At 61.5% G+C, this 55,696-nt stretch carries 54 protein-coding genes and 1 riboswitch (2 of these 55 only partly in view); of the genes, 30 read left to right on the plus strand and 24 right to left on the minus strand.

Going from position 1 to position 55,696, the window contains the following annotated elements; genetic code table 11:
- Positions 1 to 84, minus strand: partial view of a YifB family Mg chelatase-like AAA ATPase gene (locus AC6I7Z_RS00525; RefSeq protein WP_497812781.1) — the 5' end (the start) only. Its footprint begins 1,437 nt before the window's first position; 84 of the gene's 1,521 nt are visible here — the first part of the coding sequence; it begins with the start codon at positions 82 to 84; its stop codon lies beyond the left edge, outside the window.
- A 329-nt stretch (positions 85 to 413) separates the two neighbouring features.
- Here AC6I7Z_RS00525 and ilvL point away from each other — a divergent pair, with 329 nt between their 5' ends.
- From ilvL to ilvA, 6 genes are all read left to right on the plus strand, one after another.
- Complete coding sequence (gene ilvL, locus AC6I7Z_RS00530; RefSeq protein ID WP_084882286.1) at positions 414 to 512, plus strand: ilv operon leader peptide; 99 nt, start codon at positions 414 to 416, stop codon at positions 510 to 512.
- Positions 513 to 661: 149 nt separating this feature from the next.
- On the plus strand, positions 662 to 2,308 hold the full coding sequence (ilvG, locus tag AC6I7Z_RS00535) for an acetolactate synthase 2 catalytic subunit (RefSeq protein WP_497812782.1): 1,647 nt from the start codon (positions 662 to 664) through the stop codon (positions 2,306 to 2,308).
- Positions 2,305 to 2,568 (plus strand): acetolactate synthase 2 small subunit, encoded by a 264-nt coding sequence (gene ilvM / locus AC6I7Z_RS00540; RefSeq protein WP_033753506.1) that lies wholly within the window; start codon positions 2,305 to 2,307, stop codon positions 2,566 to 2,568. The genes ilvG and ilvM overlap by 4 nt, the downstream gene beginning before the upstream one ends.
- Positions 2,569 to 2,580: 12 nt before the next feature.
- Positions 2,581 to 3,510: a branched-chain amino acid transaminase gene (locus AC6I7Z_RS00545; protein WP_033753504.1), complete on the plus strand. Its 930-nt coding sequence runs from the start codon at positions 2,581 to 2,583 to the stop codon at positions 3,508 to 3,510.
- Positions 3,511 to 3,570: 60 nt separating this feature from the next.
- The gene (ilvD, locus tag AC6I7Z_RS00550; protein ID WP_497812783.1) at positions 3,571 to 5,421 is read left to right on the plus strand and encodes a dihydroxy-acid dehydratase; all 1,851 of its coding nucleotides are present in this window, start codon (positions 3,571 to 3,573) and stop codon (positions 5,419 to 5,421) included.
- Between the two features lie 3 nt (positions 5,422 to 5,424).
- Positions 5,425 to 6,972 carry a threonine ammonia-lyase, biosynthetic gene (gene ilvA, locus AC6I7Z_RS00555; RefSeq protein ID WP_497812784.1) on the plus strand — a complete coding sequence of 516 codons (1,548 nt, stop codon included), beginning with the start codon at positions 5,425 to 5,427 and terminating at the stop codon, positions 6,970 to 6,972.
- On the opposite strand, the gene ilvY is transcribed toward ilvA, so the two are convergent.
- Positions 6,973 to 7,854: an HTH-type transcriptional activator IlvY gene (ilvY, locus tag AC6I7Z_RS00560; protein WP_497812785.1), complete on the minus strand. Its 882-nt coding sequence runs from the start codon at positions 7,852 to 7,854 to the stop codon at positions 6,973 to 6,975. It lies immediately after the preceding gene.
- A 161-nt stretch (positions 7,855 to 8,015) separates the two neighbouring features.
- Here ilvY and ilvC point away from each other — a divergent pair, with 161 nt between their 5' ends.
- Positions 8,016 to 9,491 carry a ketol-acid reductoisomerase gene (gene ilvC / locus AC6I7Z_RS00565; RefSeq protein WP_497812786.1) on the plus strand — a complete coding sequence of 492 codons (1,476 nt, stop codon included), beginning with the start codon at positions 8,016 to 8,018 and terminating at the stop codon, positions 9,489 to 9,491.
- Positions 9,492 to 9,547: 56 nt separating this feature from the next.
- Here the strand turns inward: ilvC and AC6I7Z_RS00570 are convergent, their stop codons facing one another.
- The 6 genes from AC6I7Z_RS00570 to AC6I7Z_RS00595 form a co-directional block, all read right to left on the minus strand.
- Complete coding sequence (locus AC6I7Z_RS00570) at positions 9,548 to 9,871, minus strand: hypothetical protein (RefSeq protein ID WP_497812787.1); 324 nt, start codon at positions 9,869 to 9,871, stop codon at positions 9,548 to 9,550.
- 194 nt (positions 9,872 to 10,065) lie between these two features.
- Positions 10,066 to 11,064: an aldo/keto reductase gene (locus tag AC6I7Z_RS00575; RefSeq protein WP_497812788.1), complete on the minus strand. Its 999-nt coding sequence runs from the start codon at positions 11,062 to 11,064 to the stop codon at positions 10,066 to 10,068.
- 81 nt (positions 11,065 to 11,145) lie between these two features.
- A complete protein-coding gene (locus tag AC6I7Z_RS00580) occupies positions 11,146 to 12,066 on the minus strand; it encodes a LysR family transcriptional regulator (RefSeq protein ID WP_497812789.1) in 921 nt (306 codons plus the stop codon).
- Between the two features lie 80 nt (positions 12,067 to 12,146).
- Positions 12,147 to 13,481: an MFS transporter gene (locus tag AC6I7Z_RS00585; RefSeq protein WP_434124697.1), complete on the minus strand. Its 1,335-nt coding sequence runs from the start codon at positions 13,479 to 13,481 to the stop codon at positions 12,147 to 12,149.
- 275 nt (positions 13,482 to 13,756) lie between these two features.
- Positions 13,757 to 14,773 carry an inner membrane protein YhjD gene (yhjD, locus tag AC6I7Z_RS00590; protein ID WP_497812790.1) on the minus strand — a complete coding sequence of 339 codons (1,017 nt, stop codon included), beginning with the start codon at positions 14,771 to 14,773 and terminating at the stop codon, positions 13,757 to 13,759.
- A gap of 45 nt (positions 14,774 to 14,818) precedes the next feature.
- Positions 14,819 to 15,718, minus strand: a complete 900-nt coding sequence (locus AC6I7Z_RS00595; RefSeq protein WP_033753486.1) for a LysR family transcriptional regulator — start codon at positions 15,716 to 15,718, stop codon at positions 14,819 to 14,821.
- Positions 15,719 to 15,833: 115 nt separating this feature from the next.
- On the opposite strand from AC6I7Z_RS00595, the gene AC6I7Z_RS00600 reads away from it, so the two are divergent.
- Positions 15,834 to 16,592, plus strand: a complete 759-nt coding sequence (locus AC6I7Z_RS00600; protein WP_497812791.1) for an SDR family NAD(P)-dependent oxidoreductase — start codon at positions 15,834 to 15,836, stop codon at positions 16,590 to 16,592.
- A gap of 105 nt (positions 16,593 to 16,697) precedes the next feature.
- On the opposite strand, the gene AC6I7Z_RS00605 is transcribed toward AC6I7Z_RS00600, so the two are convergent.
- Entirely contained in the window at positions 16,698 to 17,546 is an 849-nt protein-coding gene (locus tag AC6I7Z_RS00605) for a PhzF family phenazine biosynthesis protein (protein WP_497812792.1), read from the minus strand.
- A 98-nt stretch (positions 17,547 to 17,644) separates the two neighbouring features.
- Here AC6I7Z_RS00605 and AC6I7Z_RS00610 point away from each other — a divergent pair, with 98 nt between their 5' ends.
- Entirely contained in the window at positions 17,645 to 18,268 is a 624-nt protein-coding gene (locus AC6I7Z_RS00610; protein WP_033753474.1) for a glutathione S-transferase family protein, read from the plus strand.
- Here AC6I7Z_RS00610 and AC6I7Z_RS00615 read toward each other — a convergent pair.
- Positions 18,235 to 19,722, minus strand: coding sequence for an aminotransferase-like domain-containing protein (locus AC6I7Z_RS00615; RefSeq protein ID WP_497812793.1), 1,488 nt, complete (start codon positions 19,720 to 19,722; stop codon positions 18,235 to 18,237). The two genes, AC6I7Z_RS00610 and AC6I7Z_RS00615, sit on opposite strands and share 34 nt — an antisense overlap.
- 135 nt (positions 19,723 to 19,857) lie before the next feature.
- Between AC6I7Z_RS00615 and AC6I7Z_RS00620 the strand changes: the two genes are divergently transcribed.
- Positions 19,858 to 20,439, plus strand: coding sequence for a LysE family translocator (locus tag AC6I7Z_RS00620; protein ID WP_497812794.1), 582 nt, complete (start codon positions 19,858 to 19,860; stop codon positions 20,437 to 20,439).
- Here the strand turns inward: AC6I7Z_RS00620 and AC6I7Z_RS00625 are convergent.
- The 3 genes from AC6I7Z_RS00625 to AC6I7Z_RS00635 form a co-directional block, all read right to left on the minus strand.
- The gene (locus AC6I7Z_RS00625; RefSeq protein WP_497812795.1) at positions 20,436 to 22,820 is read right to left on the minus strand and encodes a phosphoketolase family protein; all 2,385 of its coding nucleotides are present in this window, start codon (positions 22,818 to 22,820) and stop codon (positions 20,436 to 20,438) included. The two genes, AC6I7Z_RS00620 and AC6I7Z_RS00625, sit on opposite strands and share 4 nt — an antisense overlap.
- Positions 22,821 to 23,021: 201 nt before the next feature.
- Complete coding sequence (mqo, locus tag AC6I7Z_RS00630; protein WP_497812796.1) at positions 23,022 to 24,638, minus strand: malate dehydrogenase (quinone); 1,617 nt, start codon at positions 24,636 to 24,638, stop codon at positions 23,022 to 23,024.
- Between the two features lie 513 nt (positions 24,639 to 25,151).
- Entirely contained in the window at positions 25,152 to 25,394 is a 243-nt protein-coding gene (locus AC6I7Z_RS00635; RefSeq protein ID WP_497812797.1) for a DUF1158 domain-containing protein, read from the minus strand.
- Between the two features lie 303 nt (positions 25,395 to 25,697).
- Between AC6I7Z_RS00635 and mntP the strand changes: the two genes are divergently transcribed.
- The 11 genes from mntP to AC6I7Z_RS00690 all read left to right on the plus strand — a co-directional run bounded on the left by mntP (position 25,698) and on the right by AC6I7Z_RS00690 (position 36,795).
- Positions 25,698 to 26,273: a manganese efflux pump MntP gene (gene mntP / locus AC6I7Z_RS00640; protein WP_497812798.1), complete on the plus strand. Its 576-nt coding sequence runs from the start codon at positions 25,698 to 25,700 to the stop codon at positions 26,271 to 26,273.
- Between the two features lie 119 nt (positions 26,274 to 26,392).
- Complete coding sequence (azuC, locus tag AC6I7Z_RS00645) at positions 26,393 to 26,470, plus strand: stress response protein AzuC (RefSeq protein ID WP_120457375.1); 78 nt, start codon at positions 26,393 to 26,395, stop codon at positions 26,468 to 26,470.
- A 251-nt stretch (positions 26,471 to 26,721) separates the two neighbouring features.
- Complete coding sequence (gene dgcN / locus AC6I7Z_RS00650) at positions 26,722 to 27,729, plus strand: N-acetyltransferase DgcN (RefSeq protein WP_033753466.1); 1,008 nt, start codon at positions 26,722 to 26,724, stop codon at positions 27,727 to 27,729.
- 1 nt (position 27,730) lies between these two features.
- Positions 27,731 to 28,696 (plus strand): N-acetyl-D-Glu racemase DgcA, encoded by a 966-nt coding sequence (dgcA, locus tag AC6I7Z_RS00655; RefSeq protein ID WP_497812799.1) that lies wholly within the window; start codon positions 27,731 to 27,733, stop codon positions 28,694 to 28,696.
- 16 nt (positions 28,697 to 28,712) lie between these two features.
- On the plus strand, positions 28,713 to 30,575 hold the full coding sequence (locus AC6I7Z_RS00660; RefSeq protein WP_497812800.1) for an ABC transporter ATP-binding protein: 1,863 nt from the start codon (positions 28,713 to 28,715) through the stop codon (positions 30,573 to 30,575).
- A gap of 31 nt (positions 30,576 to 30,606) precedes the next feature.
- The gene (locus AC6I7Z_RS00665) at positions 30,607 to 32,148 is read left to right on the plus strand and encodes a glutathione ABC transporter substrate-binding protein (RefSeq protein WP_497812801.1); all 1,542 of its coding nucleotides are present in this window, start codon (positions 30,607 to 30,609) and stop codon (positions 32,146 to 32,148) included.
- A 30-nt stretch (positions 32,149 to 32,178) separates the two neighbouring features.
- Positions 32,179 to 33,111 carry an ABC transporter permease gene (locus AC6I7Z_RS00670; RefSeq protein ID WP_497812802.1) on the plus strand — a complete coding sequence of 311 codons (933 nt, stop codon included), beginning with the start codon at positions 32,179 to 32,181 and terminating at the stop codon, positions 33,109 to 33,111.
- Positions 33,108 to 33,992: an ABC transporter permease subunit gene (locus AC6I7Z_RS00675; RefSeq protein WP_497812803.1), complete on the plus strand. Its 885-nt coding sequence runs from the start codon at positions 33,108 to 33,110 to the stop codon at positions 33,990 to 33,992. The genes AC6I7Z_RS00670 and AC6I7Z_RS00675 overlap by 4 nt, the downstream gene beginning before the upstream one ends.
- A gap of 2 nt (positions 33,993 to 33,994) precedes the next feature.
- Positions 33,995 to 35,047: a P1 family peptidase gene (locus AC6I7Z_RS00680; RefSeq protein WP_497812804.1), complete on the plus strand. Its 1,053-nt coding sequence runs from the start codon at positions 33,995 to 33,997 to the stop codon at positions 35,045 to 35,047.
- Positions 35,044 to 35,865 carry a M55 family metallopeptidase gene (locus AC6I7Z_RS00685; protein WP_497812805.1) on the plus strand — a complete coding sequence of 274 codons (822 nt, stop codon included), beginning with the start codon at positions 35,044 to 35,046 and terminating at the stop codon, positions 35,863 to 35,865. Before AC6I7Z_RS00680 ends, AC6I7Z_RS00685 begins: the two co-directional genes overlap by 4 nt.
- 93 nt (positions 35,866 to 35,958) lie before the next feature.
- Positions 35,959 to 36,795 carry a fumarylacetoacetate hydrolase family protein gene (locus tag AC6I7Z_RS00690; protein WP_497812806.1) on the plus strand — a complete coding sequence of 279 codons (837 nt, stop codon included), beginning with the start codon at positions 35,959 to 35,961 and terminating at the stop codon, positions 36,793 to 36,795.
- On the opposite strand, the gene AC6I7Z_RS00695 is transcribed toward AC6I7Z_RS00690, so the two are convergent.
- Genes AC6I7Z_RS00695 through AC6I7Z_RS00720 form a run of 6 tightly spaced genes read right to left on the minus strand, consistent with a single transcriptional unit; the run spans position 36,785 to position 43,372 of the window.
- A complete protein-coding gene (locus AC6I7Z_RS00695) occupies positions 36,785 to 38,296 on the minus strand; it encodes a serine hydrolase domain-containing protein (RefSeq protein ID WP_497812807.1) in 1,512 nt (503 codons plus the stop codon). The two genes, AC6I7Z_RS00690 and AC6I7Z_RS00695, sit on opposite strands and share 11 nt — an antisense overlap.
- Complete coding sequence (locus AC6I7Z_RS00700; RefSeq protein WP_497812808.1) at positions 38,293 to 39,033, minus strand: ABC transporter ATP-binding protein; 741 nt, start codon at positions 39,031 to 39,033, stop codon at positions 38,293 to 38,295. Before AC6I7Z_RS00700 ends, AC6I7Z_RS00695 begins: the two co-directional genes overlap by 4 nt.
- Before the next feature lie 9 nt (positions 39,034 to 39,042).
- Positions 39,043 to 39,870: an ABC transporter ATP-binding protein gene (locus tag AC6I7Z_RS00705; protein ID WP_497812809.1), complete on the minus strand. Its 828-nt coding sequence runs from the start codon at positions 39,868 to 39,870 to the stop codon at positions 39,043 to 39,045.
- On the minus strand, positions 39,871 to 40,767 hold the full coding sequence (locus AC6I7Z_RS00710; RefSeq protein ID WP_497812810.1) for an ABC transporter permease: 897 nt from the start codon (positions 40,765 to 40,767) through the stop codon (positions 39,871 to 39,873).
- On the minus strand, positions 40,767 to 41,780 hold the full coding sequence (locus tag AC6I7Z_RS00715) for an ABC transporter permease (RefSeq protein ID WP_497812811.1): 1,014 nt from the start codon (positions 41,778 to 41,780) through the stop codon (positions 40,767 to 40,769). The genes AC6I7Z_RS00710 and AC6I7Z_RS00715 overlap by 1 nt, the downstream gene beginning before the upstream one ends.
- Positions 41,777 to 43,372, minus strand: coding sequence for an ABC transporter substrate-binding protein (locus AC6I7Z_RS00720; RefSeq protein WP_497812812.1), 1,596 nt, complete (start codon positions 43,370 to 43,372; stop codon positions 41,777 to 41,779). Before AC6I7Z_RS00720 ends, AC6I7Z_RS00715 begins: the two co-directional genes overlap by 4 nt.
- Positions 43,373 to 43,562: 190 nt before the next feature.
- On the opposite strand from AC6I7Z_RS00720, the gene AC6I7Z_RS00725 reads away from it, so the two are divergent.
- The 4 genes from AC6I7Z_RS00725 (at position 43,563) to AC6I7Z_RS00740 (ending at position 47,943) form a co-directional block, all read left to right on the plus strand.
- Positions 43,563 to 44,645, plus strand: a complete 1,083-nt coding sequence (locus AC6I7Z_RS00725) for a dipeptidase (RefSeq protein ID WP_497812813.1) — start codon at positions 43,563 to 43,565, stop codon at positions 44,643 to 44,645.
- A gap of 2 nt (positions 44,646 to 44,647) precedes the next feature.
- Positions 44,648 to 45,556 carry a LysR family transcriptional regulator gene (locus AC6I7Z_RS00730; protein WP_497812814.1) on the plus strand — a complete coding sequence of 303 codons (909 nt, stop codon included), beginning with the start codon at positions 44,648 to 44,650 and terminating at the stop codon, positions 45,554 to 45,556.
- Positions 45,557 to 45,638: 82 nt separating this feature from the next.
- On the plus strand, positions 45,639 to 46,559 hold the full coding sequence (locus tag AC6I7Z_RS00735) for an alpha/beta fold hydrolase (RefSeq protein ID WP_497812815.1): 921 nt from the start codon (positions 45,639 to 45,641) through the stop codon (positions 46,557 to 46,559).
- Positions 46,552 to 47,943, plus strand: a complete 1,392-nt coding sequence (locus tag AC6I7Z_RS00740) for a hypothetical protein (protein ID WP_497812816.1) — start codon at positions 46,552 to 46,554, stop codon at positions 47,941 to 47,943. Before AC6I7Z_RS00735 ends, AC6I7Z_RS00740 begins: the two co-directional genes overlap by 8 nt.
- A 27-nt stretch (positions 47,944 to 47,970) precedes the next feature.
- On the opposite strand, the gene AC6I7Z_RS00745 is transcribed toward AC6I7Z_RS00740, so the two are convergent.
- Together AC6I7Z_RS00745 and AC6I7Z_RS00750 are read right to left on the minus strand one after the other, a co-directional pair.
- The gene (locus AC6I7Z_RS00745) at positions 47,971 to 49,323 is read right to left on the minus strand and encodes an MFS transporter (protein ID WP_286867617.1); all 1,353 of its coding nucleotides are present in this window, start codon (positions 49,321 to 49,323) and stop codon (positions 47,971 to 47,973) included.
- 167 nt (positions 49,324 to 49,490) lie between these two features.
- A complete protein-coding gene (locus tag AC6I7Z_RS00750) occupies positions 49,491 to 50,393 on the minus strand; it encodes a GntR family transcriptional regulator (protein WP_497812817.1) in 903 nt (300 codons plus the stop codon).
- Positions 50,394 to 50,530: 137 nt separating this feature from the next.
- On the opposite strand from AC6I7Z_RS00750, the gene AC6I7Z_RS00755 reads away from it, so the two are divergent.
- Positions 50,531 to 51,559 (plus strand): zinc-binding alcohol dehydrogenase family protein, encoded by a 1,029-nt coding sequence (locus tag AC6I7Z_RS00755; protein ID WP_096072229.1) that lies wholly within the window; start codon positions 50,531 to 50,533, stop codon positions 51,557 to 51,559.
- Here the strand turns inward: AC6I7Z_RS00755 and AC6I7Z_RS00760 are convergent.
- Positions 51,540 to 52,466: a nucleoside hydrolase gene (locus AC6I7Z_RS00760; protein WP_497812818.1), complete on the minus strand. Its 927-nt coding sequence runs from the start codon at positions 52,464 to 52,466 to the stop codon at positions 51,540 to 51,542. The two genes, AC6I7Z_RS00755 and AC6I7Z_RS00760, sit on opposite strands and share 20 nt — an antisense overlap.
- Before the next feature lie 145 nt (positions 52,467 to 52,611).
- Between AC6I7Z_RS00760 and AC6I7Z_RS00765 the strand changes: the two genes are divergently transcribed.
- From AC6I7Z_RS00765 to AC6I7Z_RS00780, 4 genes are all read left to right on the plus strand, one after another.
- A complete protein-coding gene (locus AC6I7Z_RS00765) occupies positions 52,612 to 52,881 on the plus strand; it encodes a type II toxin-antitoxin system Phd/YefM family antitoxin (protein WP_497812819.1) in 270 nt (89 codons plus the stop codon).
- Positions 52,862 to 53,302 (plus strand): type II toxin-antitoxin system VapC family toxin, encoded by a 441-nt coding sequence (locus AC6I7Z_RS00770; RefSeq protein ID WP_497812820.1) that lies wholly within the window; start codon positions 52,862 to 52,864, stop codon positions 53,300 to 53,302. Before AC6I7Z_RS00765 ends, AC6I7Z_RS00770 begins: the two co-directional genes overlap by 20 nt.
- Positions 53,303 to 53,419: 117 nt before the next feature.
- A riboswitch (Fluoride riboswitch) is annotated at positions 53,420 to 53,496 on the plus strand.
- A gap of 89 nt (positions 53,497 to 53,585) precedes the next feature.
- Positions 53,586 to 53,963: a fluoride efflux transporter CrcB gene (gene crcB, locus AC6I7Z_RS00775; RefSeq protein ID WP_033753408.1), complete on the plus strand. Its 378-nt coding sequence runs from the start codon at positions 53,586 to 53,588 to the stop codon at positions 53,961 to 53,963.
- Positions 53,964 to 54,035: 72 nt separating this feature from the next.
- The gene (locus AC6I7Z_RS00780) at positions 54,036 to 54,839 is read left to right on the plus strand and encodes a sugar phosphate isomerase/epimerase family protein (protein ID WP_497812821.1); all 804 of its coding nucleotides are present in this window, start codon (positions 54,036 to 54,038) and stop codon (positions 54,837 to 54,839) included.
- On the opposite strand, the gene AC6I7Z_RS00785 is transcribed toward AC6I7Z_RS00780, so the two are convergent.
- Positions 54,836 to 55,441, minus strand: coding sequence for an alpha/beta hydrolase (locus AC6I7Z_RS00785; protein WP_497812822.1), 606 nt, complete (start codon positions 55,439 to 55,441; stop codon positions 54,836 to 54,838). The two genes, AC6I7Z_RS00780 and AC6I7Z_RS00785, sit on opposite strands and share 4 nt — an antisense overlap.
- A gap of 10 nt (positions 55,442 to 55,451) precedes the next feature.
- A protein-coding gene (locus AC6I7Z_RS00790; protein ID WP_497812823.1) for a glutathione S-transferase family protein crosses the window boundary here: on the minus strand, positions 55,452 to 55,696 show its final stretch. It continues 697 nt past the right edge of the window; 245 of the gene's 942 nt are visible here — the last part of the coding sequence; its start codon lies off the right edge, out of view; the stop codon is at positions 55,452 to 55,454.

Raw genomic sequence — 55,696 nt, forward strand, 5'->3', positions numbered from 1 at the left:
GCCGCTGCTGATATGCGCTTCTATGGTGACCAGTGGCGCCTCTACGCCTAGCGCCGCTCGGGTAAGAACTCTGGACAATGTCATAACCGCTCCTTAACGCGGCGATTATGGCGAGACCGAAAGGCGACAGCGAGTCCAAAGAATGCATCTTTCGGCAGAGCCCGCAGTAAAGCCGCGGAAGAGTCACCTGAATGCATTTTTTCTGGAGCGGCTTAACAAATATCAGACTTAATTATTGCGTCACGGACGTGATGAATATTTGTCACACATAAAATAAGTCTTTAATTACAGTCTGATATCTATTTATCCCCGCAACGGCCATAAAAAAAAGCGATGGAAAAAGTTGTCATTGCACCTATAACTGTGATAACTCTGTAGGTATTACTTCGAACAAACGAAAAAACAGACAACAGATGAAAGCCCTTCTACAAGTGATTAGCCTAGTCGTGATTAGCGTGGTGGTGATTATTAACCCACCGTGCGGGGCTACGCCTGGAGAAAGAAAGGCTTAAAAATCAAGCCTGGAATTCGAAAAACCCCCGCACCGCAAGGTCCGGGGGTTTTTTTTCGACCAGCGCAAATATCAGCGAATTACCGAGGAGCAAACAATGAGCAGTAGCATAAAATTCTGTTGTTCCCCTAAGGATACAGGAGAATAACCATGACAGGTGCACAGTGGGTAGTTCAGGCTTTACGCGCGCAGGGTGTCGACACCGTATTTGGCTATCCTGGCGGCGCCATCATGCCAGTGTACGATGCGCTCTACGATGGCGGCGTGGAACACCTACTGTGTCGTCATGAACAAGGCGCAGTGGTCGCGGCGATCGGCTATGCGCGCGCGACCGGAAAAACCGGCGTCTGCATTGCGACCTCGGGCCCTGGCGCGACGAACTTAATCACCGGCCTGGCTGACGCGATGATGGATTCGGTGCCGGTAGTGGCGATCACCGGTCAGGTTTCGTCGGCGTTTATCGGTACCGACGCCTTTCAGGAGATCGACGTGCTGGGCCTGTCGCTGGCCTGCACCAAACACAGCTTTCTGGTTGAGTCGCTGGAGGAGCTGCCGTCCGTCATGGCGGAAGCTTTCGCTATCGCCCAGTCAGGCCGTCCTGGCCCGGTGCTGGTCGATATCCCTAAAGATATTCAAATCGCCAGCGGCGAGCTGACCCCGCATCTGCTGCCGGTCGAAGAGACGTTCGCCCATTCACCGCAGCATATCGAAGCGGCGCGCGCGCTGATGGCGCAGTCGCACAAGCCGATGCTCTATATCGGCGGCGGCGTCGGTATGGCGCAGGCGGTGCCTGCGCTGCGCGCCATGGCGCAGGAGACCGGCATTCCCATGGTCGCCACGCTGAAAGGTCTCGGCAGCGCCGATAGCGAAAGCGAGGTTTATCTCGGCATGCTGGGCATGCACGGTACTAAAGCGGCGAACCTGGCGGTTCAGTCCTGCGATTTGCTGATTGCCGTCGGCGCGCGCTTCGACGATCGCGTTACCGGCAAGCTCGACACCTTCGCGCCGCACGCCAGCGTCATTCACATCGATATCGACCCGGCCGAGCTGAATAAACTGCGCCGCGCGCACGTTTCGCTGCAGGGCGATATGAATCAGATCCTGCCCGCGCTGAGCATGCCGATGCAGATCGCCGGCTGGCGCGAAGAGGTGAAGGCGATGAAGGCGGAATTCAGCTGGCGCTACGATCATCCCGGCGAAGCGATCTACGCGCCGCTGCTGCTGAAACAGCTCTCCGATCGCAAACCCGCCAACGCCGTCGTCACCACCGACGTCGGCCAGCACCAGATGTGGACTGCGCAGCATATGGACTTCAACGCGCCGGAGAATTTCATCACCTCCAGCGGCCTGGGCACCATGGGCTTCGGCCTGCCCGCCGCAGTCGGCGCGCAGGTTGCCCGTCCTGACGACACCGTGATCTGCGTATCAGGCGACGGCTCGATCATGATGAATATCCAGGAGCTGGGCACCATCAAACGTAAAAAACTGCCGGTGAAAATCCTGCTGCTCGATAACCAGCGCCTCGGCATGGTGCGCCAGTGGCAGCAGCTCTTTTTCGACGGCCGCTACAGCGAAACCATTCTGACCGACAACCCCGATTTTCTGACGCTGGCCAGCGCCTTTGATATCCCAGGCCAGCGTATTAGCCGTAAAGACGAGGTCGACGCCGCCCTTGATGCTCTGCTGAACAGTGAAGGTTCCTACTTCCTGCATGTTGCGATTGATGAGCATGAAAACGTCTGGCCACTGGTGCCGCCTGGCGCCAGCAACGCAAACATGATGGAGAAAACCGTATGAACCAGCACCAATTGTCTATCGAAGCTCGCTTTCGCCCTGAAATATTGGAGCGCATTTTACGCGTCGTCCGCCATCGCGGTTTCCAGGTCTGCGCCATGAACATGGGCGCGGCGGCCAACAGCGAGAACATTAATATCGAAATGACCGTTGCCAGCCAGCGCTCAGTCGATTTACTGTCTTCGCAGTTAAGCAAATTAATGGATGTCGCTAATGTCGAAATCCAGCAACAAACATCACAACAAATCCACGCCTGGTCGTGAAAGGAAATAAGAATGAGCACGAAGAAAGCAGACTTTATTTGGTTCAATGGCGAGATGGTTAAGTGGGAAGACGCCAAGGTCAGCGTCATGTCTCACGCACTGCATTACGGTACTTCTGTGTTTGAAGGCGTGCGCTGCTACGACTCGCACAAAGGCCCGGTGGTGTTCCGTCACCGTGAACACATGCAGCGTCTGCACGACTCAGCGAAAATTTATCGTTTCCCGTTGAAATACAGCGTAGAAGAGCTGATGGAAGCGACGCGTAAAGTGCTGCGCGACAACAACCTGAAAAGCGCCTACATCCGTCCGCTGGCGTTTGTCGGCGATGTCGGCCTGGGCGTGAACCCGCCGGACGGCTATACCACTGACGTCATCATCGCCGCCTTCCCGTGGGGCGCATACCTGGGCGCCGAAGCGCTGGAAAACGGCATCAACGCCATGGTTTCTTCCTGGAATCGCGTGGCGCCGAACACCCTGCCGACCGCGGCGAAAGCGGGCGGCAACTATCTCTCCTCGCTGCTGGTGGGCAGCGAAGCGCGCCGTCACGGCTATCAGGAAGGCATCGCGCTGGACACCAACGGCTATATCTCTGAAGGCGCAGGCGAAAACCTGTTCGAAGTAAAAGACGGCATTCTGTTTACCCCGCCGTTTACCTCTTCCGCGCTGCCGGGCATTACCCGAGACGCCATCATCAAGCTGGCGCAGGATATGGGCATTGAAGTACGCGAGCAGGTGCTGTCGCGCGAATCGCTCTACCTGGCTGACGAGATCTTCATGTCCGGCACCGCCGCAGAAATCACCCCGGTACGCAGCGTTGACGGCATTCAGGTCGGCGAGGGCAAACGCGGCCCGGTAACCGAAAAAATCCAGAAAGCTTTCTTCGGCCTGTTCACTGGCGAAACCGAAGACAAATACGGCTGGCTGGATCAGGTTAACCCATAACAAGAGAGTCACGCGGGCGCAGCTGTGCCCGCGTCATTTACAGACTGGAGTAAACAGAGCATGCCTAAGTACCGTTCCGCCACCACCACGCATGGCCGCAACATGGCGGGTGCCCGTGCCCTGTGGCGCGCCACAGGAATGACCGACGCCGATTTCGGCAAGCCGATTATCGCCGTGGTCAACTCATTCACCCAATTTGTGCCGGGCCACGTTCACCTGCGCGATCTCGGCAAGCTGGTCGCCGAGCAGATCGAAGCGGCGGGCGGCGTGGCGAAAGAGTTCAACACCATTGCGGTGGATGACGGTATCGCCATGGGCCATGGCGGCATGCTCTATTCGCTGCCGTCGCGCGAGCTGATCGCCGACTCGGTGGAATATATGGTCAACGCGCACTGCGCCGACGCCATGGTCTGCATCTCCAACTGCGACAAAATCACGCCGGGAATGCTGATGGCGTCGCTGCGCCTTAATATTCCGGTGATCTTCGTTTCCGGCGGTCCGATGGAAGCGGGGAAAACCAAGCTCTCCGATAAGATCATCAAGCTTGACCTGGTCGACGCGATGATTCAGGGCGCCAACCCGAACGTAAGCGATGCCGACAGCGAGCAGATCGAACGCTCCGCCTGTCCGACCTGCGGCTCCTGTTCCGGCATGTTCACCGCCAACTCGATGAACTGCCTGACCGAAGCGCTGGGGCTGTCGCAGCCGGGCAACGGCTCGCTGCTGGCCACCCATGCCGACCGCAAAGAGCTGTTTATCAACGCGGGCAAGCGCATCGTAAGCCTGACCAAACGCTATTACGAGCAGGATGACGAGAACATGCTGCCGCGCAACATCGCCACTAAGGCAGCCTTTGAAAACGCCATGACGCTCGATATCGCCATGGGCGGCTCGACCAACACCGTGCTGCACCTGCTGGCCGCCGCGCAAGAGGGCGAAATCGACTTCAATATTTCCGACATCGACCGCCTGTCGCGCAAGGTGCCTCAGCTCTGTAAAGTGGCGCCGAGCACCCCGAAATACCATATGGAAGACGTGCACCGCGCAGGCGGCGTCATCGGCATTCTCGGCGAGCTGGACCGCGCCGGACTGATCGATACCAGCGCCCGCAACATCCTGCAGCAGACGATGCGCGAGACGCTGGATCAGTACGACATCATGCTGACCAAAGACCAGGCGGTGAAGGATATGTTCCGCGCTGGGCCAGCGGGCATCCGCACCACCCAGGCCTTTTCGCAGGATTGCCGCTGGGAGACGCTGGACGACGATCGCGCCGAGGGATGTATTCGCACCCGTGAGCACGCCTATTCGCAGGATGGCGGTCTGGCGGTGCTCTACGGCAACCTTGCCGAAGATGGCTGTATCGTCAAAACGGCTGGCGTAGACAAAGAGATCCTGACCTTTAAAGGCCCGGCGAAAGTCTACGAAAGCCAGGATGACGCGGTTGAAGCGATCCTCGGCGGCAAAGTGGTGGCGGGCGACGTAGTCGTTATCCGCTACGAAGGGCCGAAAGGCGGACCGGGCATGCAGGAAATGCTCTATCCGACCACCTATCTGAAATCGATGGGCCTCGGCAAAAGCTGCGCGCTGATCACCGACGGACGCTTCTCCGGCGGCACCTCCGGCCTGTCAATCGGCCACGCCTCGCCGGAAGCGGCCAGCGGCGGCACCATCGCGCTGGTTAAAGATGGCGACATCATCGAGATCGATATCCCGAACCGCGGCATCAAGCTGGCGGTGCCGGACAACGAACTGCACGCGCGTCGCGAAGAGGAAGAAGCGCGCGGCGACGCGGCCTACACGCCGCACGGCCGCGTGCGTCAGGTTTCGTTCGCGCTGCGCGCCTACGCATCCCTCGCCACCAGCGCCGATAAAGGCGCGGTGCGCGACAAGAGTAAGCTGGGAGGCTAACCGATGGCTGAGGCTCAACCGCTACCTGCGTCGCCCTGCGGCGCAGAATATCTGCGCGCCGTGCTGCGCTCGCCCGTGTATGAAGTCGCACAGGTGACGCCGCTGCAAAAAATGGAAAAAATTTCATCGCGTCTCGGCAACACCATTCTGGTGAAGCGCGAGGATCGGCAGCCGGTGCACAGCTTCAAGCTGCGCGGCGCCTATGCGATGATCGCCGGACTAGACGAAGAGCAGAAAGCGCGCGGCGTGGTGACGGCGTCGGCCGGCAACCACGCGCAGGGCGTGGCGCTCTCCGCCAGCCGGCTCGGCATCAAATCGCTGATTGTGATGCCGGTAACCACGGCGGACATCAAGGTGGATGCGGTGCGCGCATTTGGCGGTGAGGCTTATCTCCACGGCGCTAACTTCGACGAGGCGAAAGCCAAAGCGATCGAGCTGGCGGAGCAGCAGGGCTACACCTTCGTGCCGCCGTTTGACCATCCGGCGGTGATCGCCGGCCAGGGCACGCTGGCGATGGAGCTGCTGCAGCAGGACGCGCATCTCGATCGCGTCTTCGTGCCGGTCGGCGGCGGCGGTCTGGCGGCGGGCGTGGCGGTGCTGATCAAACAGCTGATGCCGCAAATCAAGGTGATCGCGGTGGAGTCAGAAGACTCCGCCTGCCTGAAGGCGGCGCTCGAGGCGGGCGAGCCGGTGGATCTGCCGCGCGTCGGGCTGTTTGCCGAAGGGGTGGCGGTAAAGCGCATCGGCAGCGAAACCTTTCGCCTGTGCCAGGAGTATCTCGACGACATCATCACCGTCGACAGCGACGCCATCTGCGCGGCGATGAAAGATCTGTTTGAAGACGTGCGCGCGGTGGCGGAGCCGTCAGGCGCGCTGGCGCTGGCAGGCATGAAGAAATATATCCAGCAGCACGACATCAAAGGCGAGCGGCTGGCGCATATTCTTTCGGGCGCTAACGTCAACTTCCACGGCCTGCGCTACGTCTCCGAGCGCTGCGAACTGGGCGAGCAGCGTGAAGCGCTGCTGGCGGTGACCATTCCGGAACAGCAGGGCAGCTTCCTGAAGTTCTGCCAGACGCTGGGCGGCCGGTCAGTGACCGAATTCAACTATCGCTACGCCGATGCCGACAACGCCTGCATTTTCGTCGGCGTGCGCCTGACGCGCGGGCTGGAGGAGCGCGGCGAGATTATCAGCCAGCTTACGCAGGGCGGCTATCAGGTAGTGGATCTCTCCGACGACGAGATGGCGAAGCTGCACGTGCGCTATATGGTGGGCGGACGTCCGTCGAAGCCGCTGCGCGAACGCCTGTTCAGCTTCGAATTCCCCGAGGCGCCAGGCGCGCTGCTGAAATTTCTGCAAACGCTCGGCACCCACTGGAATATTTCGCTGTTCCACTATCGCAGCCACGGCACCGATTACGGCCGCGTGCTGGCGGCTTTTGAAATCGGCGACAATGAACCGCGCTTTGAGTCACATCTCACCGAGCTGGGTTATGACTTCCATGACGAAGCCAATAACCCGGCGTTCCGCTTCTTCCTCGCCGGTCAGTAACTACAGCAGGTGCCAGAAGGCGTGAATCAGCGGCTCCCCGAGCCGCTTTTTTTGTACGCAGACGCCCAGCTCCAGCGGCGCCACCGACTCCACGTTCTCTAGCGTCAGCACGCGATTGCGCACCGGCTCCGGGCTGTTCTCCAGCACCACGTCCGGCAACAGCGCGATGCCGCAGCCGAGCGCCACCATCGATACAATCGCTTCATGGCCAGACACCGTGGCGTAAATCTGCGGATTCGGGATGCGACGACGACGAAACCAGAGATCGATGCCGCGCCGCGCCGGGCCCTGATCGGGCAGGATAAACGGAATCTGCGCCCAGTCGGGCGACGGCTGCGTCGCCTGGCTGCGCACCGGACAGGGCAGCGCCGGCGCGATCAGCACCAGCGGGATCAGCCCCAGCGGCGTAAAGTCGATGCTGGCGGGCAGCGACTCGGGCCGCCCGGCGATAGCCAGATCCGCCTCGCCTGACTGCACCATCTCAATGGCGTCGGCGGCGTCGCCGGTGGTCAGCTTGATCTCTACCTGCGGATGCTCGGCGCGGAAGCGATCCAGAATCGGCGGCAGATGGCTATAGGCGGCGGTCACCGAGCAGAACAGGCGCAGCTCGCCGCTCAGGGACGGGCCGTTAAGATCCATGACGTGGCGAAGCTGCTGATACTGCAGCAGCGTCTGCTGCGCGAACTGGCGCAGGCGTTCGCCCGCCTCGGTCAGGACAACGGTGCGGTTATCGCGCAGAAACAGCGCGTGCCCCACATCCTCCTCGAGGCGCTGGATCTGGCGCGAGAGCGTTGACGGGCTGACATGCATGGCGCGCGCGGTGCGGCCGAAGTGGCAGCTTTCAGCCAGATGCAGAAACAGCTTCAGATCTCGTAAATCCATACTCCATGACCTCTTAAATAGTGTTGCAAATTTTGCAATGTGACCTTGCTAATATATCAATTTAAGCAACGGATTTCCTGTCATATGATGGGGTCATTCGCGGCGCTGCTTTCCACGCCGTTACAGGACAAAAACAAACACAACATCTGACCGGAGTGCCCATGGCTAACTACTTCAACACACTGAATCTGCGCAACCAGTTAGCGCAGTTAGGCAAATGTCGCTTTATGGCGCGCGATGAATTCGCCGATGGCGCCAGCTTCCTGAAAGGGAAAAAAGTGGTCATCGTGGGCTGTGGCGCGCAGGGCCTTAACCAGGGCCTGAACATGCGTGATTCCGGTCTGGACGTCTCCTATGCGCTGCGCGCCGAAGCGATCGCCGAGAAGCGCGCCTCCTGGCGCAAGGCTACCGAAAACGGCTTCAAAGTCGGCACCTATGAAGAGCTGATCCCGCAGGCCGATCTGGTGGTTAACCTGACGCCGGACAAACAGCACTCTGCGGTCGTGCAGGCGGTACAGCCGCTGATGAAAGACGGCGCGGCGCTGGGCTACTCGCACGGCTTTAATATCGTTGAAGTGGGCGAAACCATTCGTAAAGACATCACCGTGGTGATGGTGGCGCCGAAATGTCCGGGTACCGAAGTGCGCGAAGAGTACAAGCGCGGTTTCGGCGTGCCGACCCTGATCGCGGTGCATCCGGAAAACGATCCGAAAGGCGAAGGCATGGCGATCGCCAAAGCCTGGGCCGCGGCCACCGGCGGCGACCGCGCAGGCGTGCTGGAATCCTCTTTCGTCGCGGAAGTGAAATCCGACCTGATGGGCGAGCAGACCATTCTGTGCGGCATGCTGCAGGCCGGTTCGCTGCTCTGCTTCGACAAGCTGGTGGCGGAAGGCCACGACGCGGCCTACACCGAAAAACTGATCCAGTTCGGCTGGGAAACCATCACCGAATCGCTGAAGTTCGGCGGTATCACGCTGATGATGGACCGCCTCTCCAACCCGGCGAAACTGCGCGCTTACGCGCTGTCAGAGCAGCTGAAAGAGATCATGGCGCCGCTGTTCCAGAAGCATATGGACGATATCATCTCCGGCGAATTCTCATCCGGCATGATGGCTGACTGGGCCAACGACGATAAAAACCTGCTGACCTGGCGCGAAGAGACCGGCAAAACCGCGTTTGAAACCGCGCCGCAGTTCGACGGCAAAATCGACGAGCAGGAGTATTACGATAAAGGCGTGCTGATGGTGGCGATGGTGAAAGCGGGCGTTGAGCTGGCGTTCGAAACCATGGTCGACGCGGGTATTATCGAAGAGTCCGCCTACTATGAATCGCTGCACGAGCTGCCGCTGATCGCCAATACCATCGCGCGTAAGCGTCTGTATGAAATGAACGTGGTGATCTCCGATACCGCCGAGTACGGCAACTATCTCTTCTCCTTCGCCGCGGTGCCGCTGCTGAAAGAGTTTATGACCACGCTGCAGCCGGGCGACCTGGGCAAAGCGATCGAAGGCACGCAGGTGGATAACGCGCAGCTGCGCGACGTCAACGAAGCGATCCGCCAGCATCCGATCGAAGCGGTTGGCCGTAAACTGCGCGGTTATATGACCGATATGAAGCGTATCGCCGTCGCCAGCTAACGCAGCCAGGCGTCACTCTTTTCAGCACTGAAAAACCCCGGCTTGCCGGGGTTTTTTTAGATATAGAGATCGACCTGGCGACCCGAGGCTTTTTTCATATCGGGACTATTTTTGACATCAGACTGAGTTTGCTGTTGTTTCTGCTGAATGACGATATTTGCTTTTCGGTGCTCTAACTGACTTTTTTGTGTCTGTAGCTGTCGAATCTGAGATTCAATTTTTTGTAGTTCCTGTTTATCAACGCCGCTCTCCTGGCCAGATTTTTTCTGAATGCGAAGGGACAGCAGTTTGTCGATGCTCTGGCTCACGTAGTTGATCTGGGAAACTATCGCCCCTTTGGTCAAGTCGTAAGAGAAACTGATTGAGCTTATGCTGTTCATAGTTATAACCGGCTTTTTTCAACTATCCTGTTGATAATTATCGGTACATGCGAAAATTGCTAAAGTTTCTGGCGCAAATGAAAACCGAATAGCGTCACTGCAGGCATGTTAAATGCCACCGCCTTCAGCCGTTTTAGCCGTGAACCAGCAGGGAAAAATAGCCGATCGCGCTTCAGTGGGCCGCGAGGTTCACATCAGGCATTGACGCCCTTCATGCCTTCCTCGGTGTAGCGCGCGCCCTGCACCTGAACGCGCTGGTGAAGGCCGTTCAGCAGCGCCACATCCTCCGCCTCCAGCATCACCTGCGCCGCCTGTGCGTTTTCCACCAGGTAGCCGATCTGTTTCGTACCGGGGATCGGCACCAGCTTAGGGTACTGCGCCAGCAGCCAGGCGAGCGCTATCTGGCCTGGCGTAGCGCGGTACTTCTCCGCCAGCGGCCGTACCGCGTTCAGCAGCGCGGCGTTATGATCGAGGTTCTCCTGCTGAAAGCGCCCGTTGTTTTTGCGGAAGTCGCCTTCGGCGAAGTCGCTGTTGCGGAGATATTTGCCGGTCAGAAAACCGCGGCCCAGCGGCGAGTAGGCGACAAGCCCGATATCCAGCGCCTTAACCGCCGGCAGGATCGCCTCCTCGACATCGCGCGTCCACAGCGAATATTCCGTCTGCAGGGCGGCGACGGGATGGACGGCGTGCGCGCGGCGCAGGGTCGCGGCAGAGACTTCGCACAGCCCGATATGGTTTATCTTTCCCTCTTGCACCAGGCGGCTCAGGCACGCCATGCTCTCTTCAATCGGCGTCGCCTGGCTGACGCGATGGAGATAGAAGAGATCGATGCGTTCGACGCCAAGCCGCTTAAGGGAGTCGTGGCAGCAGCGGGTAATATAGTCCGGCTGGTTGTTGATGGTGCGGCTGTAAGCCGCGTCGGCCGCGCGCTCGATGCCGCATTTGGTCGCGACTTTCATGTTGCCGCGCGTGGCGCTATCCAGCCCGGCGAGGAACTGCCCGATAAGCGTTTCATTATGGCCGCGGCCGTACTGATCCGCCGTATCGATAAAGGTCTGCCTCAGCTCGACGAGTTGGTGTAAAACACGCAGCGACTGCGCATCATCCGTCGTGCCGTAGAATTCGCTGAGGCCCATCGCGCCATAGCCGATGGCGCTGACCTCCAGGGTTTTTGCTAAGTAACGGGTTTTCATTCTGCCTCCTGTTGTCCTGGGCTGATTCTTTCACCGGGCGGGGCAGCAGGGAATTGCCGTTTTTGTGATGCTGAAAAGGTATTAAGGCGCGCCGTCGCTCAGCTTCTCCAGCGCCTGCAGGAGCGCGGGACGCGCGTCGTCACAGCGCGTGGCGGCGTACACGTCGATATGCAGCTGCTGCGCCTGGTCGTCGCGCAGCGGCCGGTAGCACAATCCTTCCTGATTAAAGGCGCACTTTGACTGCGGCAGCAGGGCGAAGCCTTTGCCGCGGGCGATATGCGCCAGCATCGTCAGCGAGTCGTCGGGCTCGTTGACCTTTTTCAGCGGCGTTTTCAGCGTTGCGAAAACCTGTTCGCACTTATCAAAGAAGGCGGGATTGGCGCGCCTGGCGAACCAGAACAGCGGCAGGTCGCTGACCGCGTCGAGCGCGACCTGCTGCTGCCGGCTGGCGGGATGCGTGGCCGGCAGCGCAATCAGCAGCGGCTCGCGGCAGATCCAGCGATAGCGGACGTTCTCTTGCGCGCCGACGCCTTTCTCGCCGGTCAGCACCAGATCGAGCCTGTTCTGCGCCAGACACTGCAGCAGTCGGGCGGAGGTCAGATCGGGCGAGTCGATCTCGTCGCCGGTATCCAGCTGCGCCAGCCGCGCGGCGACAGGCGGTATGCGCGTAAAGTCCAGCGTGCGGGTCAGCCCGATGCGCAGAGGATGCGGGCGGGAAAGAGAATCGGCGCTAAGGGCGTCAAGTTCGGCGAGAATTTTCTCCGCCCTGGCGACCAGCGCGCGCCCCTCCTCGGTCAGGCTCACCCCGTGCGTGCTGCGGCTAAAAAGCTGCTGGTGGAGCAGCGCTTCCAGGCTCTGGATATGACGCGTCAGGGGAGGCTGAGTCATGTTGAGGCGCTCGGCGGCCTGGCGGAAATTGAGCGCGTAGGCGACGGCGAGAAAGCATTGAAGTTGTTTAACGCTGGGAAGGTTACTGCTAATCAGGTGCGCTGCCGTCGCCATAGTTCTTGTCCTGCATACCGAAACAGCGGGAACTATAGCATGACAAAAAACCCGGCCTTAGCCGGGTTTCCTGATTTCTCTTACACCGCTTCGTACAGCGTCTGATGACGCGTCTCTTTACAGGCGATGAGCGCAATCAGCGTCAGCGCCGCCATAGACGCCAGATAGTAGCCTACCGCCTGCAAACCGTAGTGGGCATTCAGCCAGGTGGCGATATAGGGCGCAACCGAGGCGCCGAGAATCGACGACAGGTTGTAGGAGAAAGAGGCGCCGGTATAGCGCACTTCGGTTGGGAAAAGCTCCGGCAGCAGCGCGCCCATCGGGCCGAAGGTCAGCCCCATCACGCTCAGGCCGAGCAGCAGGAAGGCCATTACCAGCGCCTGCGAGCCGGAACCCAGCATCGCCGGGAACAGGAAGGCGAAAGCGATAATCATCAGCGTAATGGTGATCATGGTCTTACGGCGACCAAAGCGATCCGCCAGCAGTCCGGCGATCGGCACCATCACGCCGAAGCCGATCACCGCCATCATCAGCATCCACAGGAAGCTGTTGCGCGAGAAGCCGAGACCCGCCGGCGCCGGCGCGGTGCCGTAGCTCATCGAGTAGACGGTCATAATGTAAAACAGCGTGTAGGTCGCCAGCATGATAAAGGTGCCGAGAATGGTCGCCGTCAGATGCTTGCTCAGCAGCGCGGCGATCGGCACGCGCACCTGTTTTTTCTCTTTCTGCACCTTCGCGAATACCGGGCTTTCATGCAGCGACACGCGCACGTAAAGGCCGATAATCACCAGCACCGCCGAGAGAATAAAGGGCACGCGCCAGCCCCACTGCATAAACTGCTCGTCGGTCAGCAGCCAGGAGAGCAGCAGAAAGGTGCCGTTGGCGAAGAAGAAGCCGATCGGCGCGCCGAGCTGCGGAAAAGAGCCGTAGAGCGCGCGCTTTTTGGCCGGCGCGTTTTCCGTCGCCAGCAGCGCCGCGCCGCCCCATTCGCCGCCGAGGCCGAGCCCCTGGCCAAAACGCGCCAGCGCCAGCAGCAGCGGCGCCGCGACGCCAATCGACTGGTAGCCCGGCAGCAGGCCGATAATCACGGTAGAGACGCCCATCGTCAGCAGCGAAGCCACCAGCGTCGCCTTACGGCCCACGCGGTCGCCGAAGTGGCCGAAAAGGGCGGAGCCAATCGGGCGCGCCACGAAGGCGATAGCGAAGGTCGCCAGCGACTGCAGCGTCGCCACGGTATTGTCGCCCTGCGGGAAGAAAATATGAGGAAAGACAATCACCGCCGCCGTGGCGTAGATATAGAAATCGAAGAATTCGATGGCGGTGCCGACCAGCGAGGCCACCACGACCTTGCCGCGCGAATTCACCGGCGTTTCGTCTTGTGACTTTTTCAGGGGTTCTGTGATGGAGGCTTGCATAACTGTTTCTTAATTGTAAATAGAGACCAGGAATATTACGCACCTGGCATGCCGCATTCAACGCTGATAAACCGCGCCAGAACGGGCTTTTTCGGCGAAAAAGTGAATAATTTGTGTCGCAATGGAATGCGTGGATTAAGGCAGGGAGAAGCCCGCCTTTTGCAGCGGGAATCTCTATAAAACCGGGAAATAAAAGTGACCCTTCAGCTATTCATCCTGCTGGATGATTAAAAAATAGCCGAAGGGGGAAATTTTTCGCTGCCGTTAACGTTTTTTTACACCTGATGACGCGAGGCGCGGCGCGAATCGGGCATCTGCGGATCGTCTTTATACTTCGCGGTGGCGATCCAGGCGGCGCAGAACAGCGTCAAACGGGCGAAGAAGTAGAAGAACGCCATCAGGCCGAGCACTGAGCCGAAGGCCGCGCCGGAGGGCGAGGTGGCCAGCTTCGGCAGCGTCAGCGTCATCACGAACTTAATGATCTCAAAGCCGATAGCCGCCAGCAGCGTGCCGCGAAACAGCGCTTTTTTGCGCGGCTTATGGCGCGGCAGGATCCAGAAAATCCACAGGAACAGCAGATAGTTGGCCATAATCGAAATCGCCAGCGCTATGGCGGTCATCGCCGGGCGCAGCCACTCGATATCCGCCAGCCCCAGCGCGTTGACGATCGCCGCCTGCGCCGCGCCGGCGATAGAGGTCAGCGACAGCGTGATCACCAGCGCCAGCATCAGGCCGATCAGCGAAATCAGATCGCGCAGATACTTCTTCCAGAACTTCTCCTGATCGTCCGGCTTGCGTTCCCAGACGTCGCGCGACTGGGCGCGCACCGCTTCGCGCAGGTTGCCCATCCAGTTGATGCCGGAGTAGAGCGCCAGCAGCAAACCGGTGATGCCCACCGTGGCGCGCTGCTGGATGGCGGTATTCACCGTATTCTTCAGCGTGGTGGCGAGCGTAGGATCGCTGATGCTGTTGACGATCTTATTGATCAGCTCCGACAGCAGATCCTGATTTGACGCCAGCACGAACCCCACGGCGGCGAAAGAGACCATCAGGATCGGAATCAGCGACAAAAACGAAAAGTAGGTAATCGCCGCGCCGAACTGGCTGCCCAGACGATCGTTAAAGCGCTCCAGCGCGCGAATAAAGTGCGCTACCGCCGGAATCGCCTGAAACCAGGCGGCAAAGCGCGATACGCGACGAATCGAGCCATCGACGGTTTTATTGCCGGTCTGAATATCGATCAGCGGCTTAGGTTGCTCGGAAGTGGTCGGGTTTTCCTGTTTGTCCGTCATAGACAGTTATCATCCTGCTTTACTTGAAAAGGCAATTATAGCCGCTCAGGTGACATACTCCTGTAACACCTGACTCAGCCACTCCATAAACACGCGCACGCGCCGCGCCACATTGCGCCGATGAGGGTAGAGCAGAGAGATCGGCATCGGCTTCGCCGGGAAGGCGTGCAGCACTTCCACCAGCTGGCCGGACTCCAGCAGCGGATAGATGCCCATTGCCGGCACCTGAATAATGCCCAGTCCCGCCAGGCAGGCGGCGCGATAGGTTTCCGTGCTGTTGACCGTGACGACGCCGCCGGTCTGCACGTAGTGGCACTGCTTGCCGTCAAAATACTCAAAGCCGGGCGAAGGCTGACCGAGCTGCTGCGTGTAGTGCACCATGGCGTGCGACGACAGCTCCTCCAGCCGCGTCGGCATGCCGAAGCGGGAAAGGTAGCCGGGGCTGGCGCAGTTGATCAAGGTATAGGTGCCGATTTTTCGCGCAATCAGGCCGGAATCCTTAAGCTCGCCGACGCGGATAACGCAGTCGAAGCCTTCGCGGATCACGTCCACCATGCGGTCGCTGCTGCTAAGCTCGATCTCCACGCCGGGATAGTGCTGCAAAAACTCCGGCAGACGCGGCAGGATAAAGCCGGTCGCCATCGCCACCGACATATCGACGCGCAGTTTACCGCTCAGCGTGGCGGGATCGTGCTGAAACAGGCTGTCCATATCGTCGATCATCGACAGCAGATCCAGACAGCGATCGTAGTAGACCAGCCCATCCTGGGTAAGCTGCACGCGGCGCGTGGTGCGATGCAGCAGCCGCGTTCCCATCTGATTTTCCAGCGCCTGCAGCTGGCGCGACACGCTGCCTTTCGGCAGGCCTAAGCTCTCTGCCGCGCGGGTAAAACTGCCCATTTCCGCCACCCGCACAAATACCTGCATTGCGTGAATTTTGTCCATGTTGTTCACCGATTGTTGTTGTAAGTGAAACAGTGCTGCGTATTCCCAGGCATTTATAGATCAATTATTGGGGAATATCCTGATTTGGTGTTCAATTTTGCAACAGGATCGAAACATGAGTAATAAAATTGCAGTGATCACGGGCGCCAACCGCGGTTTAGGCAAAAATGCGGCGTTAAAACTGGCCGCAAAGGGCGTTGATATCCTTTTTACTTACCGCAGCCATGACGAAGAGGCGCAGGCGGTGGTAACAGCGGTTGAAGCGCTGGGCGGCCGCGCAGCCGCGCTGCGGCTGGATGTCGGCGACAGCAGCCAGTTCAGCGGCTTTGTCGCGCAGGTCAAACAGACGCTGGAAACAACATGGCAGCGCGAGCGCTTTGATTATTTAATCAACAACGCCGGACATGGTCACTATAAGCCATTTAGCGAGACCACAGAGGAAGAGTTCGACGCGCTGGTTAACGTTCACTTCAAAGGCCCCTATTTTCTGACGCAGAAACTGCTGCCGCTGATTAATGACGGCGGCCGCATTTTGAATATCTCCAGCGGCCTGACGCGCATGACCTATCCCGGCTCCGCCACTTACGCCTCGGTCAAAGGCGCGATGGAGGTGCTGACGCGGTATCAGGCGAAAGAGCTGGGGGAGCGCCGCATTCGCGTTAATATCCTGGCGCCAGGCGCCATCGAGACCGACTTCGGCGGCGGGCGCGTGCGCGACAACAAAGAGATCAACGACACCATCGCGGCGCTTACCGCGCTGGGGCGCGTCGGGCAGCCGGACGATATCGGCGACGCCATCTGCGCTATCCTCAGCGAGGAAACCGGCTGGATCACGGCGCAGCGCATCGAGGCGTCAGGCGGCCAGGCGCTATAAACCGCAGGCAGGCACTTCAGGCGTGAAATGCCTGCCTGCGCCGGGCGAGCAGAGACGCCCTGGACGTTGCGACAGGTTCATGTCACTTGCCCGGCAGCGTTATGGCTACAGCCTGATGGTGCCGTCAATGACCGTGACGGTTTTGCCGCCGATCCAGATTTGCTCGCCCTGATAGCGCACCGATACGCGCCCCTGGCGCTGGATCGCCGTGCCCTGACGGGTGCGGTAATCCCGCATCTGGCCCTGCGCGGCAAAGTAGCGCGCCAGGCAGGCGTTGGCGCTGCCGGTAATGGGATCTTCCGTCAGGCTGCCATTTTCCACCAGCAGGCCGCGCACTTCATACTGCTCGCTTTCGCCGTGCGGCAGCGGGCCGAACGGCATCACGCCGGCAGCGCCCGCGTGGGCGATCAGGCGCTGCAGATCGCTGACGGCGGGCTGAATCGCCAGCACCGCTTCGGCGCTTATCATCGGGATCAGCAGCCAGCGGATGCCCATATCGACCACGGCGGGCGTTTGCGTCGTGTCGAACAGCTCGCAGCCGAGCGCATTGCCCATCAGCGCGTCGGTGAACGGCGTGATGGCCGCATCCGGTGCGGCAAACGCCAGCGAACCCTCGGCGTCGATGCTGATCGTCACGTTGCCGACGCCGCACTCCTGCACCATCCTGCCGGGATTTTTCGTCGGCCAGCCCGCTTCCAGCAGCGCATGCGCCGTGCCCAGCGTCGGATGCCCGGCAAACGGCAGCTCCCCTTCGACGGTAAAGATGCGCACGCGATAGTCCGCTTCGGGATGCTGCGGCGGCAGCACGAAAGTGGTTTCAGATAAATTCGTCCAGCGGGCGATGGTCTGGAGCTGCTCGTCACTCAGGCCCTGCGCATCCATAATCACCGCCAGCGGATTGCCGTTAAACGCGGACGAGGTAAAGACATCTACTTGCTTAAACGCGACGTTCATGATTACTCCTTTCTCAACAGGGCATTTCCACGCCCGACATTTGCGTTTATGGCCTGACAGGGTTATCAATATGTTAACAATTCCTGCAGGAGATCGTTATGCTGAAAATTCTTGGGCGCGACTCGTCAATCAACGTGCGTAAAGTGCTCTGGCTCTGCGACGAACTGGATCTCGACTTCGAACGCGAAGAGTGGGGCGCCGAGCCAGACTCGCTGCGCAAGCCGGAATTTCTCGCCCTTAACCCTAACGCCTTAATTCCGGTATTAATCGACGACGACTTCGTGCTGTGGGAGTCGAACGCCATCCTGCGCTATCTGGCCAACGCCTACGAAGGCGACTGGCTCTATCCGCAAAACCCGCGCGCCCGCGCGCCGGTCGATCAGTGGATGGACTGGCAGTCCACCGAACTCAACACCTCCTGGCGCTACGCTTTTATGTCGCTGGTGCGCAACTCGCCGGCGCATCAGGATCCGCGTCTGCTGGCGGCGGCCTGCAAAGGCTGGGCGCACACCATGGGCATCCTCAACCAGCAGCTGGAAAAAACCGGACGCTATGTCGCGGGCCGCAACTTCACCCTGGCGGACATCGGCGTCGGGCTGGCGGTTAACCGCTGGTATGAAACCCCGCTGGATCATCCCAGCCTGCCTGCGGTGCGTAACTACTACGAACGCCTGACCGAGCGTCATCCCTACACGGTCTGGGGCCGCAACGGCAAACCCTGATCGAGCCCGGGCGTCAGGCCCGCCAGCTCGCAGGCGATGGCGCCGGTGCGCTTCAGCGCCCAGCTGTAGCGCTCGTCGAAGGGGTAGCAGCAGGAGAGACGCAGCGCGTGATTGTAGCGTTCGCTCAGCGAATAGAGCGCGCCCGGCGTCACGCAGATCTGCTCTTGCAGCAGCCGATGGAACATCGCCACCGTATCCACCTGTTCCGGCAGTTCGACCCAAAAAACAAACCCGCCGCGCGGCAGCGTGGCGCGCGTCCCCTGCGGAAAATAGCGGGCGATCAGGCCGCGCGCCTCATCCATATTGGCGGCGTAGCGGCGGCGCAGCGTGCGCAGGTGGTGATCGTAGCCGCCGTTGGCGAGGAATTCCGCCAGCGTCTCCGACAGCAGCCGGGATTCCGTCATAGAGGAGACCGCCTTCAGGCGCGCAATCGTCTCATGGAAGCGACCGGCGGCGATCCAGCCGATGCGAAAGTCCGGCGCTACCGTCTTGGTAAAGCTGGTGCAGTAAATCACCCAGCCTTCTGAATCAAACGACTTAACGGTGGGCGAGAGCGGCCAGTCGAACTGCAGCTCGTCATAGAGACCGTCTTCCAGCAGCGGAACGTTGTAAGTGTTCACCAACTTTGCCAGGCGCTGCTTGTTCTGGCGCGACATGCAGCAGCCCAGCGGATTCTGCGCGCTCGGCATGGCGATCAGCGCCTGAATGCGCTTCTCCTGCAGCAGCATCTCCAGCGCGTCGAGCGAAAGGCCCTGCTGCGGGTCGGTCGGGATCTCCAGCGCCTTCAGCCCCAGCGACGCCAGCAGCGGAAAGAGAAAAAAGTAGGTCGGCGACTCCAGCCCGACGCAGTCTCCTGGCTGCGTCACCGCGCGCAGCGCCAGCTGCAGCGCCTCCATACAGCCGTGGGTCAGGGTGATCGCGTCGCTGGTCAGCGACATGCCCGCATGCAGCGCGCGGCGCGCAATCTCCTCCCGTAAGCGCTCACTACCAGGCGGAAGCGCATAGCGGCCAATTAAATCGGGATTGCGTCGCAGTAGCGAGGCGGTAATGCGCGCCAGGCGCGCCGACGGATAAAGCTCGCCGTCCTGCGGGCAGGCCAGCGAAATATTGACGTAATCGGGATGGTTCTGCGCCGCGAACACCTGATCGATGAGATCGAGCTTTTCGCTGCTCGGGTCTTTGATGCGGGCGCGATGCGGAACAGGCTGCGTCAGGGCGGGCAGCATGCTGCGCACATAGTAGCCTGACTGCGGACGCGCCTCGATAAGGCCGCGATCCTCCAGCAGCTGCCAGGCGTTCAGCACGGTATTGATGCTGACCTGATGGGTCTGCGCCACGCGGCGAATAGCAGGCAGGCGCTTGCCGGGCTTCAGCGTGCCCTGATGAATCGCCTCGGCAAAGCTCTCTGCAAGCTGGTAATAGAGCGGCTGATCGGCTGAAGGAGAAAGGGACACAAAAGCCTCCGCGAGTCATGGGTACAAAAGTTAAAATTGCAAACTGTAACCATGACAATAGTGATTTTGTGTCTCTGTTACCAATTCTTTTCGCGTCTTAGCATAGCGTTATGTTTATTTAACGAGAACGCCGCCATGCTCGATCCCTCTTTCTTCAGCTATGTCACCGTGATGTCTATTACTCCCGGCCCCAATAACCTGCTGCTGGCGACCTCCGGCGTCAATTTCGGCCTGCGGCGCACGCTGCCGATGATCTCCGGCATACTGCTGGGTTGTCTGCTGCAAAACGCGCTGGCGGTGCTGGCGCTGGAGTGGCTGCTGAGCTGGATGAGCGCCGTCCGGCTGCCGCTGACGCTGGCGGGCTGCGCCTATCTGCTCTGGCTGTCGTGGAAGCTGTGGCGGGCAGGCGCGCCGACCCAGCGGGAAAAGGCGCAGCCGATGAGCGTCGTCGGCGCCGTCGGTTTTCAGGCGGTCAATCCCAAAGCCTGGCTGATGGCGACCAACGTGGCGCTGCTGTGGAGCGCGCAGAGCGGGCTGCTGCCGGTGATGCTCGGCTTTGCGCTGGTTAACCTGCCCTGCATTTTAATCTGGGCGGCGCTGGGCGATCGGCTGGGCCTGCATCTGCAAACGCCGTGGAAGCGTCGTCTCTTCAACGGCGTTATGGCGCTGTCGCTGGTCGCCACGACGTTATGGATGCTGGCGGACGCCCTGCGCTAATCGGGCGCGCCGGCGCCGGTTTCCGACGGCCATTTCCAGCCGCGCACTTCCGGCACGTCCTCGCCATATTCACGCACGTAGCGATGGTGCTCGGCGATGCGCTCCTGCAAATCGTCCAGCAGTTCCGGATGGCGATCCGCCAGCCCTGGCACGCGCAGGATCGCCTCCTGCGCCAGATGATAGCGGTCCAGCTCGTTCAGCACCGTCATATCGAACGGCGTGGTGGTGGTGCCCTCTTCGTTAAAGCCGCGAACGTGGAAATTACGATGGTTGTTGCGCTGATAGGCGAGACGATGCACCAGCGCCGGATAGCCGTGGAAGGCGAAGATCACCGGCTTGTCGAGCGTGAACAGCGCGTCAAACTCCTCCTCGCTTTTGCCGTGCGGATGTTGCTCCTGCGTTTGCAACGCCATCAGGTCGACCACGTTTACCACGCGGATCCGCAGGTCGGGCAGATAGCCGCGCAGCAGATCCACCGCCGCCAGCGTCTCCAGCGTCGGCACGTCGCCGGCGCACGCCATCACCACGTCCGGCTCTTCGCCCTGCGGCGTGGTACCCGCCCAGCGCCATTCGCCCATGCCCGCCTCGCAGTGCGCGATGGCGCTCTCCATATCCAGCCACTGCGCTGAAGGCTGCTTGCCCGCCACAATGACGTTGATGCGGTCCCAGGTGCGCAGGCAGTGATCGCCGACCCACAGCAGCGTATTGGCGTCCGGCGGCAGATAGATGCGCACGATATCCGCTTTTTTATTGGCGACGTGATCCATAAAGCCGGGGTCCTGATGGCTGTAGCCGTTGTGATCCTGACGCCAGACGTGTGAAGAGAGCAGATAGTTCAGCGAAGAGACCGGCTTGCGCCAGCCGAGCTTGCGCGTCACCTTCAGCCACTTGGCGTGCTGGTTGAACATCGAATCGACAATATGGATAAAGGCTTCGTAGCAGTTGAACAGACCGTGACGGCCGGTCAGCAGATAACCTTCGAGCCAGCCCTGGCACTGATGCTCGCTGAGGATCTTCATCACGCGGCCGTCGCGCGCCAGCTGTTCGTCGTAGGGCTTCACCGGCTCCAGCCAGGTGCGGCTGGTGACGTCGAATACCGGCGTCAGGCGGTTCGAGGCGGTCTCATCAGGGCCGAACAGGCGGAAGTTGTGCTGGTTGCGCGCGAAGATCTCCGCCAGATAGCGGCCGAACTGTTCGGTGGCCTGCGCCAGCTGCGAGCCGGGTTCTTTGACGTCAAAGGCGAATTCGCGGATATCAGGAGTATTTAGCTCGCGGCGCAGCAGACCGCCGTTGGCGTAGGGCGACGCGCCCATGCGTTTATCGCCCTGCGGCGCCAGCGCGCGCAGCTCCGGCTTCAGTCGACCCTGTTCGTCGAACAGCTCCTCTGGCTGATAGCTGCGCAGCCACTGCTCCAGAATCTGGCGATGTCCCGCATCTTCGCGGCAGGCGGCTACCGGCACCTGATGGGCGCGCCAGAAATCCTCTACCTTTTTGCCGTCGACCTCCTGCGGGCCAGTCCAGCCTTTGGGGCTGCGCATAATAATCATCGGCCAGCGCGGAACGCCTTCCTGTTCACCGCCTGCGCGCGCCGCCTGCTGGTAAGCGGCGATTTGATCAAAGGCGTGCTCCAGCGTGTCCGCCATCTGCTGATGCATCTTCTCCGGCTCGTGCCCGCTGACGAACAGCGGCTCATAGCCGTAGCCGCGGAACAGCTGCTGCAGGTCGTCGTCGCTGGCGCGCCCCAGGATCGTAGGGTTAGCGATCTTGTAGCCGTTGAGATGCAGAATCGGCAACACGGCGCCGTCGCGCTGGGGATTGAGAAACTTGATGCCGTGCCAGCTTGACGCCAGCGGGCCGGTTTCCGCCTCGCCGTCGCCGATGACGCAGGGCACGATGAGATCCGGATTATCGAAGGCGGCGCCAAAGGCGTGCGACAGCGAATAGCCGAGTTCGCCGCCTTCGTTAATCGATCCCGGCGTTTCCGGCGCGGCATGGCTTGGAATACCGCCAGGAAACGAAAACTGTTTGAACAGGCGCTGCATGCCTTCGGCGTCCTGGCTGACGTGCGGGTAAATTTCGCTGTAGCTTCCCTCCAGCCAGGTATTGGCCACCATGCCGGGCCCGCCGTGGCCGGGGCCGCAGATATAGATCATATTCAGGTCGCGCTGGCGGATAATGCGGTTGAGATGCGCGTAGATAAAGTTGAGGCCGGGCGTGGTGCCCCAGTGTCCCAGCAGGCGCGGCTTGATATGTTCCGGCTGAAGCGGCTCGCGCAGCAGCGGGTTCGCCATCAGGTAAATCTGCCCGACGGAAAGGTAGTTGGCGGCGCGCCAGTAGCGATCCAGCAGGCGTAACTCACTGGCAGCGGTCGATTGTGACATCGGGCATTCTCCTGGTTAGCGAAAGGTGACGGGAAAAAAGCGTTTCATTAACCCTAATAGAGAATGCGCGACTCGACCAGGCGACAGGCTGGCAGGAATACCCTGTTCGCCTTTTTGCGCGCGGTTTACACCCACGCTCAGGTATCGCGGCTAAAAACAAAAAAGCCCCGCATAAGCGGGGCTTTTATCAGCAAAACCGGATTACTTGCCGACAACGTGCGCCGTTTCGCGCGCTTCGTCGTTCGCGGCGTTCGGCGTCACCGGCGGCGCGTAGGCGAGTTTTAGCACGCGGCTGGTATCCGCCAGCACTTTTTCCGTCAGCGTTACGTCGCCGTTAAGCTTGCGGCCCCAGGAGGGCACCACGGCGCGAATGCGGTTCTGCCATTCGGTCGACGCCATCTGCTCCGGCCAGGCTTTCGCCATCAGCTCCAGCATAATTGGCGCGGCGGTCGATGCGCCGGGCGAGGCGCCGAGCAGGGCGGAAATCGAGCCATCTTCCGAAGTGACCACTTCGGTGCCGAGCCGCAGCACGCCGCCCTCTTTGGCATCCTTCTTGATGATCTGCACGCGCTGGCCGGCGGTCACCAGACGCCAGTCGTCGGGATGCGCCTCCGGCACATAGGTGCGCAGCGCTTCCATGCGATCGGCGTCGCTCTGCAGCACCTGATCAACCAGATATTTCACCAGATCGAAATTTTTCAGCCCGACATTCATCATCGGCAGCAGGTTGCCGCTGTTCATCGAACCGAACATATCGAGCAGCGAACCCTGCTTAAGAAACTTGGTCGAGAAGGTGGCGAACGGGCCAAACAGCAGCACTCTTTTGCCGTCCAGCACGCGGGTGTCGACGTGCGGCACCGACATCGGCGGCGCGCCGACGGAGGCTTTGCCGTAGACCTTCGCCATATGCTGGCGCACCACGTCCGGGTTCTCGGTCACCAGGAAAGAGCCGCCCACCGGGAAACCGGCGTAGCCGCTCACTTCTGGAATGCCGCTCTTCTGCAGCAGAGGCAGCGCTGCGCCGCCCGCGCCGATAAAGACGTTTTTCGCCGTTAACATGCGGCTCTCGCCCGTGGCCAGCGAATGCAGCGTCACCTGCCAGCGCCCGTCGCTCAGGCGCTTCAGATCGCGCACTTCCTGGCGCAGACGCAGGCGGAAACCGGGATGCTTCTCCAGCGAGGCGATCAGCTGACGCGTCACTTCGCCGAAATTGACGTCAGTGCCCATCTCCGTCCAGGTCGCCGCGACTTTCTGACGGCGATCGCGTCCTTTCATCACCAGCGGGATCCACTCGGCAATCTGCTGCGGATCTTCGGAGTAGGCCATGCCGCGGAACAGCGTGCTTTTCTGCAGCGCCTGATAGCGCTTGCGCAGGAAAGCCACATTCTCTTCGCCCCAGACAAAACTCATGTGCGGCGTGCTGTTGATAAAGCGTTCAGGCGAGTGCAGACGTCCCTTCTGAACCTGCCAGGCCATGAACTGACGCGAAATCTGGAAGGATTCGTTGATTGCCAGCGCCTTGCTGATGTCGATGCTGCCATCCGCTTTTTGCGGCGTATAGTTCAGCTCCGCCAGCGCGGCATGGCCGGTCCCGGCGTTATTCCAGCCGTTAGAGGACTCTTCCGCCACGCTCTCAAGACGCTCGACCATTTCAATGGTCCAGTCCGGCTCCAGATCCTGTAGCCAGGCGCCCAGCGTCGCGCTCATGACGCCTGCGCCGATCAGCAGCACATCAACATCTTTACGCTCGGACATTTGCGGTTTTTCCATGCCAACGGCGCTCGTTGCGAGCGTAAGGTTTACAGCTGTTTTGCTCATGAGGCGACATCTCCTCTCTCTGTTGACCTGATGCTCAACAGGTTCGCAGGCGAAATAGCCGCGCTTCTTGGGAGCGCGTTGCGCTATTTCTCAAAGGTTAAGACACAGGTTCGTTTAAGCGGGATGCAGGTTAACTGCACGTTATGCTTTGTCTGTTGAATATAACATTCTCGCCTCTGAATTAAACATTTGTTTATTTTTTAAATGCAGAAATGATTCAGCATAAGAATTAATCATCTCAGGCTGGCGGGCATAAGGGATTTTTTACCGAAAACTCAGCGGGTTAACCGAATATGATGTTGCGTAAATGCACAAAAGCAGTGCATGGCATGGAGAGGGGCAGAAATCGCCTTATTTTATAAGAGTATGATTTTAAAGAATTATTCAAAAACAGGTCGATAAAGAATTTTTCACGACGCAGGGCTTTCCAGCCGATTCTGTAAAAGTAATGTTACATTTTTGTGATTCCTGTCGGCCCGCGCTGGGGCGATAGCCGCAGCGGCGGGCACAGGCTCACGAGCGAAACCAGCGGCGATAGATAAAACGGATCGCATAGAACTCCACCGCGCCCAGCAGTAGGAACCAGACGCAGAAGATCAGAGTGTAAAGCTGGTTGATATCCTGCAGGTGCAGTCGCTGGGTCAGGCTTCTGGCCATCGTCAGACCAAAATTGGGCGCCGGCAGCAGCAGCGCAGAGAGAAAGCCAAGCAGCAAGATGCCGCCGGGGATAATCAGGGATTCAAAAGGGTTTTTCATCAGCAGGTTCCGCATTAATCAGCGCCGCCATTTTCCGGCAATCTCCGCCAGTGTTCAATCCCCGCGGCGGCGGCGCGCCTGAACGGCGCGCTAAGCCTTGAGAAAAGGCTTAAGTACCATTAACTTAGCGGCAAAACATAGCGAACGATAAAAGTTATAGCCTTTGCTATACTTAAACCCATGATTTTCTTGTCTTTTTATCAGGCATGATGCGTGGTAGACTGCGCGCACTTTTACCAGACTGAACCTTTATTGCGGTAAAAAGCGGGCGTCTGAACGCTTTTTACCCTGACACTAGCCATTATGACTTTTATCGCAACTCTGATCCTTGCCTTCGGCATGTCGATGGACGCCTTTGCCGCTGCGCTGAGCAAAGGCGCGGCCCTGCATCGTCCCGGATTCAAAGAGGCGCTGCGCACCGGCCTGATTTTTGGCGCGATTGAAGCCCTGACGCCGCTGATCGGCTGGGCTGCCGGTCTCGCCGCCAGCCGCTATGTCATGGCCTGGGATCACTGGGTCGCCTTCTTCCTGCTGTCGTTTCTCGGCGGGCGCATGATGATGGAAGGTTTTCGCCAGACGGCAACGGCAGAGCCGTGTGAAGCGCCGCAGCGTCACGGCTTTATGGTGCTGGCGACCACGGCGGTCGCCACCAGCCTTGATGCGCTGGCCGTCGGCGTGGGCCTGGCCTTCCTGCAGGTTAATATTATCGCCACCGCGCTGACCATCGGCATGGCGACCACCATCATGGCGACGACCGGCGTGCTGGTGGGGCGTTTAGTCGGGCCGGTGCTGGGCAAATGGGCAGAAGTGCTTGGCGGCGTAGTGCTGATTTCGATTGGCTGCACCATTCTCATCCAGCATCTCAACCTCTTCTCCTGAGGCCGCTACCGGCGAATTAATGCTGTTTTTGTGATCTGGTTCAAAATTTATTGCCTGAAAAATGCACGGAAGCTATACTTTCGCTGCATTTCTTCAACAAATTTTGAATCAGGTAATCTATGAAACGCTTAGTGAAATATGTTTTCCGCGCTTACGTCGAAACCTTCAAATATGTCCCGCCAGGCGCGATGTACTGATCGTTTACGCTTTATACCGTCTCAGGCAATCACGGCAGCCAGCGTGCCGTGATGCCCTCGCGCCATAGCTTTTTCTTTCTCCCTCTCTGCCTCTTTTCCTCTGCAAAGCGTCGATTCGGTCGCTGTCATAAGCTCAGCTTTTAGCTATAGCCGCAGGTTATAGCCAGCAGCTAAACAAGCATTCGTCCCGCTTTCCCTGGCGTGAAATAGTGCGTTTCAGACCCTCAACCCTGTCTGAAAGAGAACGCATCATGCTTATCCCGCAACCCTATCTGCTATTTCTCGGCGACGTCACCGATCCGCTGGCTGCTAAAACCGCGCGCGGCATTCAGGTATGGCGGCCCGAACAGTGCGTTGGCGAAATTCGTTTGCCGGGCTGTACCGTTTCCCTGGGCCTTGAAGAGCTGGACATCGCTACGGCCAGGGCGCGCGGCGCGAAAACGCTGGTGCTCGGCACCGCCAACGCGGGCGGCTATCTGCCGCAGCACTGGCTGGAAAGCGTCATCGCCGCCATCAAAGCAGGCATGAACGTGGCGAGCGGCCTGCATCATCGTCTGGCAGACGAGCCGGAGCTGGTGGCGCTGGCGGAGACGCACGGCGTCGAGCTGTTCGATATCCGTCATATGCGGCCGAAACTCAATGTCGGCAGCGGCAAAAAGCGCAGCGGAAAACGGGTGTTGACCGTCGGAACCGACTGCTCGGTCGGCAAAATGTACACCTCGCTGGCGCTGGAAGCCGCGATGCGCGCGCAGGGCATGAAGGCGGACTTTCGCGCCACCGGCCAGACCGGCATTCTGGTGGCTGGCGAAGGTATCGCTATTGACGCCGTCATCGCCGATTTTATCGCCGGCGCTGCGGAGGCGTTATCGCCCGCCAACGACGACGATCACTGGGATATCGTCGAAGGACAAGGCTCGCTGTTTCATCCCTCCTACGCAGGCGTCAGCATGGGGTTAATCCACGGCGCGCAGCCGCACTGGCTGGTGATGTGCCATGAGATGGGGCGTCCTCATATGCGTCATTTGCCCCATCAGCCGATGGTGGGACTGGCGGACTGCGTGGAAGCCAATCTGCGCGCGGCGCAGGTCACCAGCGACAACCCCCAGCTGGCCGGTTTCGCGATAAATACCTCCAACTTCAGCGAAGAAGAAGCGCGCGACTATTGCACGCAGCTCAGCGAAACCTTCGGCGTACCGGCGACGGATCCGGTGCGTTTCGGCATTGATGCGATCGCTACGCTGCTGAAAGAGCGAGGCTGAAATGCGCCGCATGCTGACTGAACTCCTCACGCTGCCGCTGGCGCGCCCTTTCGCCATCGCGCGCGGCACCCGCACCGCCGTGGCGGTGATCCGCGTCACTCTGGAGCAGGACGGTTTTATCGGCCACGGCGAATGCACGCCGACGCCGCGCTACAACGAGTCCGTCGAGAGCGTCCACGCCCAGCTTAACGCCATGAAAGAGGCGATCGAGGCGGGCCTCAGCCGCCAGGCGCTGCAAACGGAACTCAACGCAGGGGCGGCGCGTAACGCGCTCGACTGCGCCCTGTGGCGGCTGGACGCCGCGCGGGCGAAAAAGACGCTGTGGCAGCAGGCCGCGCTGAGCGCGCCGCCCTCAGTCGTCACCGCTGAAACCCTGAGCCTCGACAGCGTAGAGAAGATGGCGGATGCGGCGGCGGACGCGGTATCACGCGGCGCGCTGCTCCTCAAGATCAAGCTCGACCGTGAAGCGATTGTGGAAAAAGTCGCCGCTATCCGCGCCGCCGCGCCTGACGCAACCTTGATCGTCGACGCCAACGAAGCCTGGAGCGGGCTGGATCTGCCGCCGCTGTTTGCCGCGCTGCGGCCTTATCGCATCGCGATGATCGAACAGCCGTTGCCGGCGGGCGCAGATGCCGTCTTACAGCATATCGACCATCCCATCCCGCTCTGCGCCGACGAAAGCTGCCACACGCGCAGCGATATCGTCGCGCTGCGCGATCGCTACGAGATGATCAACATCAAGCTCGACAAGTGCGGCGGCCTGACGGAAGCGCTGGCGATGGTCGACGAGGCGAAAAAGCAGGGCATGCGGCTGATGGTCGGCTGCATGCTCGGCTCCTCGCTGGCGATGGAAGCGGCGCTGCTGGTCACGCCGCAGGCGGAGCATGTCGATCTGGACGGCCCCATCTGGCTGGCGGCGGACAGTTCGCCTTTCCTTTCCTATTCACAAGGCCGCATCTGGCTGTAACGCATATGGAGCAACGATGACGGATACTTCTCGCCTGCCTGACGCCGCCAGCGTTGCCGGGTCAGACAGCGCGCCGGTGCTGGCGATAGAGCATCTCAGCGTCAGCTTTCGCGGACGCAGCGGCGCGCATCAGGCGCTGCACGACGTCTCTTTCGCCATCCAGCCGGGCGAAATCGTCGCGGTGGTCGGCGAGAGCGGTTCGGGCAAATCGGTGACCTCGCTGGCGGTCATGGGGCTGCTGTCCGCCTCGGCGCGCATCGACGGCGGCGCGATCCGCTTTCGCGACCGCACGGGCGAAACGCGCGATCTCAGCCAGCTTAGCGCTGAGCAGCGGCGCAGGCTGCGCGGACGCGAGATGGCGATGATTTTTCAGGAGCCGATGACCTCGCTCAACCCGGTGCTGCGCGTGGGCGACCAGCTTACTGAAGCGCTGCGCGACCATCAGCTCTGCTCCGGCGCCGACGCGCAGGCGCGCGCGCGGTCGCTGCTGCGTCAGGTGCGCATCGCCGACGTCGATCGGGTGATGAAAAACTTTCCGCACGCGCTCTCCGGCGGCATGCGCCAGCGCGTGATGATTGCGCAGGCGCTGGCGTGCGACCCGCAGTTACTGATTGCGGACGAACCGACCACCGCGCTCGACGTCACGGTGCAGGCGCGCATTCTGCATATATTGCGCGAGCTGCAGCGAGAAAAAGGGATGGCGGTGCTGTTTATCACGCATGACATGGGCGTCGTCGCCGAAGTGGCGGATCGGGTGGTGGTGATGTATCGCGGCAACGTCGTCGAGCAGGGGCCGGTAGAGGCGATTTTCGCCGCGCCGCGGCATGACTACACCCGCGCGCTGCTGGCGGCGGTGCCGAAACCCGGGGAGATGCGCGACCAGCGCTGGCCGCAGCGTTTTCCGCTGCTGCACGCCAGCACGCCAGCCGAGGAGGCGCACATCACCGCGCGTTATGAAGAGAAACCGCTGCTCGACGTGCGCGGGCTGACCGTGCGCTTTCCCGTGCGCAGCGGCATTTTCTCCGCGCTGACGCACCGCGTGCATGCGGTCGAGCAGATCGACTTCGCCCTCTGGCCGGGAGAAACCCTGGCGATCGTCGGTGAAAGCGGCTGCGGTAAATCGACCACCGGCCGCGCCCTGATGCGGCTGGTTGACGGCGACGCCGACAGCATTCTGTTTGCCGGCCGCGAAATCGCCAGCCTGAAAGAAGCGCAGTTTCAGCCGCTGCGGCGTGAAATCCAGATGGTGTTTCAGGATCCCTACGCCTCGCTCAATCCTCGCCTGACGGTGGGCTTTACCATTGCGGAGCCGCTGCTGCTGCACGGCCTGGTGCGCTCGCTCGACGAAGCGACGCCGCAGGTTGAAGCGCTGTTAAAGAGCGTCGGCCTGCTGCCGGAACACGCGCGCCGCTATCCTCATGAGTTCTCCGGCGGCCAGCGGCAGCGTATCGCCATTGCCCGCGCCATGGCGCTGAAACCCAAAATCATTATTGCCGACGAAGCGGTCTCCGCGCTCGACGTGTCGGTTCAGGCGCAGGTCATCAACCTGATGATGGATTTGCAGCGGCAGACCGGCGTCGCCTGGATTTTTATCTCCCATGACATGGCGGTAGTCGAACGCATCGCCAACCGCGTGGCGGTGATGTATCTCGGCCAGATTGTCGAAATCGGCCCGCGGCAGTCGCTGTTCAATCAGCCGCAGCACCCCTACACGCAGCGTCTGCTGGCCTCGGTGCCGGTAGTCGATCCGCGCAACCGCCCGACACGCTGTTTCGACGACGGGGAGATCCCGTCGCCTTTGCGCAGCGTAAAAGAGACGGTGAGTAAACATCGTTATCGCCAGGTCGCGCCCGATCACTGGGTGGCCGACGACCGTTGATTGTGCCTGTCTATTGCTACCAGGAGTTTTTATGAAGCCATTTTTCCGCCGTACCTCTCTCGCTTTTGGTGTAACACTCTGTCTCGCCAGCGTCGCGCAGGCGCAGGATCTGCGTATTTCAATGTACGCCGATATCACCGGACTCGATCCCCATGACACCTCCGATAACATCAGCTATTCGGTGCAGAGTGGCATCTTCGAGCGGCTGTTTCAGTTCGACGCCAAAATGACCCTGACGCCCTGGCTGGCGACGGGCTATACCAGCAACGACGACGCCACGCAGTTCACCCTTACCCTGCGCGACGGCGTGACCTTTCAGGACGGCACGCCGTTTAACGCCGAGGCGGTGAAGGCTAACCTCGATCGGCTCGCCGACCAGAAAAAAGGCCTGAAGCGCAATAGCCTTTACCGCATGATCAAAAGCGTCACCGTACTGGCGCCCAATAAAGTGCAAATCGACCTTAGCGAATCGTTCGGCGCCTTTATCAACACCCTGGCGCACCCGTCGGCGGTGATGTGGAGCCCGACGGTGCTGAAAGCCTTTCCCGACGAGGCGCAGCTGCGTCTGCATCCGGCCGGCACCGGGCCGTTTACCTTTGTGGAGTGGCAGCCTGGCAAGGGCGTGACGCTGACGAAATTCAACGGCTACTGGAACAAGGGCTGGCCGAAGGTGGATCGCGTGATCTTTTCGCCCAGCCCGGAAGACGCCACGCGCGTCGCGGCGCTGAAGTCGGGCCAGGTGGACGCGATCTATCCGCTGCCGTCCGATCTTGTCGGCGCGGTGCAGAGCGACAGCAAACTGGCGATCCAGCGCGATCCCAGCATCTATCTCTACTACATGGCGATCAATACTCAGCACAAGCCGCTGGCGGATACGCGCGTGCGTCAGGCGATCAACTACGCCATCAACCGCGAGCTGTGGCTGAAAGTGGGGTTTGCCGGTATGGGCACGCCCGCCACCTCGGCGATCCCTGCCGGGGTGCAGTTCTATCAAAAACAGCGCGCGCCGAACTATCGCTATGCCCCCGAAGAGGCGAAAGCCCTGCTCGCGGCGGCGGGCTACCCGAACGGCCTCGATCTCAAGCTCTGGTGTACCAATGCCACCGCCAGCGTTCGCGCCGCGCAGTTCCTTAAGGCGCAGCTGGCGACCGTCGGCATTCGCGTCACCGTGACGCCGATGGATTCCGGCACGCGCAACGCCAGACTGTGGGGCGTAAAGGATCCGAAACAGGCCGAGTACGATCTCTACTACGGCGGCTGGTCTACCTCGACCGGCGATGCCGACTGGGCGCTGCGTCCGCTGTTCGCCAGCGAATCCTGGGTGCCGACCTCATACAACGTCTCCTACTACAGCAATCCGGCGGTGGATAAGGCGATCGCCGGCGGTCTGGCGAGCGCCGAACCGACGAAGCGCGCGGCCGCCTACGCCGAGGCGCAGAGCCTGCTGTGGCAAGATGCGCCTGTCGCCTTTCTCGGCACGCCGGACAACCTGGTCGGCAAAACGGCGAAGCTGAGCGGCGTGTCGATGCTGCCGGACGGCAATCTGATCTTTAATCAGGCAGTCTTTAAATAACGCCGAACGGCACTGCAAAAAAGGAAGGTTATGTTCGCATACATCCTGCGTCGGCTGCTGGAGATGATTCCGGTATTGCTGGTGGTTTCGCTGCTGGTCTTCGGCTTTATCAAGCTGCTGCCCGGCGATCCGGCGCGTATCTACGCCGGACCTGACGCGCCGATTGAGGCGGTTGAGGCGGCGCGTCAGCATCTCGGCCTGAACGATCCGCTGCCGCAGCAGTACGTAAACTGGCTGGGCGGGATCCTGCGCGGCGATTTAGGCGTCACCTACCGCACCCAGCAGCCGGTGCTGGAGGTGATTCGCAAAGGCTTTATGCCGACGCTGTGGCTGGCGCTGGCGGGATTCGTCTGGTCAGTGGCGCTGGGACTGGCGCTGGGCGTCACGGCGGCGCTGCGGCGCGGCGGCTGGCTGGACTGGGCGCTGATGAGCGCCGCGGTCGGCGGCATTTCGATGCCGGCATTCTGGCTTGGCCTGCTGCTGATCCAGTTCGTCGCCATGCCGTTCGGCCTCTTCTCGGTCAGCGGCTTTAACCAGCCTGCCGATATCATCCTGCCCGCCATTACGCTTGGCTCCTCGGTTGCGGCGGTGATGGCGCGCTTTACCCGCTCGGCGTTTCTTGAGGTGGCGCAGGAAGATTATGTGCGCACCGCGCGCGCCAAAGGGCTGCGCGCCGCGCGCGTCACCTGGAAACATGTGATGCGCAACGCGCTGATTCCGGTGATCACTATGCTGGGCTTGCAGTTCGGATTTCTGCTTGGCGGTTCCATCGTGGTGGAAAGCGTCTTCAACTGGCCGGGACTGGGCTGGCTGCTGATTGAATCGATCAAGGCGCAGGACCAGCCGGTGATTCAGGCGCTGGTGATGCTGTTCGTATTTGAATTTATCGTTATCAATCTGCTGGTGGATCTGCTCTATGCGGTGGTCAATCCGGCAATTCGTCTCAGTCAGGGGGCCAGATGAGCCAGCAGACGCTAACCAGCGCCGACAGCGAAGCGATCCGTTCGCCGTGGCGCGACTTTCTGCACGCTTTTGCGCGCAATCCGCTGGCGCTGGCGTCGGGCGGTTTCGTGCTGTTGCTGGTGCTGATCGCGCTCTTCGCGCCCTGGCTGGCGCCCTGGAACCCTATGGAGCCGGACTGGACGGCGCTCTCAATGCCGCCGTCAGGCGCGCACTGGATGGGCACGGACGAACTCGGGCGCGACGTGCTGAGCCGGATTATCTACGGCGCGCGTATTTCGCTCTACGTCGGTATTGTCTCGGTGACGCTCGGCATGCTGGCGGGCATCGTGCTTGGCCTGCTGGCGGGCTACTATGGGCGCTGGGTCGATATGCTGATTATGCGCGGCGCTGACGTGCTCTTCGCCTTTCCCGGCATGCTGCTGGCGATTGCGGTGGTGGCGATACTGGGTCCCGGCCTCAACAACGTGATTATCGCGGTGGCGGTGTTCAGCGTGCCGGTTTTCGCGCGCATCGTCCGCGCCTCGACGCTGTCGCTGAAGCAGGCCGCTTATGTCGAAGCGGTGCGCTGCGCCGGCGCGCCGGACCGGGTGATCCTGCTGCGGCATATTCTTCCCGGCACGCTGCCGAACGTGATCGTCTATTTCACCATGCGCATCGGCACCAGCATCCTCACCGCCGCCGGCCTGAGCTTTATCGGCCTCGGCCCGGAGCCTGACGCGCCGGAGTGGGGCAATATCCTCGCCATGAGCCGCAGCATGATGATGGCGGGGCTGTGGCACGTCAGCGTGTTTCCCGGCCTGGCGATTTTTATGACGGTGCTGGCGTTCAACCTGTTAGGCGATGCGCTTCGCGATACGCTGGATCCTAAACTCAAGAGCTAAAGATGGACTTTCACCAACAACAATGCGCGCTGTTGCTGCAGCGCTGGCGCGCCACGCGCCGCCTTGGCCAGCCGCGCGGCGTCTGTGGGCCGACTAATCGCATCAGCGACGTGCCCGGCGTGCGCGTCGGGCACTACACGCTGGACTGCGGCGAGCGGCAAACCGGCGTGACGGCGGTGGTGCCGCCGGGAGAGAACCTTTTCGCCCAGCCGCTGCCGTGCGGCGCGGCGGTGTTTAACGGCTTCGCCAAGCCGGTCGGGCTGGTGCAGGTTGCCGAGCTGGGCGTGCTGCAGACGCCGATTCTGCTCAGCAATACGCTGGCGGTCGGCACGCTCTTCACTACCCTGGCGCGCGCGGCGATCCGCGCCAACCCGGAGCTGGGACGCGCGCTGCCCACGGTCAACCCGCTGGCGCTGGAGTGCAATGACGGCTGGCTCAACGATATTCAGGCGATGGCGGTGAGCGAGGCGATGGCGCAGGCCGCCCTCGACGCCGCCGACGCCGACTTCGCGCGCGGCAGCGTCGGCGCAGGACGCGGCATGAGCTGCTTCAGCCTGAAAGGCGGCATCGGCAGCGCCTCGCGCCGCATTGACGGCCTTAACGCCACGCTGGGCGTGCTGGTGCTGGCGAACTTCGGCGCGCTGGAGGCGCTGACGCTGGATGGCGTGCGCCTTGGCGAAGAGATCGCGCCGCTGCTGCCGTCGCTGACGCCGCAGCGCGACGCCGGCTCGATTATTATCATTATGGCGACCGACGCGCCGCTCGACGCGCGCCAGCTGACGCGTATAGCGAAGCGCGCCGGCGCCGGTCTGGGGCGGCTTGGCAGCTACTGGGGGCACGGCTCCGGCGACATCGCCGTCGCTTTCTCCACCCGGCCCGTGCCGCAACCGCCGCCGGACGCCGCGCTGGAGCCGATGCTGTCGGCAGCGGCCGACGCCACCGAACATGCGGTGCTGGACGCGCTGCTCAGCGCGCAGCCCGTTACCGGCTTTCGCGGCCACCATCGTCCGGCGCTCAGCGACGTGCTGGACCGCCTTGCAGGAGTCACACCGTGAAAATCTTTATCTCGGCCGATATCGAAGGCGTCGCGGGCGTCATGCGTCCTGAACAGTGCGCGCCCGGCCACGCCGAATGGCAGCTGGCGCGCGAGTTAATGGAGCAGGAGGTTAACGCCGCGATCGACGGCGCCTTTGCGGCAGGCGCGACCGACGTCGTCGTCGCCGACAGCCATGCGCAGATGACCAACCTGCGCGCCGCAAACATGGATGCGCGCGCACGCCTGGTGCAGGGCAAACCGCGCGCGCTCTCGATGGTAGAGGGACTGGAACAGCAGCGCTTCGATGGCCTGATGCTGATCGGCTATCACAGCGCGGCGGGCGAGCCTGGCGTACTGGCGCACACCATCAACGGCCGCGCCTTCTGGCGCATGTTGATCAACGATCGCGTGGTGGGCGAAAGCGATATTTACGCGGCGGCGGCGGCGGAGCAGGGCACGCCGCTGTGGCTGGTGAGCGGCGACGACTGCCTGCAGCAGTGGATCGCCGAACGCCACCCCGAGGCGGAATATGTCTGCGTAAAGCGCGCGATTTCCCACACCTGCGCCGAATCGCTGAGTCCGCAGGCGGCACGGGAGCGCATTCGCGAAGCGGCAGCGCGCGCGGTTTCGCGCGCCTCTGGCGCATGCGCCGCCTCTCTGAGCGCGCCCTATCGGCTGACGCTGCAGGCGAGCAGGCCGGTGCTGGCGGATCTTTTCTGCCTGATCCCTGGCGTCGCGCGCCTCGACGCGGTCACGGTCGGCTACAATGCGGATCGCATGGCGCCGCTGGTCAGCCTGCTCAGCGCCTTCTCTTATCTGGCGTCGACACAAAATTAAACCTTATGTCATCGGATGAGCGGAAGTTTGTACGATTTTCATCTCATCTTTTGCTAACCTGCGCGCGAATTTATCTATAACAACGAGGCAGTAATGCAGCTTTGCAGTTTTTATCTTCCAGACCAGGGCATTAAAAGTTTCGGCATCGTAAAGGAAAACGGCGTGGTGGATGTCGGCACGCGCATGGGCGCGCAGTGCCCGGATCTGAAAACCTTCCTGCAGCGCTCCTCGCTGGCGGATCTCGCCGCGTTTCGCGATCTGCCCGCCGACTATGCCTTCGCTGCGCTGCGCTTTCTGCCGGTGATTGACAATCCCGGTAAGGTTTTTTGCGTCGGCATGAACTACGCCGATAAGCGTAAAGAGTTCTCAGAAACCCAGAACGCGCCGACGCTGTTTATCCGCTTCGCGGACTCCCTGACCGGCCATGAGCAGCCGCTGATGAAGCCCGCCTCCACCAGCGAATTCGACTACGAAGGCGAGCTGGCGGTGATCATCGGCAAACCGGCGCATCGGGTGAAGGCCGACGAGGCGCTGAGCTACGTGGCAGGCTACAGCTGCTTTATGGATGCGACGGTGCGCGACATGCAGTTTACCTGGTTCACCGCCGGGAAAAACTGGCCGCAGACCGGCGGCTTCGGCCCCTGGATGACCACAGCCGAGGCGATTGGCGACCCGCAGACGCTGGGGATCAAAACCTTCCTTAACGGGCGCGAAGTGCAGAACGACACCACCGGCAGTATGGTGCATAGCGTCGCGAATATTATCGAGTATATCTCCGCGTTCAGTCCGCTTTCGCCGGGCGACGTCATTTTCACCGGTTCGCCGGGCGGCGTCGGTAAGAAGCGCACGCCGCCGCTGTTTATGTTCAGCGGCGACGTCGTGGAAGTGGAGATTGAGAAGATCGGCAGGCTGCGCAACGTTATCGCGTAAACTGCACCACCCGGCTGCGGTTAAGCAGCAGGCGCAGCCGGTTGCCGTCGCGCTTCAGCATAAAGCGCTTTTGCCAGGGGCCGTCCTGCGCGGTCGCCAGCGCGCGGTCGCCGCTCAGCGACTCCAGGCTGGCGACAATCGCCGCCGGGCCGATGCCCATGGTTAGCCTCTCGCCCTCAATCACCAGTTCGCTGCGCCACTGCGGCAGGAACCAGCGTCCCTGCATCGCCTCTAAGCTGGCGCCGTCGGGCTGTGCCGGCACGAAGCGGCGCGGCGCATGGCCGATCTCGCCGACGATGGCGGCGCCTTCATGACGCAGCCGCAGCGGAAAGGTGCTGGAGAGCGAACGCGCCTCGCCCTGCGCGCCGCCGCGCCACAGCGTTTCGCTCGCGCCGAGCCAGGTCGCCGCGTCGCCAGCGATCTCCAGCCACTCCGCCTCTTGTTCCCCGACATAGAGGCCGGGCGTGAGATCGTGCCCTTTCTCCGGCAGCGCGCGGTTAAGCAGCGCCGCCATCACGCGCAGCGCGCCTTCAGAAGTGGCGACATCTTCGCGGTTCGCCACCAGCGCCACGCCCGCCTGGCGTTCAGGATGCAGCAGAAAATAGCTTTTATAGCCCGCGTGCGAGCCGCCGTGGCCAAACAGCGTCTGGGTGCCGATCTGCGTGCTGGCCAGACCCAGCCCGTAGCCGCTGACGCGTCCGTCCGCCAGCAGGCGCGGCGCGCTGAGGCGCCGCAGCACGCCCGCGCCGGGGCCGCTGTCGCTCAACAGCGCCTGCAGCCAGCGGGTCAGATGGCGCAGGCTGCCGGCGACGCTGCCGGAGGCGGAGAGATGAAGGCCGGCGCTGGCGAGCTGCCAGCGGCTGCCGTCGAACCAGTAGCCCGGCGCCAGACCGGGCACCACGTCGAACCAGGTTTCCGGTGCGGTCAGGCTGATATCCAGCGGCTGGCAGATATACTGTTGCAGCAGCGCGTCGAAACGTACCCCTTTGGCTTTTAGCGCCTCCTCCACCAGCCGGTAGCCGGTATTGGTGTAAGAAATTTCGCTGCCGGGCGGGTAGTTTAGCTCGCCCTCCGCGGCGAGAAACGCCAGCAGATCGGCGTCGGTGGTGGCGTTGTAGACCGACAGGCCGATCAGCGACAGCGTTTCGCGCAGATCCGGCAGCCCGCTCGACATATCCAGCGCCTGTCCCACGGTGACCTGGCCGTTGGCGCCGCGCAGCTGCGGCAGGTGATCCGCCAGCTTATCGTCAGGCGACAGATAGCGGCGTCCCGGCCCGGTCGCCAGCGCCGCGAAAAGATGTTTGGTGATCGAGGCGAAGCGCACCACGCTGTCGAGGGTAAACGGCGTCTGCTGCGCTAAATCGGCCAGTCCGGCGCAGTGCGCCGAACGCACCTGACGCGCGTCAAACAGCACTATCGCGCCGCCCGGCGCGCCGGGCTGCCGCCAGCCCTGAACAAGCTCATCGGCGACCGCTGCCGCCCGTTGCCACTCCAGCGTCATGCCGGCTCCTCCAGTCCGATGCTCAAATCAAACAGCTGCGCGGTATGCGGATGATGAATTCGCCGCGCGCGCAGGTCGTCCGCGCTCAGCTGCTCTACCATTTCGCCATGCTGCATCACGCCGATACGCTGGCAAAGGTGGGTGACGACCGCCAGATTATGCGTCACCAGAATATAGGTAAGATTGCGCGCGCTGCGCAGATCGCTAAGCAAATTGAGGATTTCCGCCTGAACGGAAACGTCCAGCGCGGAGGTCGGCTCATCCAGCAGCAGCGCCTCCGGCTCGGCGATCAGCGCGCGGGCGATCGCCACGCGCTGGCGCTGACCGCCGGAAAGCTGATGCGGATAGCGGAAGCGCGCGGCGGCGGGCAGGCCGACATCGTTCAGCGCCTGGTTGATGCGCTGCTCGGCGCGATCGAGGCGATGCACCAGCAGCGGCTCGTGCAAAATACGGTCGATGGTCTGGCGCGGATGCAGCGAACCGTAGGGATCCTGAAAGACCATCTGCACCTGACGGAAAAAAGGACGGCCGCGTCGGGCGCTCAGCGCCATGCCGCCGAAGCGGATTTCGCCGCGCCAGTCGTTGTTCAGCCCCGCCAGCGCGCGCAACACCGTCGATTTGCCGGAGCCGCTTTCGCCCACCATGCCGAAACTCTCGCCGCTGCCGACCTGGAAAGTGACCGCTTTGACGGCGCGGTGCGCGCCGAAACTGACGTCCAGATTGTTGATTTCAAACATAGCTTTCTCCTAATCGCGCCAGGCGTCGTCGCGCTGCAGCGTCGGCAGGCGCGCGCGCGGGTGACGCAGCGACGGCAGGCAGGCCAGCAGTCCCTGCGTGTAGGGATGCTGCGCCTGATGCAGCTGTCGGGCGTCAAGCTGCTCGACGATACGTCCGGCGTACATCACCGCCACGCGGTCGCAGAAGTGCGACACCAGCGGCAGGTCGTGGCTGATAAGGATGAGCCCCATGCCGCGCGCGGAAACCAGGTCGTCGATCAGGCGCAGAATCTCCGCCTGCACCGTCGCGTCGAGCGCGCTGGTCGGCTCATCGGCGATCAGCAGTTCGGGATCGGGCGCCAGCATCATGGCGATCATCACGCGCTGTCCCATGCCGCCGGACACCTCATGCGGATAGCGCAGCGCCACGGCGGCGGCGTCGCGAATTTTCACCTGCTCCAGCAGGCCGATCGCCGCCTGCATCGCCGCTTTTCTGCTGCCGCCTTTGTGCTCGCGCCAGGCCTCGGCGATCTGCTGGCCGATAGTCATCACCGGGTTAAGCGAATATTTCGGATCCTGCAGAATAAAGCCGACGCGTTTGCCGCGGATCTGCCGCAGCGTTTTTTCGCTGGCGCCGCGCAGGTCGATGCCGTCAAAACGCAGCGTGTCGGCGCTTATCTCGGCGTTGCCCGGCAGCAGCTGCATCAGGCTGCGCGCGGTGAGCGATTTGCCCGAGCCGCTCTCGCCGACGATGGCGAATTTCTCTTTGCCGACGCTAAAGCTGACGCCGCGCACCGCCTCGAACCTTTCCGCGCGGCTGCGAAAGGCGATGCGTAGATTCTCAATTTCCACCAGCATTTAGCGCTCCCTGGGATCGAGGACGTCGCGCAGGCCGTCGCCGAGAAAGTTAAAGGCCAGCGAGGTGACAAAAATCGCGATGCACGGCATCAGCGGCACCCACCACTCGCTGAAGAGAAAGCGGCGCGCGGTGGCGATCATGGTGCCCCATTCCGGCGACGGCGGCTGCGCCCCCATGCCGAGGAAACCGAGGCTGGCGGCGGTGATAATGATGGAACTCATATCGAGCGTGACGCGCACGATCAGGCTCGGCACGCAGAGCGGCATAATGTGGCGCAGAATAATGCGCAGCGGCGACGCGCCGGTCAGACGGCTGGCGGCGATAAAGTCGCTGTGGCGAAACTGCAGCGTTTCCGCGCGCGCCAGCCGGGCATAAGGCGGCCAGGCGGTCAGGGCAATCGCCAGCACCGCGCTCTCGACGCCTGGCTTGAGCGCGGCGACGAAGGCCAGCGCCAGGATCAGGCGCGGGAAGGCGAGAAAGATATCGGTGACGCGCATCAGCGCCTTATCGACGATGCCGCCGAGATAACCGGCGAGACAGCCAATCAGCAGGCCGAGCGGGGCGGTCAGCGCCACCACGGCGATAACCATGCCAAGCGTGGTGCGGCCGCCGTAAATAATGCGCGTCCAGAGATCGCGTCCAAGCTCGTCCGTGCCTAGCCAGTGCGCGGCGGACGGCGCCGCCAGACGGTTTTCCAGATGCTGGGTGCCGGCATCATAAGGCGTCAGCAGCGGCGCGGCGACGGCCAGCAGCAGCATCAGCAGAATCACGGCCATACCGCCCATCGCCAGCGGATTGCCGCGCAGGTTGAGCCACAGGCGATAGCGTCGGCCCCAAACCGCCTGGCGGCGGTTGGTCGGCGAATCGGCCAGCAGCCAGTTACGTGAAATAAACATTATTTTATCCGTGGATCGCAGAGTCGATAGAGAAGGTCGGCGAGCTGGTTGAGCAGCACGTAAACCGTGCCGACCAGCAGCGTGGCGCCCACCACCGGATTCATGTCGGCGTTCATTAACGAGGTGGTGAGATACTGGCCGAGGCCCGGCCAGGCAAAGACATTTTCCGTCACCACCGCGCCCTCCAGCAGCCCGGCATAGGTCAGCGCCAGCACCGTAATCAGCTGAACCGCCACCGTCGGAAACGCGTGTCGCCAGATGACGCGGCGCGACGACAGCCCTTTGGCGCGCGCGGTAATCACGAACTCGCCGCTGAGCGCGTTGAGCATAAAGGTGCGGGTCATGCGCGTGATGTAGGCCATGCTGAAGTAGGCGAGAATGCAGACCGGCTGCGCCATGTGCGCCAGCGCGTCGCGGAAGGCGTCATACTCGCCCGCCAGCAGCGAATCGATGGTGAGAAATCCGGTAACCTGCGGGATCATATCCTGCCAGATGATGTCCTGCCGCCCTGGCCCCGGCGCAATCCCGAGCACGGCGTAGAACAGCAGCAGGCTGAGCAGCGCCAGCACGAATACCGGCAGCGAATGGCCCGCCAGGCAGATAACGCGAATGGTCTGATCGAGCCAGCTGCCCTGGCGCACCGCCGCCCAGACGCCGAGGGGAATGCCGATCAGCGCGGCAATGACGATCGCCGCCGTCGCCAGCTCCATGGTGGCCGGGAAAAAGCGGGCGATATCGCTGGTCACGCTGTTCGAGGTCAGCACGGAACGGCCAAGGTCGCCATGCAGCAGCTGGTTGAGATAGTGGCCGAACTGCACGTAGAGCGGCTCATCCAGCCCCATCTCCGCGCGCACGCGCTCCACCACCGACTGCGGCGCGTTGTCGCCCACCGCCGCCAGCACCGGATCGGTCGGCATTACCCGGCCGATAAAAAAGGTCAGCACCGTCAGGCCGAACAGCGTCAGCAGCAGGCTGCCCAGCGCGCTGACGCCGCGTTTTGCCGCGCCCGTCACGCTTTTTTCACCTGCTGATAGGGCCACTGCTCCAGCACCGTCATATGTACGTCAGAGAGGCTCTTCACGCAGGCGGTGGTCTGAATCTGCTGCATCATAAAAATGAACGGGCTCTTTTCCCGATGCAGCTGCTGAATTTTTTCATACTGCGCGAGACGCTGCGCCGGGTCGCTTTCGTGCAGCGCCTGCGCGGTGAGCTGGTTAAATTCGTCGTCTGACCAGCCGCAGCGCCATGCCAGGGTGCGGTTGCGCGCGCCGGTGGTGTTGTCGGTGTTGACGCAGAACGCTTCCGTATTGGAGTTCGGATCGAAGTAGTCCGCGCCCCACGAGGTGATCGCCAGCTGATGCTGACGCGCGCGCATCTTCGTCAGCACCTGACGGTTCTCCGAGGCGATCAGCGACACCTTGATGCCGATGGCGCCGAGCTGGGTCTGGATCGCCTGCGCGATATCGGGATAGGGCTGCATTGAATAGTGGTCAAGGGTGATCTCGAAACCCTCCGGGTAACCCGCTTCCGCCAGCAGCGCTTTCGCTTTATCGACATCGCGATGAAAAGGGGTGTCGTCGAGCGCGGCCGGAAAGCCGGAAGGTAAAAAGCTCTGATGCACGTTGTAGGTCAGCGACAGAATATTTTTCTGGATGCTGTCGTAGTCGATCGCCCACTTCAGCGCCTGCCACACCTGCGGCTTCTGCAGCAGCGGATGGGTGGTATTGCAGGACATCAGCATGATGGCGGAAAGCGGCTGCTTCACCAGCGTCACCTCGCTGCTGGACTGCAGCGGTTTCAACTGCTCGGTGGTGAGATCGTAGGCGACGTCTACATCGCCTTTTTGCAGCATCAGCGACTGCGCGGCGGGGTCGGCAATATGCTTGAGGATGACGCGCTTGATCGCGCTCTTGCCCGCGTACTGCGGGCTCAGCTCCAGAATCACCGTTTCGCTCGCTTTCCAGCTGCGCAGCGTAAAGGCGCCGGAGCCGGCGCTGTGCTGCTTCAGCCAGGCGTTGCCGAGGTCGCCGTTTTGCTGGTTGGCGAGGCAGGCTTTTTTCGACACGATGCTGCCGACCGTGGCGGAGAGGCAGTAGAGCAGGAAGGATTCTGAGGCGGGCGCCCCCAGCGCCATCTCCAGCGTATGGGCATCTTTCGCCGTCACCTTGCTGGCGACATTTTCTTTGGTAAAGCCGAACTGGTTAATGATAAAGGCGGGACTCTTATCCAGCTTGACGATGCGCTCGATGGAAAAGGCCGCGTCCTCTGCGGTCACCGGCGTGCCGTCGGCGAATTTGGCCGCCGGATCGAGATGAAAAGTAAATAGCGTGTTGTCGCCGTTCGCCTCCCAGCTTTGCGCCAGCATGCCGACAATCTTATCCGCCTGCTGCGGATCGGGCTGCACCAGCTTCTGGTAGAGGTTGCCGCAGATCTGACCGCCGGTAGCCTCAAAACTTTCATGTGGGTCGAGACTGGTCATATTGTCGAGCTGCATCGCCATGACCAGCATGCCGGCTGGCGCGGCGGCGAAGGCGGGGTTGAAACTCAGCGAGGATAAAACCGGCGCGGCGGCGCAGCCTGCGATAAAGCGTCTTCTGGTGACCATTTTTACTCCAGGTTATTGATTATTAAAAATAAAAAATAAAATAAAGCTGTTATTTGTCTTGACATGCATCCGGCTGCGGGAGATTAATAAACGCTCTTTACGCCGCATAAAACGCCTGCTCTGTTTTGGTGCGCCCGCGCCGCCTGCATGCCGCTTTTGTGCAATACCCACTGCAAACGGAAGCTAAAAAATGTCGGAAAATCATCATCAGACGTGGCCGGACGTTCCTGTATTCGACGGTCACAACGACGTGCTCTGTCGGCTGTGGCAGCACCATCGCCCTGACGCGGTCAACGCGTTTTTGCAGGGCACCCCGTCAGGCCAGCTCGATTTTCCGCGCCTGCGCCAGGGCAAGATGGCGGGCGGCCTGTTCGCCGCCTGGGCGCCGGGAGGCGCCTCTCTCGCCGCCGCGGACGATCAAGCTGTTGCAAGAAGCGCGCCACATCCTCTTTCTCACGAGGCCAGTGCGGCGGCGCGCGACGCCACCTTCGCCATGCTGGCGCTGCTGTTGCGCATCGAACAGGCCGCGCCGGCGCAGATTAAAATCTGCCGCAGCGTGCGTGATATTCGCGACGCGATGGCTCACGGCAGGCTGGCGATGGTGATGCATATTGAGGGCGCGGAAGCGCTGGACGTCGAGGGCGAGCTGCTCGACATTCTCTACGCCAGCGGGCTGCGCAGTCTGGGGCCGCTGTGGAGCCGCACTAACCAGTTCGGCGAAGGCGTTCCCTTTCGCTTTCCATCGTCGCCCGATATCGGCAACGGGCTGACCGACGCGGGCAAACAGCTGGTGCGCGACTGCAACCGGCGCCGCATTCTGGTCGATCTCTCCCATATGGATGAAAAAGGCTTCTGGCACACTGCCGCCATCAGCGACGCGCCGCTGGTGGCGAGCCACTCCAACGCCCACGCGCTCAGCGCCCAGTCGCGCAACCTTACCGATCGCCAGCTGGCGGCGATCGCCGAGACGCGCGGCTTTGTCGGGGTGAATTTCGCCGTGCCTTTTTTACGCGAAGACGGCAGGCGCGACGCGACCACCAGCCTGGAGGAAATTGTCCGCCACGTTGAGTATCTTCTCGACAAGGTTGGCGAAGATGGCGTTGGTTTCGGCTCCGATCTCGACGGCGCCACCATGCCGGACGACTTCCGCGACGTCGCTGGCTTCCCTCGGCTGGTGGCCGCGCTGGCGGCGCGCGGCTATAGCGCTGAGCTGCTGCATAAAATCTGCTATGGCAACTGGCTGCGCGTGCTGGAAGCGACCTGGGGCGAATAACCATGCGTCTGCGCCATATTGAAGTTTTTCAGGCGATCGTTCAGGCGGGCAGCATCAGCGGCGCGGCGCGGCTGCTCAACGTGTCGCAGCCTAACGTCAGCCGCGTGCTCAATCATGCCGAGCAGCAGCTGGGTTTTGCGCTGTTCGAACGGCGCGCGCAAGGGCTGGTGATCACCGCTGAGGGACGGCGACTGCTGCCTGAAATCGACGCGCTATACCATCGTCTTCAGGCGATTAACCAGCTGGCGGATCAGCTGCGGCGCGGCGAAGAGCAGAGGGTACGCGTCGGCGCGGCGCACGCTTTTGGTCAGATGGTGATGGCGCCCGCGCTGGTGCGCTATCGACACCAGGCGGCGGCGGTCAACGTCGAGCTTGTGACCGAGCATTTTTCCACGCTGTGCCGCAACATTCTTGACGACCAGCTCGATTTTGCGCTGGTGTTTGGTCAGCAGGTCGATGCGGATTTGCTGGCGGAGCCGCTTTTCCACTCCTCAATGGTGGCGCTGCTGCCTCCCCATCTCAGCCGCGAAGCGCCGGTGTCGCTGGAGTGGCTGTGCGCCAATAATCTGCTGCTGATGCAGGCGCAGGATCCGCTTGGCCGCGTACTGCACCGCGCCCTTTACGATAAGCGGCTCTATCCGGCCGTTTCCCTCTCGATTAAAACCTACTCCGTTATCGCCGATATGGTGCTGGCGGGCGGCGGCGTCGGCGTGGTCGACCTTTTTACCGCCTGTCGCTATGCCGATCAGCTGACGCTGCTGCCGGTCGCACAGCCGCTGCCGTTCGAGGTGATGCTTATCAGCCGTCGCGATCGACCGCAGTCGCAATCCACGCTGCACCTGAAGCAGGTTATCCGCCATCGCCTGTGGGAAATCGCGCAGCAGTGCGAGGCGCGGCTGGCGCGTCCCTGACAATAACTTTCTCCCGCCTCGCCTGCTGGTCACGATTTCGCCGCCTACACTGAAGTGACACAACTCTATTCAGGAGCGGGTAATGAGGCGTAAGGAACAACCGACGCGCTGGAAAAGCGGCGCGCTGCTGGCCGGTCTGGGGCTGGGCGCAGCGGCAACCTGGTGGGGCGTTCAGCAGTGGCGGCGGTTAAAACAGACGCCGCCCGTTTCGCCGCGCAGCCATCACGCCGGACTGGCCGGTTATTTTCAACAGGTTGGCGAGTGGCGCATGTTTACCCGCGTCACGCCCCATGACGCGCCCGGCCTGCCGCTGGTGCTGGTACACGAGCTGGTGATGTCGGGACGCTCGATGGAGGAGCTGGCGCTGGCGCTGAGCAACAACTATCGCGTGCTGGTGCCCGATCTGCCCGGTTTCGGCGCCAGCGTCTTGCCGGCATCGGCGCCTGTGCTGTCGGTTGAAGAGCAGGCCGACGCGCTGTGGCAATGGCTGCAGCATAACCAGCTGACGCGCGCTATCTGGATCGGCAGCGCCTCCGGCTGTCAGGTGCTCGCCGCGCTGGCCGTCAGGCATCCCGAAGCGGTGGCCGCGCTGGTTTTCCAGGGCCCGACGGTGGATCGTCACGCGCGCAGCCTGCTGCGTCAGGCGTGGCGCGGCTGGCGCAACAGCCGTCTCGAACGCCATCGCTCCTCCACGTCGCTGATGCACGTCGACCTCGCCAAAGCTGGCCTGTGGCGCGCGCTGAAAACCCATCGTCTGCTACTGCAGGATCGCATTGAACACCGTCTGCCCTATATCAACGCGCCGACGCTGCTGCTGCGCGGCTCGCGCGACACGGTGTCGCCCGCGCGCTGGGTCGACGAACTGGGCGCGCTGATGCCGCGCGGCGAGGTGCTGACGCTGCGCGGCGGCACCCATACGCTGCACTATGTCTATCCGTGGAGCTTCCGCCACGCCATCCGTCCCTTTCTGACGCGTATTCAGCAGGAGAACCAGGATGAGTAAACTGCCTAAAGGCATCGCCCGCTTCGACTCCGCCACCGCAATGCTGATGGCGCTGGCCCACACGCTGCATGATAAGCCGGTCGACGATGCCGAGGCGTCGCCGATGCGCGATCGCCTGCTGCCGTCGCTCGACCGTCTGCCGACCCGGCTGAGAGAGTGGGGCTACGCCGTCGGCGGCATGGCGGAAGGCCTCACCGAATCGCAGGCGGGCGATCTCGATATCGAAGGCATCGCCGAATGGATGGTGAGCGAATATCCGGAACGCGACTATCCCGCCGCCTTTATCGGCTCGTCGAACGGCGCGCTGACCCATCTGGCCGCGGCGGCGGGCGCGCCCTGGCTGCCGCAAACTTTTCTCTGTCCGGTGCGTTCGCCGCACAGCGATCCCGACGACGCGCAGGCGAGCTTTGAGCAGGGCAAAACGGTAGCGGCGGCGCTGCTGGCCGCGTGGCCGCGTCTGGCGGTGCATCAGATCCAGGATCCCAGCCAGGACCGGCTGATGCTCGACAAACTGCGCTACTTCCACCTGAAGCTGCGCGCGCTGCCGCTCGCCTTTAATGAGTTTCTGATGCGCAGCCTGCCAGGCAAAAGCACGCTGTTTATCAGCCACTGCACGCAGCAGTGGCCGGTAACGCGCACCAGCGATCGCTCTTTCTTTCAGTTCGGCGCGCTGGGCGGCGCAACGGAGAAGGAGTATCTGCAGGGCGGCGGACGCGTAGCGGAACTGCTGGCGCGCTACGGCAGCGATCGCGAACAGTGGCAGGCGCCCGCGCCCACCGATCGAGTGCCGGAAGCGGAGTGGGGACTGGACGAATACCTGAAATCGCCGCTGAAAAAGCTGGCGGCGGATCAGGGCTGGCAGCTGATGGAGATACGCTATCAGGATCCCGAGGCGCTGAGCTTCGTGGTGGCGGAGATCTACCGCGACTGGTATCTGGCGGCGGGCATCAACGCGACGCGCCTGACGGTGGGCAGCTATCTGCTGATGGATCCCTGGTGCGCTATGCGTCAGCACGCCATTCCATTCTGGCTGATGTCGGGCGCCGAACCTTCCGCCGCCTCGCTGACGCGCTTCCTCGACCGGCAGCCGCGCTATCGCGATATCGATATGCTGCTCTATTCAACCGGAACGGAGAGTATCGGGCTGGCGCCGCTTGAGCGCTGGCAGGGATTGCTCGATCGCGCGATGAATAAGGGGGCGTTCGTCGGCGTCGATACCGAGCGCTATCCGCATGATTTGGCCGCTTTCGCCCACTTCGACGCGGCGCTGCGGGCGCGGGCGCCGCTTTTCGCGCCGCCGCCGCCGCTGAGCGTGGAGAAGATCATTTCCGGCATCGAGCGCTACGGCGCGCGCCACGGCGTGACGCTGCATAAACTGAGCTAGCCGGGCGAACGCCCGGCTGCTTTACCGCTACACGCCGTCGGTAATCGGCTTACGCACCAGCACCAGATAGGCGAGGGCGCCCACCACGGCGATACCGGCGCAGATCATCAGCGCGAGGCTGAACGACTTCGTGGTATCCAGCACCCAGCCGGTGATGACCGGCGCGAACGAGGCGAAGACAAAGCTGGCGAAGTTCTGGATGCTGCCCACCGACGCGGTCATACGCGCCGTCACGTTGGCGTGGATCAGCCCCCAGCAGGAGGTGCCCGCGAAGTGGATGCAGAAGAGCGCCATGCCGATCAGCGTAACGGCGCTGGTGGTATCGGTGGCGCGCGTCACAAAGGCGGTAAAGGCCGCCGACAGCAGCATGCCGGAGATAATGCACACCTTGCGGGTCTTCACCGCGTCGAAGCCGCGGCGCACCAGCGCATCCACCGCGTAGCCGTTGAGCAGCATGCCCGCCGCGCCGAACAGGAACGGAATCGCCGCCAGCAGGCCGGTGCTCTTCAGATCCAGATGGTAGGTCGACTGCAGATAGCCCGGCAGCCAGGCGATATAGAGCCAGGCGGTATAGTTGATGCCGCTAAAGCCGATCATCATGCCCCACATGGTGCGCTGCTTAAACAGGCCGCGCCATTCGGCGAAGCTCAGCGGCTCTTTGCGTGACGCCACGCTGCCGGCCTGCAGATAGTGGATCTCTTCCGCGCTGAGCTTATTGTTGTCGCGGTCGCGATAAATCAGGTACCAGCCAATCGCCAGGAACATGCCGAGCACGCCGATGGTGATAAACATGCCGCGCCAGCCGAACGCCAGCATCATCGCGGCCAGCACCGGCGGCGCCACTGACAGGCCGATCATCGAGGCGGCGTTGAAGAAACCCATCGGCATGCCGCGATCTTTAATGTTGAACCAGTCGTTGATCACCTTTACGCCGCACGGGTTCATCGGCGCTTCGCCGATGCCGAGGCCGATGCGCACCAGAATAAACTGGGTGAAGTTATGCACCAGCCCGGCCGCCGCCTGAAACAGCGACCAGACGAACATGCCGAGGCCGAGCATAATGCGCGGGCCTTTACGGTCCAGCAGCGCGCCGCACGGCAGCTGCGCCAGGCCGTAGGCCAGCGAAAAGGCGGAGAGCAGCATGCCGATCTCGGTGGCGTTCAGCCCCAGCTCCTCGCGAATGGTCATGTTGGCGACCGAGAGCGAGCTGCGGTCGAGATAGTTAATAATGGCTGCGAACAACAGCAGCAGCATGGCGGTGATCTGAATCTTGCGAATGCGCGGCGAGCGCACGATATCGCTGCGCGCCGGCACATATTCCTGCTCTGGCGGCGTTCCGACGACCGGATTTTTAGCGTCGCGGGTTGAGGTATTTTCCATGGCATTCTCCCGTAGCGGGGTCGTTATCGTTATCAGATATCAAAGGACATAGCGGGTCAGCGGCCCGCCATGAGTTGCAGTCGAGACTAGAAGCAATGCAGCCGGGATGTTGCGAAGATGTTTCTGATTCGTGCGGGAGCTAATGCTTTGTGGTTTTTAATCGGTTTTTAATTGTACTGGCGAATGGATCGCGCCATCGACGAGCGGGACGTGGCCAGATGATTATGCAGCGCCAGCAGCGCATCCACATCCTGACGGCCGATCAGCGCGGAGAGCAGCGCCATATGCTCCTCCAGCGCCACGATGTTGCGCTGCTTGAGATCGCGCTCATCCCACTGATAGTGGGAATGAAAAATAACCGAAATAATCTCCAGCGAGTGGTTAAAGAAGGGATTGTTGGCGGCGGAGAGGATCAGCGAATGCAGCTCTTTATCCAGCGCGGCGAACTGGCGGTAGTCGCTGGCGATGGTATCGCGCAGGGCGCGGTGGCGATCCAGCAGGTCGCGCGCCTGAATCCAGCGCTCATCCTGCGGCGGCAGGTTGAGAAAGCGCGTCAGCGCGTGGGTCTCCAGCATCTCGCGCAGCTCGAACAGCTTGTCGGCATAGTCCAAGGTGAACTTCTTCATGCGCCAGCGACCGCGCTTGACCGGCTCCAGCAGATCGTAACGCATAAAGCGCAGCAGAAACTCGCGCACCACCACCGGACTGACCTTTACCCGCTGCGCCAGCTGTAGCTCAGTAAAAGCGTCGCCGGGCGAGAGCTGGCGCTGGTTGATCATCTCGAAAAACGCCTGTTCGAACTGGCTCGCCTGTTGCTCAATCGGCGAGGTCAGCTCGCTGAAACCATCCTCTTCCTGCGGCTGCCGCACGATCACATAGGTTCCGGCCACTTTTTCCAGCACGCCGCGCTGCGCCAGGTAGTGCAGCGTATGGCGCACCGTGGTGCGGCTGATATTGAACATCTCCGCCAGCGCGGCCTGGGCGGGCAGCGGCGAACGGATATGGCGCTGGGCGATCCCTTCCAGCATCTGGTTAATCACGTTCTGGCGCAGATTCAGATTTCGGCTCACGGGCGCTCTCCGGGTTTTTATTTATTAAAAACCATTCAAATCCCAAAAAAAACGCCGTGCCTCACAGATCGCGCGGGCAAAACAGCCGGTGTGTGATCAATTCGTCATAACTGCGGCAGGACAACAGGAGAATTCCCATGACGACAATGAAAAGCCTGGTCATCGCTGAACCAAAGAAAATGATCTGGGCCACGCGCGAGCGGCCTGTGCCTGCGGCGGGCGAGGCGCTGATTAAAATCATCGCCGCCGGCATTTGCGGCACCGATATCCACGCCTGGGCGGGCAATCAGCCGTTCTTCAGCTATCCGCGCGTGCTAGGGCATGAGCTGTGCGGCGAAGTGGTCGCGCTGGGCGAAGGCGCGACGGGCGTTGAGCCAGGCCAGCGCGTGGCGCTGATCCCCTATATCTCCTGTCTGCGCTGCGATGCCTGCCAGAGCGGCAAAACCAACTGCTGCGAACAGATTTCCGTGATCGGCGTGCATCAGGATGGCGGCTTTTGCGAATACCTCGCCGTGCCGGCCGGCAACCTGCTGCAGGTAGAAGAGGTGGCGCCGGAGGCCGCCGCGCTGATTGAGCCGTTCGCCATTAGCGCGCATGCGGTGCGCCGGGCAAGCGTCGGCGCGGACGAAGATGTGCTGGTGGTGGGCGCGGGACCGATCGGCCTGGGCGTGGCGGCGATCGCCGCGGCAGCGGGCGCTAACGTCGTGGTGGCGGACACCAGCGAGTTTCGCCGCGCGCACGTCGCGAAAGAGCTGGGCCTGGCGGCGATCGATCCGGCGCGCGACGATTTTTACGACGCGCTGCGCGCGCAGTTCAACGGCAGGCTGGCGCTAAAAGTGCTCGACGCCACCGGCAGCCCGGCGGCGATGAACAACGCCGTCAACCTGATGCGCCACGGCGGCACCGTGGTCTATGTCGGCCTGCACAAGGGCGATCTGGTGATCCCGGACAGCGAGTTCCACAAGAAAGAGACCACGCTGATGGGCAGCCGCAACGCGACGCGCGAAGACTTTGATCGCGTGCGCGATTTGATGGCGAGCGGCCAGCTGCGCGCCGCAATGATGCTCAACGCGCACTTCGCTTTCTCGACGCTGGCGGAAAGCTTCGAGCCGCAGGTGATCAACAACCGCGAGCTGATAAAGGGCGTTATTCACTTCGATCGCTAAGCGTGCGGAAGAAGTGGTCGCGCACCCGCGCGGCGTCCACGCCCAGCGCCACGCGCTGGGCAGGCAGATGGCGAAACGGATCCTCCCGCGACGCCAGCGCGCTCAGCTTGCGCACCGTTTGCCCGCGCGCGATGCCCTCGGTGATCACGCGCAGCGGGCCTTCGCTTAGCTGGAACGCCTCTGGCTGGCAGAGCCAGGCGATCGCCAGCGTGTCGTGCAGCGCCATGCCGTCGAACCCCTCTTTTTGCAGGCTATAGGCAAGATAGGGCCGCACGATGGCGCTCAGCACCGGCTGGTTAAGCTGCTCGACTTCCTGACCGCTGATTAGCACCTTGTGGGTCACGTCGAGCGGCAGCAGCACGATGTTAAGCGCCGAGCTGAGCACCTGATCGGCGGCGTGCGGATCTTTCCAGATATTGAACTCGGCGAAAGGCGTCACGTTGCCGCTGTGGCCGTCGGTGCCGAACGCGCCGCCCATGATCGCCAGCTCTTTAACCAGCGGAATAATGTCCGGCGCCTGGTTGATGGCGCTGGCGATGTTGGTCAGCGGGCCAATCGCCACCAGCGTAATCTCATGCGGCCGGGCGCGCACGCTGTCGATAATAAACTGCACCGCGCCCGGCGCCGCATCGCTATAAGGGTTGTCAAACGCGTCGCCTAAGCCGTCAGCGCCATGCAGCGTCGCCGGCTCGCTGGGCGGCAGCGCCAGCGGGCGCGAACAGCCGCGGTAGACCGGCGCGTCGATCTGCATCTTTTCGCAAAACAGGCGAGCGTTCTTTACCGCCTGTCCCACCGCCACGTTGCCGAACACCGTGGTGATGCCCAGCAGCCGCTGCGCGCGCGCCGCGTAAGCCAGCGCAAAGGCGTCGTCTACGCCGATATCGGTATCGAAAATCAAGGTGCGCATCACTTCTCCCTAAATCAGGACCCTACGAATGATTACATCACTATTCTCTGTGCATTCTGAATAAAAATTGACCAGGAAACGTGATGCCTTTAGACTAACAAAGCACACCAATTAGCCAGTAACTTGACCAACTAACAGAGGTTTTATGCACAAGTTGAACCTTTACGAGGCGAAAACGAATTTTTCTAAACTCATCGCTAATGTAGCGGCTACAGGTGAGGAATATATTATCGCCCGCAACGGTCAGCCTATGGCGAAACTTGTTCCTTTGACGCCAGCTGAGAAAACGCCGCGCATCGGATTTATGAAAGATAAGGGCGAAATCAGCGTGCCAGACAACTTCAATGAACTGCACGCCGACAAAATCGAAGAACTGTTTTATGGGAATAGCGAGTATGGCGCCAGGGAAGAATAAAGCGCCTGTTCTGTCAGCAGGCGGATATTTAATTGATACTCATGCACTTATCTGGATAGGCTGGCAGCCAGAAAAACTCGCTAAAGAGACCATTGCTATTCTCGCCGACCACAATAATCGACTTTATTATTCGCCCGCCTCAATTCAGGAAATCGCTATCAAGGTCGATTTAGGCAAACCCGATTTTGGCTTCGATCCAGCCAGCCTTACTGAAGGATTAAAAGAGGCGGGCTATATTGAACTTCCCATTACTTCACGTCATGCCTGCTCCATTCGCAACTTACCGGAAAAGATGCATAAAGATCCTTTTGACCGTTTGCTCGTCGCTCAGGCTCGAGAAGAAAAACTGGCCTTAATAACCAATGATGAAAAGATTATTCAGTACTGCTCAGACTATATAAAAATTATCAAATGCTGTTGAAAATATAATCTTTTTTATTAAGAAAATTCGCCGCGGCAAAGCCTTCAGAACCTGCTTTTTCGCCGTCTGCTGCTCGTCTGACCCGCTTGTCTCTCCCTGTGCCTCATCGTATTATCAACGCCTTAAGGTGATGGCGTTCCACCTTCCCCAACCGCCTGCTGGCGATCCCAGCGGCTGATGACGCCTGACATCAACCCGAATCCTCTCGCAGGCGTTGCTGGTGTGTCAGGCTAGTGCTCTCTCCGCCACCTCCCTGCGCGATCGCTGACTACAGGAGTTAATCATGTTGAAGTCGCTGTTCGCCGTGATGCTGGGCGGCGCTGCAGGCTGTACGCTGCGCTGGCTTATCTCGCTGCGCTTTAACGCGCTCTTTCCCAGCCTGCCGCCGGGCACGCTGCTGGTGAACCTGGCTGGCGGCTTTATTATCGGCGCCGCGCTGGCCTGGTTTGTCAAAAACCCCCAGCTCGACCCCGCCTGGAAGCTGCTGATCGTTACCGGCCTGTGCGGCGGTCTGACGACGTTCTCCACTTTCTCGGCAGAAATCCTCATGTTGCTACAATCAGGTAAGTATTTGTGGGCGATGACGAGCGTGCTGACGCACGTCGCCGGATCGCTGCTGATGACCTTTGCCGGCTTCGCGCTGGTGAATTTCCTCGGCTAAGGCAAATACCGGCCGCAGAGGCATTCCGTCTCTGTGACAACCGATTATTCCGGACGATTAAGGAGGACGTTCATGAATCAGCCTGCATTCCTTAACCTGGTGCTGTTAAGCGGTAACACCGAAGAGAAACTTCAGGCGGCGCGCGAGGCCGGCTTCGATCAGGTCGAAATCTGGCGTGAAGATGTCGACGCTTCCCAACAGGGCGCGGCGCATCTGGCGCAGATGGGGCCGGGCTTTACCAACCTGCAGGTGCTGCGCGATTTTACCGGCGCGCCCGGCGAGCTGCGTCGGCAAAAGCGGGACGAGCTGCGCCAGTTTATCGAGATGGCGCAGGCGCTGGGCTGCGACACCCTTCAGGCGCCCGCCACCACGCGCGAAGACTGCATTGCCGGGCAGATCGACGAAGATCTGCGCTGGCTGGCTTCCGAGGCCGCGCGCTTCAACATGCGCATCATGTATGAACCGATGGCATGGTGCAGCGTCGACAATACGCTGCCGAAAGCCTGGGAGCGGCTGCAGCGTCTCGATCAGCCCAATATCGGTCTGGTGGTCGATCTCTTTCATATTTGCGCGCTGGGCGGCGACGCCTCGCATCTCGACGGCATCCCCGCCGAGCGGATTTATGAAGTGCAGCTGTGCGATATGGCGGTTCAGCCTTCACCGCAGGATAAAGAGGGGATCATGGCGCTGGCGAAACATCGTCGCCAGCTACCTGGCGCGGGCATTATCGATATCGACAGCTTTGTCGATAAGCTGAAAAGCGCGCACTATCAGGGGCCGGTGGGCATTGAAGTGTTCAACGACGACCTGAAGCGCCTGCCGCCGCATGAGGCGGCGCGACAGGCGTATGCCGCGCTACGGCGCTTCTGGCCCTAGTCCTGCAGACACTGCGCGATAAACGCGGCGGCGCGCATCGCGCCCTGCGCGGAAATGGTGTGCTCCGTCCTGGGTTCAAGCTGAAGCTCAAGGGGCACGCCGGCGGCTTTCAGGCGCTGCGCGGCTGACTCGCTCTCGCGCCACGGGATCACCGCGTCGGCGTGGCCGTGGATCAGCAGCGCGGGGGTCTGAACCGCAGGCGACAGCGGCTCGTCAAACGCCAGCCGGCCGGAGAAGGCCACCACGCCCGCCAGCGGAAAGCGCCCTGACGCCAGCGCGTCGAGCGCCATGATCGATCCCTGCGAAAAGCCGACCAGCACCACCTTGTCCCACTGGTCGCGCAGCGCGTGGCGCGCGAGAATCGTCTTCAGCGTCGCGTCGAAGGTTTCGCGCGCGGCGCGCACCCGCGCCGGACGGTTCTCCGGCGTCACGCCGTCGAGGCTAAACCACTCAAAGCCTGCGCCATGGGGAAAAGAGAAGGGCGCATCGGGCGCGGCGAAGATAACATCCGGCAACAGCGGCGCCCAGTGACGGCCCAGCGCCGCTAAATCCTCGCCGTTGCTGCCGACGCCATGCAGAAAAATCACTAACGCTTTCGCCATCCGTTTCTCCTTAAAAACCATACTCGCTCATATCCGGGCCTGCCGGCACGATGCCGTTGGGATTGAGCGCCTTGATGGAATAGTAGCCCTGTTTGATGTGCTCGATATTTACCGTCTCGCGCACGCCGAAAATCGACAGCATGCTCTTCAGATAGCGGTTGAGCAACGGATAGTCGCGCAGCCGACGCTGATTGCATTTGAACAGGCCGTAATAGGCGACGTCGAAGCGGATAAGCGTCACGAAAAGGCGAATAT

It is taken from the genome of Pantoea sp. X-Soil-MYKO-1289, assembly GCF_059730625.1.

Coding starts and splice junctions, on each gene's coding strand:
- ilvL (WP_084882286.1), top strand. CDS start 414: ATGAAAGCCCTTCTACAAGTGATTAGCCTAGTCGTGATTAGCGTGGTG.
- ilvG (WP_497812782.1), top strand. CDS start 662: ATGACAGGTGCACAGTGGGTAGTTCAGGCTTTACGCGCGCAGGGTGTC.
- ilvM (WP_033753506.1), top strand. CDS start 2,305: ATGAACCAGCACCAATTGTCTATCGAAGCTCGCTTTCGCCCTGAAATA.
- AC6I7Z_RS00545 (WP_033753504.1), top strand. CDS start 2,581: ATGAGCACGAAGAAAGCAGACTTTATTTGGTTCAATGGCGAGATGGTT.
- ilvD (WP_497812783.1), top strand. CDS start 3,571: ATGCCTAAGTACCGTTCCGCCACCACCACGCATGGCCGCAACATGGCG.
- ilvA (WP_497812784.1), top strand. CDS start 5,425: ATGGCTGAGGCTCAACCGCTACCTGCGTCGCCCTGCGGCGCAGAATAT.
- ilvY (WP_497812785.1), bottom strand. CDS start 7,854: ATGGATTTACGAGATCTGAAGCTGTTTCTGCATCTGGCTGAAAGCTGC.
- ilvC (WP_497812786.1), top strand. CDS start 8,016: ATGGCTAACTACTTCAACACACTGAATCTGCGCAACCAGTTAGCGCAG.
- AC6I7Z_RS00570 (WP_497812787.1), bottom strand. CDS start 9,871: ATGAACAGCATAAGCTCAATCAGTTTCTCTTACGACTTGACCAAAGGG.
- AC6I7Z_RS00575 (WP_497812788.1), bottom strand. CDS start 11,064: ATGAAAACCCGTTACTTAGCAAAAACCCTGGAGGTCAGCGCCATCGGC.
- AC6I7Z_RS00580 (WP_497812789.1), bottom strand. CDS start 12,066: ATGGCGACGGCAGCGCACCTGATTAGCAGTAACCTTCCCAGCGTTAAA.
- AC6I7Z_RS00585 (WP_434124697.1), bottom strand. CDS start 13,481: ATGCAAGCCTCCATCACAGAACCCCTGAAAAAGTCACAAGACGAAACG.
- yhjD (WP_497812790.1), bottom strand. CDS start 14,773: ATGACGGACAAACAGGAAAACCCGACCACTTCCGAGCAACCTAAGCCG.
- AC6I7Z_RS00595 (WP_033753486.1), bottom strand. CDS start 15,718: ATGGACAAAATTCACGCAATGCAGGTATTTGTGCGGGTGGCGGAAATG.
- AC6I7Z_RS00600 (WP_497812791.1), top strand. CDS start 15,834: ATGAGTAATAAAATTGCAGTGATCACGGGCGCCAACCGCGGTTTAGGC.
- AC6I7Z_RS00605 (WP_497812792.1), bottom strand. CDS start 17,546: ATGAACGTCGCGTTTAAGCAAGTAGATGTCTTTACCTCGTCCGCGTTT.
- AC6I7Z_RS00610 (WP_033753474.1), top strand. CDS start 17,645: ATGCTGAAAATTCTTGGGCGCGACTCGTCAATCAACGTGCGTAAAGTG.
- AC6I7Z_RS00620 (WP_497812794.1), top strand. CDS start 19,858: ATGCTCGATCCCTCTTTCTTCAGCTATGTCACCGTGATGTCTATTACT.
- AC6I7Z_RS00625 (WP_497812795.1), bottom strand. CDS start 22,820: ATGTCACAATCGACCGCTGCCAGTGAGTTACGCCTGCTGGATCGCTAC.
- mqo (WP_497812796.1), bottom strand. CDS start 24,638: ATGAGCAAAACAGCTGTAAACCTTACGCTCGCAACGAGCGCCGTTGGC.
- AC6I7Z_RS00635 (WP_497812797.1), bottom strand. CDS start 25,394: ATGAAAAACCCTTTTGAATCCCTGATTATCCCCGGCGGCATCTTGCTG.
- mntP (WP_497812798.1), top strand. CDS start 25,698: ATGACTTTTATCGCAACTCTGATCCTTGCCTTCGGCATGTCGATGGAC.
- azuC (WP_120457375.1), top strand. CDS start 26,393: ATGAAACGCTTAGTGAAATATGTTTTCCGCGCTTACGTCGAAACCTTC.
- dgcN (WP_033753466.1), top strand. CDS start 26,722: ATGCTTATCCCGCAACCCTATCTGCTATTTCTCGGCGACGTCACCGAT.
- dgcA (WP_497812799.1), top strand. CDS start 27,731: ATGCGCCGCATGCTGACTGAACTCCTCACGCTGCCGCTGGCGCGCCCT.
- AC6I7Z_RS00660 (WP_497812800.1), top strand. CDS start 28,713: ATGACGGATACTTCTCGCCTGCCTGACGCCGCCAGCGTTGCCGGGTCA.
- AC6I7Z_RS00665 (WP_497812801.1), top strand. CDS start 30,607: ATGAAGCCATTTTTCCGCCGTACCTCTCTCGCTTTTGGTGTAACACTC.
- AC6I7Z_RS00670 (WP_497812802.1), top strand. CDS start 32,179: ATGTTCGCATACATCCTGCGTCGGCTGCTGGAGATGATTCCGGTATTG.
- AC6I7Z_RS00675 (WP_497812803.1), top strand. CDS start 33,108: ATGAGCCAGCAGACGCTAACCAGCGCCGACAGCGAAGCGATCCGTTCG.
- AC6I7Z_RS00680 (WP_497812804.1), top strand. CDS start 33,995: ATGGACTTTCACCAACAACAATGCGCGCTGTTGCTGCAGCGCTGGCGC.
- AC6I7Z_RS00690 (WP_497812806.1), top strand. CDS start 35,959: ATGCAGCTTTGCAGTTTTTATCTTCCAGACCAGGGCATTAAAAGTTTC.
- AC6I7Z_RS00695 (WP_497812807.1), bottom strand. CDS start 38,296: ATGACGCTGGAGTGGCAACGGGCGGCAGCGGTCGCCGATGAGCTTGTT.
- AC6I7Z_RS00700 (WP_497812808.1), bottom strand. CDS start 39,033: ATGTTTGAAATCAACAATCTGGACGTCAGTTTCGGCGCGCACCGCGCC.
- AC6I7Z_RS00705 (WP_497812809.1), bottom strand. CDS start 39,870: ATGCTGGTGGAAATTGAGAATCTACGCATCGCCTTTCGCAGCCGCGCG.
- AC6I7Z_RS00710 (WP_497812810.1), bottom strand. CDS start 40,767: ATGTTTATTTCACGTAACTGGCTGCTGGCCGATTCGCCGACCAACCGC.
- AC6I7Z_RS00720 (WP_497812812.1), bottom strand. CDS start 43,372: ATGGTCACCAGAAGACGCTTTATCGCAGGCTGCGCCGCCGCGCCGGTT.
- AC6I7Z_RS00725 (WP_497812813.1), top strand. CDS start 43,563: ATGTCGGAAAATCATCATCAGACGTGGCCGGACGTTCCTGTATTCGAC.
- AC6I7Z_RS00730 (WP_497812814.1), top strand. CDS start 44,648: ATGCGTCTGCGCCATATTGAAGTTTTTCAGGCGATCGTTCAGGCGGGC.
- AC6I7Z_RS00735 (WP_497812815.1), top strand. CDS start 45,639: ATGAGGCGTAAGGAACAACCGACGCGCTGGAAAAGCGGCGCGCTGCTG.
- AC6I7Z_RS00740 (WP_497812816.1), top strand. CDS start 46,552: ATGAGTAAACTGCCTAAAGGCATCGCCCGCTTCGACTCCGCCACCGCA.
- AC6I7Z_RS00745 (WP_286867617.1), bottom strand. CDS start 49,323: ATGGAAAATACCTCAACCCGCGACGCTAAAAATCCGGTCGTCGGAACG.
- AC6I7Z_RS00755 (WP_096072229.1), top strand. CDS start 50,531: ATGACGACAATGAAAAGCCTGGTCATCGCTGAACCAAAGAAAATGATC.
- AC6I7Z_RS00760 (WP_497812818.1), bottom strand. CDS start 52,466: ATGCGCACCTTGATTTTCGATACCGATATCGGCGTAGACGACGCCTTT.
- AC6I7Z_RS00765 (WP_497812819.1), top strand. CDS start 52,612: ATGCACAAGTTGAACCTTTACGAGGCGAAAACGAATTTTTCTAAACTC.
- AC6I7Z_RS00770 (WP_497812820.1), top strand. CDS start 52,862: ATGGCGCCAGGGAAGAATAAAGCGCCTGTTCTGTCAGCAGGCGGATAT.
- crcB (WP_033753408.1), top strand. CDS start 53,586: ATGTTGAAGTCGCTGTTCGCCGTGATGCTGGGCGGCGCTGCAGGCTGT.
- AC6I7Z_RS00780 (WP_497812821.1), top strand. CDS start 54,036: ATGAATCAGCCTGCATTCCTTAACCTGGTGCTGTTAAGCGGTAACACC.
- AC6I7Z_RS00785 (WP_497812822.1), bottom strand. CDS start 55,441: ATGGCGAAAGCGTTAGTGATTTTTCTGCATGGCGTCGGCAGCAACGGC.